Source organism: Ruegeria sp. D7 (assembly GCF_056534355.1).
In genome coordinates, this window is sequence record NZ_JBQFPG010000003.1 from 109,502 (window position 1) to 165,822 (window position 56,321).

A 56,321-nucleotide genomic window follows, 5' to 3' on the forward strand; every position below is an offset into this window, starting at 1 on the left:
GCTCAAGGCCGCACACGACCTTCCCCCGTCCGATCCGTCGCGCGAGGCTGCGCAGATCGCACGGTTAGAAGACCTGGCGAAAGAGGCCGATCTGGACCCCGATTTCGCCAAGGCTTTTCTGAATTTTATCATTCAGGAAGTCATCCGACACCACAAGAAACACCAGAACTAAGCCGGTCTAGCACCGGATACGCCATTCAAAGGAGATACCACCATGGCAATGAAAATTCGTCTCGCCCGCGGCGGCTCGAAAAAGCGTCCCTTCTATCGCATTGTTGCGGCTGATAGCCGTATGCCGCGCGATGGTCGTTTCATCGAAAAACTGGGCACCTACAACCCGCTGCTGCCGAAAGACAGCGAAGAGCGCGTGAAAATGAACATGGAGCGCATCCAGTACTGGCTGGATCAGGGCGCACAGCCCACCGACCGGATCGCACGCATGCTGGAAGCTGCCGGCGCCCGTGACAAGGCCGAGCGCAACAACCCCAACAAGGGCACTCCGGGCAAGAAAGCTCAGGAACGCGCGGAAGAGAAAGCTGCCAAGGCTGCTGAAGCTGCCGAAGCGGCTGCTGCACCGGCTGAAGAAGCTGCTGCAGAAGAATAAGCAGTCGGGCGCGTGCAGGATCAGGCCTTTTCCGACGATTTTCGCACGCAGTTCGATCTGTTGATGCGGCTCCGGCGTGATGTGCGCCGGTTTCGCACCGATGCAATTGACGAGGCAGTGCTTACGCGCTGCCTCGACGCGTTTCGACTGGCCCCTTCTGTTGGGCTCAGCGAACCCTGGCGCGTGATCCGCATCGAAAGTCAGGCCGCGCGCGACGCGGCGCTGAAGAATTTCCAAGCGGCCAACGAGCGGGCGCTGAGCGGGTATTCCGGCGAAAAGGCGCAGCTGTACAGCCAGCTGAAACTGTCCGGGATGAAAGAAGCTCCGGTGCAGCTGGCCGTGTTCTGCGACGATGCCACCGACAAGGGTCAAGGTCTGGGCGCAGGTACTATGCCCGAGATGCGGCGCTATTCTGTGGTCTCTGCCATCACCCTGTTCTGGCTTGCCTTACGGGCAGAAGGGCTGGGGCTGGGTTGGGTCTCGATCCTCGACCCGGACCAGATGGTGCGCGATCTGGATGTCCCCGAGGACTGGCGGTTGATCGGATATTTCTGCTTGGGCTGGCCCGAGGCCCAATCCGATACGCCGGAACTGGAGCAGGTCGGCTGGGAATGCAGAGACACCTCTCTGCCCATCGAGGTGCGCTAGACATGTTCGGATTGTTACGTCTTCCCATCCTGCTGGCGATCGCATTTATTGTGGGCGTATTCTTCGAACGCTCGAACCAGCGCGAGGCGTGCGAGGTGATCGGACAATGGCGGGACGGGCTATGTGTGACGGATGGTCGAAATGAGTGATCTGATCTACGTAGGCAGCATCGCGGGCTCGTATGGGGTGCGCGGCGAGGTGCGGCTGAAAAGTTTCTGTGCCGTCCCCGAGGATATCGAAGGCTATTCGCCGCTGACAGACGAAGAAGGTAAAGAGCGCTATCCCGTAGTCCTGACCCGCGCGATCAAGAACGGCTTTGCCGCTCGGCTGGGTGGCATTGAGACGAAGGAAGCGGCGGATGCGCTGAATGGCCTGCGCCTTTATGCGCGGCGCGATCAATTGCCGTCGCTGCCGGATGATGAGTTTTACCACACCGACCTTATCGGGCTTGAGGTTTATGACACCGGCGGCACGCTGCTGGGCCGAGTGAAATCGGTGCAAAATCACGGTGCGGCGGATCTGTTGGAACTGCATGGGCCGGGCTTAAAGGCCACCGTGCTGCTGCCGTTTACACTCGAATCCGTTCCGACCGTTGATCTGGACAAGGGCCGCATCATCGCTGATCCGCCTGAGGGCCTGCTGTAATGCGCCGCGTGTTGCTGCATCTGGGTCTGCACAAGACCGGGACGACGGCGGCACAGTCCTTTCTGTTCGAAAACCGGTCACTGATCTGGCCGCACCATGCGTTGGTCCTGCCCTATCGGACCCGGAAAACCGGCTTGTCCGAGGCCGCCACGCGCTATTCCGTCTACGGCACACCCGGCGCGATGAGCGATTTCAAGGATCAGATGCGGCACTTTCTGAATTCGCTGGAATTCGGCCAGAAACGTGGGCTGGTTCTGAGCGAAGAGAATTTCTCGGGCCTGCGCCCCAGCCGCAATGTCGCGGTAGGATATGAGGCCGCGCCCGAGCTCGCCTCGTGCCTTGTCGGCCTGATCCGCGACCGATTTGCCGGGGAAGAGGTGCATATAACGATCTACTACTCGCTGCGCCAACGGGGAAGCTGGCTGCGCAGCCTGTGGGCGCATGATCTGCAACGATCGCGCCTGATTCAGGATTTTGAGGCCTTTCGCGCCCGGCTTGAACCGGTGCCGTCGCCTCAGATTGCTGCTGCGGCTGTGCGCGACCGTTTGCCCTCGGTCTCGGTCCGCACCGAATGGCTGGAAGACCTGCAGGGCCAGCGACATGGGCTTGGAAGCACTTTTGCTGAATTCCTTGACCTGCCTGCGGACAAAGCCGCCGAATTGGTAGGCCCGACCCGATCAAACCCACGCCTGCCCGAGGATGTCTTGCAGCAGATGCTGGAAATGAACCGATCCGATCTGGACGATGCTGCGCTGATCGATCAAAAGACGGCTTTGGTTCAAAGCACCCAGAACGATCTGATCGGCTCGAGATGACAGATAAACCCGGAAAGTCCCATGGCCGCAAAGCCATCCGTCCAACGTTGAAGCCGCGCGAGTTGATGACGCCGACGCCCGATCTGCACGGGGTGTGGAAGGCCAAGATTATCACGTTGTTCCCATCTGCCTTCCCGGGTGTTCTGGGCGAAAGCCTGACCGGCAAGGCCCTGCAAGAAGGGCTATGGCAGTTGGAAACTGTGGATTTGCGCCAATTCGGGATCGGCAAGCACCGCAATGTGGATGACACCCCTGCGGGCGGCGGTGCGGGCATGGTGCTGCGTGCCGATGTGCTGGGTGAGGCCATTGAGCATACGATGGCGGGCATCCGGGGCAACTGGCCGTTGATCTACCTCAGCCCGCGTGGGCGTCGGATGGATCAGAAAATGATGCAAAACCTGGCTCGCTGCGATGGCATGACACTGCTATGTGGTCGTTTCGAAGGCGTCGATGAGCGGGTGCTGGAACATTACGGCGTGCAAGAGATCAGCTTGGGTGATTTTGTCATGACCGGGGGTGAAATCGCCGCACAGGCCCTGATCGACGCCACCGTGCGGCTGATCCCGGGCGTTCTGGGCAACCAGGCCTCAGCCGAGGAGGAGAGCTTTTCCTCTGGCTTATTGGAGCATCCGCAATACACCCGCCCCGCCGACTGGAAAGGCCGCCCGATCCCCGAGATCCTGATGTCAGGCCACCATGGACGCATTGCGGATTGGCGTCATGAAATGTCGGAACAGATCACCCGCGAACGGCGGCCCGATCTGTGGGACGCCTATCGAAAATCAGAAGATAAGGGCTAAGACTAACGGGTTGCCTTCCACAACGCCCAGGTTTCCGGCGTGCCGTTGAAGGTGTTGATGTCCACCTTACCCTGAACCCCCGGCACCAGCCCGGTGCCGGTGTATTGCCAGAACCGCCAGACCGAGCCTGGATAAACGTTGCGCGGGTGGCCCGCGACCGAGCGCAGCCAGAACTCGGTTTTGGGAAGTCGTCCGATATCGGTGTCGCCGTAGAAATCTACCGTCGTGTAGACAATCGGGCGTCGGCCATAGTGGCGCTCGAGAATATCAAGGAACCGCTGCGCCTCGGCCCGAACGGTTCGGCCATCAGGGCGCAGGGTGCAGGTTTTGGAATGGGGCGTCCATTCCATATCCAGCACATGCGGCAGGTCGGCCCCTTTGGGCACGTTCTGGATGAACCAACGCGCCTGTTCTTGGGCCGGTCGGCAGAAATAGTAATAGTGATAGGCCCCCCACGGCACTCCGGCAGCTTGTGCGCCGCGTCGGTGCTCGTCGAACATCGGGTCGGTAAAATCTCCGCCCTCGGTGGCTTTGATGAAGGCAAAGCTGACACCGTTCTTCTGCGCGGTGCGCCAATCAATCGGCCCCTGCCAACGCGAGACATCCAGCCCGTGCACGGGGTACTGGCCGGGGTGGCGACCTTCCCAAGGGTGCGGGTCAGCGTCACCAAAGGCGGGGTAGATGATCGAAGGCGGGGTCGTGTCCGCGAAGGCCTGCGGCTCAACCGCCTGAGGTTGCGGGCCGCGGCGACCACATGAGACAAGTGCAAGCGCCATAACGGCCAGCAGAAGTGCTTTGCGCATCTTATGATCCTGTATCAAATATCTGCTCTTATAATTAACCCCAGAATGCCTGATCTGGTGAACAAGGCAACGGTGGATTTGACGGGTGGCAAAAACTCACCTGTTTCACCAAGAATAAGGCTTGATCCTCGCCCACAAAGCCCGTAAAGCAGCCCAATCCGGTGTGGCGTTACGCGACTCCGGTGTTTTGGTTTGCATCCTGACGTGACGCCCGGCTTTCTTCGGCCACGGCGCGACAGGGCGGACCGGACCAAAAGGAACATTCGATCTGACCTCTGGCGGGCTGTACGCAGGACCCGGTGAAGACCAAGAGCTCTCAGGCCGTGCCCAAACTTCGTGGACCAACCGCGAGCATATAGGAGTAACTGCGATGGACCTAATCGCACAGCTTGAGGCGGAACAGATTGCCGCCCTGGGGAAAGACATCCCCGATTTCAAAGCCGGTGACACCATCCGTGTCGGCTTTAAAGTGACCGAAGGGTCGCGTACCCGTGTGCAGAACTATGAAGGCGTCTGCATCGCGCGCAAAGGTGGCAGCGGCATCGCCGGTTCGTTCACCGTTCGCAAGATTTCGTTTGGCGAAGGCGTGGAGCGTGTGTTCCCGCTGCATTCGACCAATATCGACAGCATCACCGTTGTCCGCCGTGGCCGCGTTCGTCGCGCCAAACTTTACTACCTGCGCTCGCGCCGTGGTAAATCCGCGCGTATCGCAGAAGTCACCAACTACAAGCCCAAGGCTGGCGCCGAGGCGTAAGGAGCGGAAAGATGAAAAAAGACATCCATCCCGATTATCACGTCATCAACGTCAAAATGACCGATGGCTCTGTGGTTCAGATGAAATCCACCTGGGGCAGCGAAGGCGACCAGTTGGCTCTGGAAATCGACCCTTCCGTGCACCCCGCATGGACCGGTGGTTCGTCGCGCCTGATGGACGCAGGCGGCCGCGTGTCGAAGTTCAAGAAGAAATACGAAGGTCTGGGCTTCTAATCCCGACCTGGTTGAAATGCGAAAGGCCGTCCATTTGGGCGGCCTTTTTTGTTTTGGAATTGCGCCACTGCACTTTGCGGCTGTTTCAGAAATCAAACCCGGTCTGGACCGGGGGCGTGTAAGGCTCAATCATATCTTCGCCCTCAGCTCCGCGTTTGATGGGTTTGACGGTGTGATATTCAAACCGGCCTTCGTACTGCGTGCCCAAAGACTGCTTCGCCTCTTGCGCGGTTGTGACGCCCGATAGCCAGCTTTCGATCTCATCCGGGGTCAAGATCACCGGCATTCGGCTGTGAATATGCGCGATCTGTGGGCTGGGTGGCCGGGTCAGGATCGTACAGCTGTGGCTGCCATCATCCGTTCGGTAAAACCCCGCAAAGAACATCACCGGGGCATTGCGCTGAACCGTAATGTAGACCGGGCAATTATGGCCCTGATCCTTGGGCCATTCGTAATAGCCCAGCGCCGGAATAAGACAGCGCCCCTTGTTCCAGTACTCCTGCCAGAAGCTGACATTTTCGATCTTCGAGTTGATCATCGGCTTCTTGCTGCGCGGGTCCTTGATCTGCCAGCGCGCCGTCGCCAGCTCGGCCCGGTCTCCGTCCCAACGGACCATGCCAACCCGATTGGTCGGAGACACATTGTACCCGCCCGAAGGCAGCTGTTCGGGCAGATCAGGCGAGACCTTGCCGTAGAGAAAATACTCGGTAATCGCCAGCATTTCCCGCTGCGTCAGGTGACCGGCTGCAAATTTTCCACACATGGCGAAAACCTAGGCCGATTGGGTGCCGGTCACAAGTGGCCCCACCGACGATCAGTCCCTTGTCAGATCAACCGCGCTGTGTGGTGGAGGCACGGGGCCTCGCAGCATTACGGCAGCCAGGATCATCCCCAAAAGCGCAGCGATAGCGGCGACAAGCATGGCACTGTTAAATGCATCATCCTGCAGATCTCGCAAGGCGCGCGCCAACGCTTCGCCCGTGGTCGGATCAAGCGCCGCTATAAGCTGCTGCACCTGACTTGCAGTGCCATGTGTCAACGCATGGGCCAGATCAGCCCGTTGCTCGGACCCGGTGGGCAAGGCGTTGATCACTTCGGTCAGGCCGCGCCGGGTGGTGATCGCTTCAGCCAACCCGCCGACAACCGCACCAAGCGTGGCCCCAAAATAAAGGAACGCATTCACTACGCCCGAGCCCTGCCCCATATGTTCTTCCGGCAACAAGCGCAGCCCGAGACGCGGCAATAACGAAAAACCGATGCCAAGCCCGATCCCGATAATCACCAGCTTCCACCAAATCGCACCCATGCCGGTTGTGTTCGTCGTTGTCGTCAACAGCATGAACCCACAGGTCATGAACCCCATGCCCAGGATCACCGGCCATCGAAAACTGTAAGGTGCAAGAAAACGCGGAGCCACCACGGACACGACGAACATACTGAGGCTCAACGGCAGGATCGCCACCCCCGCCCCAACAGCAGACAGGCCAAACGCATCTGGCGATTGCACGAAGACGTTGAAATAGACGAAAAAGCTGAACAGCGCGAAGCCGGTAATGAACATCCCTGCCGCCGCCATGAAATAACGGGGGTGGCGGAAGTAGCGCAGCTCGATCAGAGGGTCCGCGCTGCGGCGCGAGGTGATGATCAGTGCAATCACCGCTACAGCCGACACGGCAAGCGGGATCAGGGTCGATCTTGTGGCCCATCCGTGGCTTTCCCCGTTGCTGAGCGCGAAGGATAGCGGGCCAAGCAGCAGGACCAATGCGACTGCACCCGCAAGATCGAACTTTGCGCCTGCAAGACGGGTGTCGGGGACGTAATGCTCTTTGCTGACCCGCAACCCGACCGCAAAGGCCACGATCAGCAGCGCCAGATCGGTGGCAAACACGCCCCGCCAGCTGAGGTAATGCGCAAACGCGCCGCCAACGATCGGACCAACACCAATTGCCAGCCCGACGATCGCGCCCCAGGCACCGGTGACGCTGGCCCGTTGTTCCTCGGGCGTGGCGGCAGTCAGCAGCGAAAGCGAGGTGCCAAACAGCGCTGCCGCCCCGGCACCTTGGGCCCCGCGGCCTGCCAGCAACATGGCTGCATCCTGTGAAAACAACACAAGTGCCGAGCCAAGACCGAACACGATCATTCCGGCAAAGAAGACGCCCATCTTGCCGGTGATATCGCCAAGTCGGCTGACGATGGTAACGAGGGTCGCGCTAACCACCGTATAGATCGCCATCACCCATTGCAGGCTGGAAGGCGACAGATCGAACTCGGCCTTCAGATTTGGCAGGATCGTCGCAACGGCGGTTGTGTTGAAGCCAACAACCATCATGCACAGCGCGGTCATCACCAGAACCAGACGTGCCCCTCCCGCGCCGGATATGTCGTCAGTGACGTCTTTTGGCATCTGCCTGTCCCCCGTTCAGGAATAGCGCGCTGGCCCTTCGGGCACCGTGTTGTGCCTATTATTAAACGGTTTTTTGCTGATAGATACTGTTTTTAGCGCGCTGCGCGCGCAGCGCCTATTAGATCCAGTAGGACAGCGCCAATGGCAGCACCAGGATCGTGGACAGAGTCGAAACCAGAATGAACCCGGCCACATCGGGTCCGTATTCCGGCACATGCTGATCGATGAACAAATAGGTCGCGACAGAGGAGGGCATCAAACAGCACAGGATCACCGCGCCCCGCTCAGCCCCGGTGAAGCCGAAGCTCCAGACCAACGCGCTGGCAATCACCGCAGCCATCAGCAGGTGCAGCGCTGTCAGCAAAACGGCTCGGCCAAGGCTTTTGATCCGCAGGGTCGCCAGCGTGTGGCCCAGCGTCAGCAACATCAGCGGGATTGAAAGACCGCCCAGAATATCAAAGGATTTGGCCACCGGTTGCGGCAGGCTGGTGCCCGTCGCCATCAACACCAGCGACAGTGCGACCGCGTAAATAATCGGCGAAGTCGCCAGTTTCTTGGGTGAGAACTCTCCGGCCGGAATCCACATGCCGATCGTGAAGATACTGATCAGCACAACCACCACAAATGCCATCGTATAGGCCATTCCCGCATCGCCCAGCGCCAAAAGGGTAATGGGCAGGCCGATATTGCCGACATTGCCATGCATCAGCGGCGTCAGAAATGCCCGCACCGGCAGCCGCATCAGTTTGAGCGCGACAAGCCCCAACAGCCCAAAACCTGCAATCGCCAAAGCGGCGGCCATCATGACATCAAGAAAGGTGCCGACCGCAATCTGGGTGGTTGAAAGGTGCGAGATAATCAGCGTCGGATACCCGACCCGCGAGACGATCCCGCCAATAACCTTGTTGTCATAGGGGGCCTTGATCAAAGCCAGAGCGTAACCGATTCCAGCGCAAATCAGGACAGGCAGAACCACGTTCAAAACGTTCAGAAACAGATGATCCAATGGCTGCCCTCGATCACAAATCCATAGGATGGACAGTGAAACAGGGGTGTGTGTTTGGCAAGGATTTACCCTAACCCCCAAGTACCAAGCACTTTTCCAATTTGAGGCTTGATAATACCGCTCAAGACGGCCCGAGGTTCTTCCCTTCCCGGCCTACACAACATATAGTGGCTGCCAACAACGTGTAGGCAAACACGGCGGGACTTGGGAATACAGGCATGGCACATATCATTGTGGTCGGGAACGAAAAGGGCGGCGCAGGCAAATCAACCGTGTCGATGCATGTGGCCACTGCATTGGCACGGCTGGGGCACAAGGTCAGCACACTCGATCTTGACCTGCGGCAGCGCAGTCTGGGTCGTTATTTCGAGAACCGCTTGAACTTCCTGAACGGCTCGGACCTGTCTCTGCCCAGCCCACGCCACCACGACCTGCCCGAGATTGACGCCAGCGCTCTGCAACCCGGTGAAAACATCTATGACCACCGCCTTTCAGCCGCCGTGGCCGAACTGGAAAGCGATAGCGATTTCATCCTGATCGACTGCCCCGGTTCGCACACTCGACTCAGCCAGGTTGCACATTCGCTGGCCGATACGCTGATTACACCGCTGAACGACAGTTTCATCGATTTTGACCTGCTGGCGCGGATCGATTCCAAAGGTGAGAGAATCCTTGGCCCCTCAGTCTATTCCGAGATGGTCTGGAATGCCCGCCAACTGCGCGCCCAAGCTGGGCTGAAACCGATCGACTGGGTCGTCGTCCGCAACCGGGTCGGCACCCAGCGCATGGTCAACAAGGAAAAGATGCAACGCGCGATCGAGATGCTGTCACAGCGCATCGGCTTCCGCGTCGCCTCGGGCTTTTCCGAGCGAGTGATTTTCCGCGAGTTGTTCCCGCGCGGACTGACTTTGCTGGACCTCAAGGATATCGGGGTCAAGCAGCTCAATATCTCCAACATCGCCGCACGCCAGGAACTGCGCGACATGATGAAGGAACTGAGCTTGCCGGGTGTTGAGATCGATTTCTGAGCGACCACAGCTCGAATTACCCAACATATCCGCCCAAGACCCCGGAAAATTTAAAAGTTTCCGGATCGATTTCATTCTATGAAATCGTGCGCAGCAGCAGTCGCACGCGTTGGCACAGGTGTCAGTGATCGGTTAGCCCGCCGTTCTGTAAATTGTAAACAGCTCTTTCGGCTCTGCCACGCCCCGCAACATATAGCGACCGACCGAGATCAGATCCTGATCGCAGGGATGGGCCGCGCGGGCTACATCGTCGGAAATCAGGATGCGCTGCCCCAGCGACCGATGCATCCCCGCAATTCTGGACGTCTGGTTGACCGCCGGACCAATTACCGTGAAATCCAGCCGACTTTCGGAGCCGATGTTTCCATAGAGGATCTCACCAGAGTGCAATGCCAGCGTATAGTTCGAAACCGGTTGCCCCCGTGAACTCCGCTGAGTGTTCAATTCGGCCATGCGCTCTTGCAGCATGGTCGCCGCAGCCAGCGCGGCGCGGGCATCGGCATCGATCTCGCCGACATCAAACATCGCCATGACACCGTCGCCCATGAACTTCAGGATGTTGCCTTCGCATTGATGAACAACATCGACCACCACACCCAGGTAGTCATTCAGCATATCTATGACTTCGATCCCTGGCATCTCTTCCGACAGGCTGGTGAACCCTTCCAGATCGAAGTTCCAGATCACCGCATCAATCTGCTGCAGTGACCCGCGACGGATTTCACCGGACAAGACCCGACGACCGGCATCGCGCCCCAGATAAACCCGCATCAAATCTTTCGACACCCGCGCGTTCGAGGCTGACTTCAGAGCCAGCCCCAGATGCGGTAGCGCCGTATTGATCACATCCAGATCATCGTCGCAGAATCCTTCCGGCGCATTGCTGGACCAGGACATCAAGACGCCGTCGATTGCCTCTTTCGCATCATAGGGATTGCGTTGAGCCGGCACATCAAAGCTGATGCCAGTCGCGTAATAGTCCGTGGCTCCGTTTTCCCGCAACTCGTTTAGCAGAGGAAAGCGGCTGGGTTCGTTCTGGTCGACCAGCCGTTCACGGATAGCATCGATATCTTCGTGCAATACGGCATATAGCGGACTTTGTGTCCAAACTTCACTGGGCTCTTCGGAATACTCGAAGGTTTCCAGATTACTTCCTTTGCTGCGGTACCAGCTATAGCCCGTTCCGCCATAGACGGGATGCAAGGCCGGTTGCGCCGCATGAAAGCGCATCAAGGGAACACCAAGATCAACCAAACGGGTGCAATACCCGTCCAAAAGTTCTTGTTTGTCGGCCCCTTCCAGGCCTCGGGTCACCAACCAATCTATCAGATCATGGGATTTTGCCGTTGGGGAATCCGGCGCTGTCATGTGTCGTTCCTGTGTCCGTTATGACGTTGATCTGGGGGCAGCTGTACCGGATTACCAGTACCCTAATCCATTCCGGCCAGACGTCGCAGCATCATGCGCAGCAAAGCGGCCTCACCCGTGGTGAAACGCGATGCCAGTTTCTGATCATAATCCTGCGCGATACCGCTTAACTCGCGATAAACCTTCTGGCCAGCCGAGGTCAGCGATAGCCGCTCAACCCGCCGGTCATTTTCATCCCGCAACCTTTGCAAATATCGGCGCTGTTGCAATCGGCTGACCGCACGGCTGACCTTGGTTTTGTGGATTTTGGCACGCTCAACAATGTCGCGTGCGGTCATCTCACCATGATTGCCCAGATGAAACAGCACCCGCCATTCGGTGCGCAGCATTCCGTAGCGATCCTTGTAAACGCGCTGAAACTCAAGCGAACTTTCCTCGGCCGCCTGATTCAACAGGAACGGAAGGAAATTTCGCAAATCAAACTCATCTTTTTGGTCATTTTTAGGCTGAGTCATCCTTGTTAGTTACAAAATCAACTATTATTCGACAAGTGACAAGTTGAAGGATCACCGGAGACGAGATGAGTTTTGATATCTGGATCACCCATGTGGCGACGGTGTTGCTGCTGATGAGCACACCGGGGCCAAGCCAGTTGCTGATGCTGTCGAACTCGGCAACCAATGGGCTGCGGCGAGGTTTTTTTACCGCTGCGGGTGATTTGACGGCCAATTTCTTTCAAATGTTGGCCGCCGGTCTGGGTCTGGCTGCCCTGATCGCCACGTCCGGGACGGCCTTTACCGTGATCAAGTGGTTGGGCGTGGCCTATTTGGTCTATCTCGGCGTCAAGCAAATCGTGAAGGCACGTGTTGCCGAAACCAACGATGCGCCACGTGCCAGCCGCAAGGCGCTCTGGATGCAGGGCTTCATCACCTCTGCCGCGAATCCCAAGGCGGTGGTGTTCTTCGCCGCTTTGTTTCCGCTGTTCATCGATGGCGCGCTGCCTTTCTGGCCGCAATTCGCCATCCTCTCGGCCACATATCTGATCATAGACGGGTTGTTTCTGATGGCCTATGGCTCCACTGCCAGTTGGCTAGCCCGGCGACTGCAGGGGCCGGCAAGGCTTTGGCTCGACCGGATCGGTGGCAGCTTCATGATATTGGCGGCAGTCCTGCTGGGCTTCAAATCCCTGCGCGCCGCCTCGTAACCGAAAGACATAAGGACGCAATATGCCTTTGAAGAAATCCTGGGTCGCATCGGCCAATTCCGCCGACCACCCCTTCCCGCTGAACAACCTGCCTTATGGCGTGTTCTCGACCGAAACCACCGAGCCCCGCTGCGGCGTTGCCATCGGCGACATGATCTTCGACGTGACTGCTGCCGAAGCTGATGGATTAATCGCGCTGTCGGATGAGCCGCTGTTCGATCTGCCCTTCTGGAATCCGCTGATGGAAGAAGGCCCTGCCGTATGGGCTGCATTGCGCGACCGCCTATCTAAGCTATTGGCTGAAGATTCGGACGAACAGCACAAGATCGAAGGTCTGCTGATCCCGCAGGACGAGGCCGAGATGCACATGCCCTTTGCCGTCAGCGAGTACACCGATTTCTACGCGGGCCGCCACCATGCCCAGAACGTGGGCACCATGTTCCGCGGCCCGGAAAACGCGTTGCCGCCGAACTGGCTGCACATCCCCATCGGCTATAACGGCCGCGCGTCGTCTGTTGTCGTTTCAGGCACGGATATCCGTCGCCCCTGGGGTCAATTGAAATCGCCCGATCAGGAGCTGCCTGCTTTCCTGCCCAGCCGCCGCTTTGACATCGAGCTTGAGATGGGCGCTATCGTCGGCACACCCTCGGATGGGCCGATCACGGTGCAGGAAGCCGATGACAACATCTTTGGCTATGTCCTGCTAAACGACTGGTCCGCGCGTGATATTCAGGCCTGGGAATACCAGCCGCTGGGGCCATTTCAGGCCAAGGCGACCGCGACCTCGATCAGCCCCTGGATCGTGACCAAAGCGGCGCTGGAACCGTTCCGCTGCGATACGCCCGACCGTGAGTTCGCCCTGCTGGACCACCTGAAGGATTGCGGCCCGATGCTCTATGACATCGATCTATCCGTAACGATGGCGCCCGAGAATAAAGACGCCACGACCATCGCACGAACCAATTATCGCGAGATGTATTACTCGGCGGCGCAGCAGTTGGCGCATCACTCGACGTCTGGGTGTCCGATGAACACGGGCGACCTGTTGGGGTCCGGCACCATTTCGGGGCCGAACAAGCCAGAGCGCGGATCACTTCTGGAACTCAGCTGGGGCGGGAAAGAGCCACTGACGCTGGACACAGGCGAGACCCGCACCTTCATCGAGAACGGCGACACGCTGACCCTGACCGGCGCAGCCAAGGGCGACGGCTATACCATCGGGTTCGGCGATTGCACCGGCACTGTGCTGCCCGCACTCGAAAATCCATTCGCCAGAGATTGATGCAGGTCCAGTCCGCATATTCAGAGCGCGCTCTGCCAGTCCTTAACGGCCTCGATGGGATAAAGCAGCATCAGCACGTTCAGCGTCAGACCATCGCGGATCAGCGTGGTGGTCAGGATCTCGAATCCCAGCGCAATGGTGACCGTCATCCAGATCGGCAGGCGACGCGCCAACCAGAACCCCAGCATCATCGCGCCAATATCGGCGATCGAGTTGACGACACTGTCGCCGTAGTAATCCAGCGAGATCGTAACCGCGCGGTAATGTTCGATCACGGCATTGGTGTTCTCGGAAATCTCCCACGCGACTTCTATCAAGGTGGCGATGAACAACCGCCAGCCAACCGCAAGGCGGCGCGCCACCAGCCACAGAAGACCGTAAAACAGAAAGCCATGAATGATGTGGCTGGGCGTGTACCAATCGGTCAGATGCTGCGAGCTTTCGGAACTGAAGGTTTCACCATGCCACAGCTTGACATAACCGCATTTGCAAATCGGTTCGCGGCCCATCCACAGCAGGATGATGGCGCAGGCAATGACAACACAAGCGGTTGCCCAATAAGGCAAAAATCGACGTTCAAACATATGGCGACAACATCATCAAAGCCAGTCGCTGTCCAGAAGGGAAATCACTGATATGGCCAAGGCATTTGCGTCCCAGGGGGACATGTCGGAAAAGAAAATCAGCTTCACTGAGGTGGGCGAAGGGCTCTATGCCTTCACCGCCGAAGGCGACCCGAACTCGGGCGTGATCATCGGCGATGACAGCGTGATGATTGTCGAGGCGCAGGCGACCCCGCGTCTGGCCAACAAGGTGATCGAATGCGTGCGGTCGGTGACTGACAAGCCGATCACCCATGTGGCGCTGACCCATTACCACGCAGTACGCGTGCTAGGTGCCAGCGCCTTTGGTGCGCAACAGATCCTGATGTCGGATATGGCGCGCGCCATGGTGGTTGAACGTGGTCAGGAAGACTGGGACAGCGAATTCCAACGCTTCCCGCGTCTCTTTGAAGGACACGAAAGCATCCCCGGCCTCACATGGCCCACCACCACCTTCAGCGACACAATGACGGTTTATCTGGGCAACCGCCGGATCGACCTGATGCATCTGGGCCGTGCGCATACCGCTGGCGATATCGTCATCCACGTGCCCGATCAGAATGTCATGTTCACCGGTGACATCGTCGAATACCACTCGGCCTGCTATTGCGGCGACGGGCATTTCAGCGACTGGGGCGATACGCTGGATGAGATCAAGTGGTTCGACGTAGACGCTATCGCGCCGGGGCGCGGCGACGCTCTGGTCGGTAAGGACATGGTCAACGCGGCCATCGAAAACACCCGCGATTTCGTGGAAAGCACCTACCGCCCGGCAGCAAAGGTCGCGGCGCGTGGCGGTTCGCTGAAAGAAGCCTGGGACGCCGTGCGCGCAGAATGCGACCCAAAATTCGCCGACTATGCGATCTACGAACACTGCCTGCCCTTCAATGTTGCCCGCGCCTATGACGAGGCCCGCGGCATCGACACGCCCCGTATCTGGACCGCCCAGCGCGATCTGGAGATGTGGGAGGCCCTGCAGGGCTAAGAATTCCGGGCCGGATTTGATCCAGATCGTGGCGGCCCGGATTTGACGGTGAAACTCTAACGCAAGACCTCCGGCGCAACTGTGCCGGGGAACAGATGAGGTGCGCCCGATGCGCCAGAAATGGGAGAGAGAGAGTGAACAAGATCTTTGAAGTTCCACTTTATGCCTACGAGGCCAGCCCGGATCAATCCGCGCCAGCGCCCGTGCGCCACAAGGTCATCGTTGTTGGGGCCGGTCCGGTGGGTCTGGCCGCCGCCATCGATCTGGCCCAGCAAGGGGTCGAGGTGCTGGTGCTGGACGACAACGACAAGGTCAGCTTCGGCAGCCGCGCCATCTGTTTTGCCAAACGCCCGCTGGAAATCCTCGACCGTCTGGGTTGCGGGCAGCCGATGGTGGACAAGGGCGTTCTTTGGAACAAGGGCAAAGTGTTCTTCGACGAACGTCAGGTTTACGAGTTCGACCTGCAGCCCGACAGCGGCGATCAGCGCCCGGCCTTCATCAACCTGCAGCAATACTATTTCGAGCAGTTTCTGGTCGACCGCGTCCGCGAATTGCAAGCGCAGGGTGCACCGATCGAAATCCGCGGCCGCAACAAGGTCGAAGCCGTTGGAACCCACCCCGATCACGTCAAGCTTGAGGTCGAAACGCCTGAGGGTTCATACACCATCGAGGCGGATTGGGTCATCGCCTGCGACGGCGCGGGCTCACCCATGCGCGCCATGATGGGTAAGGATTTTGTGGGCCGCGTGTTCGAAGACAACTTCCTGATCGCTGATGTGATCATGGAGGCCGATTTCCCTTCGGAACGCTGGTTCTGGTTCGATCCGCCGTTCAACAAAGGCCAATCTGCGTTGCTGCATAAACAACCCGATGGCGTTTGGCGCATCGATCTGCAACTGGGATGGGATATCGACAAGGAACGCGAAAAGCGCCCGGAAAACGTGATCCCGCGCCTCAAGGCCATGCTGGGCGAGGAGGTAAATTTCGAGCTGGAATGGGTCAGCATCTACACCTTCCAGTGCCGCCGGATGGAGCAATTCCGCCATGGCCGCGTGATCTTTGCCGGTGACAGTGCCCATCAGGTCAGCCCGTTTGGCGCACGGGGCGCAAACTCGGGCGTGCAGGATACCGACAACCTGTGCTGGAAACTGAAACTGGTGATCGATGGCAGCGCACCTGAATCTTTGCTGGACAGCTACGATCAGGAACGCATTCACGGCGCGGACGAGAATATCCTGAACTCGACTCGCTCGACCGATTTCATCACCCCGAAATCGCAGATGTCACGCATCCTGCGCGATGCGGTGCTGGACTTGAGCGAGCACTATGACTTCGCCCGCCCGATGGTGAATTCTGGCCGCCTGAGCGTACCTTGCGTCTATGACGGCTCGTCGCTGAATTCGGCGGATGCGTTGAACGGGCCGACGCAGACGCGTCCCGGAGCGTCCTGTCCCGATGCGCCTTTGGGTGATGGCTTTCTACTGCCTAAACTGGCTGGACAGTTCACGCTGCTGACCATCGACGCCGATGCACCAGATGAGATCGAGGTCGATGGCATCATCGTCAAACGCCTGGCACTCTCGGTCAAAGACGACCCGACCCTGACGCTGAAGCGCCGCTATCTGGGCGATGCCAGCGGAGCGGTCTATCTGATCCGTCCCGATCAGCACGTGGCCGCCCGCCGCGACACCTACGAAGAAAATGCATTCCGGCACGCGGTGCGCCGCGCCACAGGCAAGGAGTAAGCGACATGGCTGATCTGATCCTCTCATCCAATCTGACCCAGGCAGACGATTTCTATGCCGATCTGGTGGCCGCCCATGAAGGGCTTGAGAAAGCCGAAAGCGATGCGTTCAACGCGCGCCTTGTGCTGGTTCTGGCAAACCACATCGGCGACAACGCGGTGCTGAAGCAGGCGTTGGACGCCGCAGCCCTGAAACAGGAGTAAGCCCATGAAAATCGAACAGATTCACCACGTCGCCTATCGCTGCAAGGACGCGAAAGAGACCGTTGAATGGTATGGCAAGATGCTGAACATGGATTTCATTCTGGCGATTGCCGAAGACCATGTGCCCTCCACCCATGAACCTGATCCCTACATGCACCTGTTTCTGGATGCCGGAAATGGCAATGTGCTGGCGTTTTTTGAGCTGCCTACCAAGCCGGAAATGGGGCGCGATCCCAACACGCCGATTTGGGTGCAGCACATCGCATTCAAGGTGAAGGACCGTGATGAGCTGATCGCATTCAAGGACCATCTCGAAGCCAACGGCGTCGAGGTTCTGGGTGTCACGGATCATTCGATCTTTCATTCGATCTATTTCTTCGATCCGAACGGTCACCGGGTGGAACTGGCTTGCCCCGACCCCGAGGAAGAGGCCATGCTGGCCCGGCTGGATTCGGTCAAATGGGATATGCTCGAAGAATGGTCGCGCACCAAACGAGCCCCTCAGCATGCCGACTGGCTGCATGCCAAGGAACTAAGCAAAGGCTAACCATCGTATGTCCGAAGTGGTTCTGTTTGATTACTGGCGTTCGTCCGCCAGTTACCGGGTGCGGATTGCACTGAATCTGGCTGGGATCACCTACCGCCCGGTCGTCGTGGATCTGGTGAACGGGGCGCATCGCGCCCCGGATCATTTGGACCGCAACCCGCAAGGTCTGGTCCCGGTGCTGGATATCGATGGGGTTCGGTTGACCCAATCGCTGGCGATCATCGATTATCTGGATGAGACCCGCGAACTGGGTCTGCTGCCAACCGATCCGGCCAAGCGAGCCGCGGCGCGGGCATTGGCGCACAGTATCGCGGTGGATATCCATCCGGTCTGCAATCTGTCGGTTGCCAAACATGCCACCGCGCTCACCCAAGGTGCAGGCGACATGCCCGGCGACTGGATGCGTCACTTCATCCGGCCGGGTCTGCTCGCGTTTGAATCGCTGCTGGGCGGCTTTGATCAATCCCCGTTCTGCACCGGTGAAACGCCGGGTCTGGCCGATATCTGCCTGATACCACAGCTTTATAATGCGCGCCGGTGGGAAGTTGATCTATCCGATATGCCACGCCTGACAGCAGTCGAGGCCGTCTGCGCCGAGCATTCGGCCTTTGCCGCAGCCCATCCTGACCTGCACGCTCCGCTCTGAACCGGCGCACAGAGTCTGTGTGGCGGTGCGGGTGCACAAATCCTCGCGCCGTCCTTAGGTTTCTATGCAACGACAGATGGAGAACCCCATGCCCAAGATCACCGGCTACCACGCCCATGTCTATTTCGACGCCGACACTCAGGACACGGCACGGCAGGTCTGTGAAGAGGCCGCGCGTCTGTTTCCCGCTGTCCAGATGGGCCACATGCATGCGCGCAATGTTGGCCCGCATCCGCGATGGAGTTGCCAGCTGGGCTTTCCAGCCGAAGCCTTTGATCAGGTCTTTCCCTGGCTGATCCTGAACCGGCAAGGGCTGACCATCTTTACGCATCCAGAAACCGGCGATCACTTGGCTGATCACCGGGATCGCGCTATCTGGATGGGCGAGATGCTGCCACTTGATCTGTCGATCTTCGATTAAGCCAATTCACGCGCCCGGTCGCGCAGGATGAACTTCTGAATCTTCCCCGTCGACGTCTTGGGCAACGCCCCAAACACAACCGTCTTGGGTGCTTTGAAATGGGCCATATGATCCCGGCAGAAAGCGATGATCTCCGCCTCATTCGCCTCTGCCTGCGGTTTCAATTCAACAAATGCACACGGCGTTTCACCCCATTTCTCATCCGGGCGGGCCACCACCGCTGCCTCCATAACAGCCGGGTGTTTATAAAGCGTATCCTCAACCTCGACCGATGAAATATTCTCGCCGCCCGAGATGATGATGTCCTTGGACCGATCCTTCAGCGCGATGTAGCCATCCGGGTGCATCACGCCCAGATCGCCCGAGGCAAACCACCCGCCTTTGAAGGCTTTGTCGGTCGCCTCGGCGTTCTTGAGATAGCCCTTCATGACAATGTTGCCCTGCATGAATATCTCACCCATGGTTTCGCCATCCGAGGGCACAGGCTCCATGGTTTCCGGGTCTGCGACCATCAAGCCAGACAATGCCACGTATTTCACACCCTGACGCACCTTGAGCGCGGCGCGGTCCTCTGCACCCTTGTCGTTCCATTCGTCCTTCCAGGCGCAGACGACGGATGGACCATAAGTCTCGGTCAACCCATAGACATGGGTAACCTCGACACCCATCCCTTCCATCGCTTCGATCACCTTGGCCGGCGGTGGAGCGCCAGCGGTCATCGCCTTAATCTGCTGCGTGAAATCCTTGAGGTGATCCGGTGCATTGGCCAGCATGTTCAGCACGATCGGCGCGCCGCAGAAATGAGTTACGCCCTCTTCTCGGAAGGCGCGATAGATCGGTTCGTCCCGTACGGCGCGCAGGCAGACGGAGGTGCCCGCATTGGCCGCCATCGTCCACGGGAAACACCAGCCGTTGCAGTGGAACATCGGCAAGGTCCACAGATAGACCGAATGCTGCGGCATCCCCCATGTCAGAATGTTCGACGTCGCGTTCAGCGCCGCGCCGCGGTGGTGATAGACTACACCCTTGGGGTTGCCGGTGGTGCCCGAGGTATAGTTCAGCGTGATCGCATCCCATTCGTCTTCGGGCAAAGACCAGTCGAACTCCGGATCACCCTCGGCCAACAGACCCTCATAGGTCAGATCTCCCAATCGCTCGCCACCGTCAATACTGGCGTCTTCGATGTCGATCACCAGAATGTTGTGATCCACCTGTCCTAACGCCTGTTTCACGACGCCTGAAAACTCGGGATCGACCAGCAGAACCTTGGCTTCGGCATGGTTCAGAATGAAGGCGATGATCGGCGCATCCAACCGCGTGTTGATCGCGTTCAGCACCGCCCCTGCCATGGGCACGCCAAAATGCGCCTCATACAGCTCGGGGATATTGGCCGCGATGATCGAGACTGTATCGCCCACGCCTACGCCATGCGTAGTCAGCGCGCTGGCCAGACGTCGGCTCCGCGCATAGGTTTCTGCCCAGCTATACCGGCGCTCGCCATACACAACGGATGGGTAATCCGGATACACTGCCGCCGTCCGCTCAAGATAGCTCAGCGGAGACAACGGCGTGAAATTCGCCGGGGTTTTATCCAGATGTTGCTGGTAGATAGGTGTGGCTGTCATCCGGCGATCCTCCCAAACTCGTCAGATTGTCGTATTGAGCACAAAGTTTACGTCATAACAAACCCGTATTAATACGCGTTTGAGCTACACTGGAGATATCCTATGGGCTAATCTGGCCCTACTTCACGCGCACCATTCGCGTTGATCTGCAGTATCACGTCACTTTGCGCCCGCCGGGACCTACTGATTCCCCGCGCGCCCCACTTTTGAAAGGACATGTCATGGACGGCACGTTCAACGAAAACGATCTTTCCCGCGTCGTCGAAGCCGACCGCGCCCACCTCTGGCATCACCTGATCCAGCACAAGCCGTTTGAGACCAACGATCCCCGTATCATTGTCGAAGGCAAAGGCATGCGCGTGTGGGACCAAAAGGGCAAAGAGCACTTGGATGCCGTATCAGGCGGTGTCTGGACCGTGAACGTGGGCTATGGCCGCGAATCTATCTGTAAGGCGGTTTATGACCAGCTGATGAAGCTGTGCTACTTCGCCAACACCGCAGGCTCGATCCCCGGTTCGAATTTCGCGGAAATGCTGATCGAAAAGATGCCGGGCATGAGCCGCGTGTACTACACCAACTCAGGTTCTGAGGCGAACGAGAAGGCATTCAAGATGATCCGCCAGATCGCGCACAAGAAATATGGCGGCAAGAAAACCAAGATCCTGTATCGCGACCGCGACTATCACGGCTCCACCCTGGCGACCATGTCGGCAGGTGGTCAGGACGAGCGCACCGCGCAGTACGGTCCCTTTGCACCCGATTTCGTGCGCGTGCCTCACTGCATGGAGTACCGCAAGCACGAGCTGGACGGCGCACCTGAAGAGAACTTTGGCGAATGGGCTGCAGATCAGATCGAAGAGGTCATCCTGCGCGAAGGCCCCGACACCGTTGGCGCCCTGTGCCTTGAGCCCGTGACCGCAGGCGGTGGCGTCATCGAAGCGCCTGAAGGCTATTGGCCCCGCGTGCAGGAGATCTGCAAGAAATACGACATCCTGCTGCACATTGACGAGGTTGTCTGCGGCGTAGGTCGGACCGGCACGTGGTTCGGCTATCAGCAGTACGGCATCAAGCCGGACTTCGTGACCATGGCCAAGGGCGTTGCCTCGGGTTATGCCGCGATCGCCTGCATGGTCACCACCGAGGAAGTCTTTGACATGTTCAAAGACGACGCGGCAGACCCGATGAACTATTTCCGTGATATCTCGACCTTTGGCGGCTGCACTGCCGGTCCGGCGGCAGCGGTTGAAAACATGCGCATCATTCAGGATGAAAACCTGCTGCAGAACTGCGTCGACATGGGTGATCGCATGATGGGCAACCTGCAGGCGCTGATGGAAAAGCACAAAGTCATCGGCGACGTGCGCGGCAAGGGTCTGTTCCTTGGCGCCGAGCTAGTAACCGATCGGACCACCAAGGATCCGATGGACGAAAAGCGCGTTCAGGCCGTTGTCGCAGATTGTATGGCGCAGGGCGTCATCATCGGTGCCACCAACCGCTCGATCCCCAGCCGCAACAACACGCTGTGCTTCTCACCGGCGCTGATCGCGACAGCGGACGACATCGATCAGATCACCGACGCCGTAGACGGCGCGCTGGGGCGTGTGTTCGGCTGATCTAGGCAACGAACTACCATTGAACCACATGAAACCCGCCAAATTTCGGCGGGTTTCTTTTCATGAGGACATCAGCCAAGCGTATGAGCTGATGCCAAAGATACTCAATTTTCATTCAAATGGCGGGAAAGAGTCCAAATTGGCCCTGAGCGCCGACGTTTTCTGCTGATGAAACGTCCCAAAATATCCATCTCAAAACTTACCTGCGTCCTATGTTTCAGGAGTTTGGGAGGGAAATCTAATGGCGACGCACGGGTATTGTCTGTGTAAAAGAACGAGCTGGGCCTACCAGGGCAGTCAAACATGGGCATGCTATTGCCACTGCGATGATTGCCGTCGGAATTGTGCCGCGCCGGTGGTTGCCTGGTTAGGCGTGCCGATAGAGAACTTTGAGTGGACCGGCGATAAACCCGGCACTTATGAAAGTTCCAAAGGCGTTTTCAGGCACTTTTGCGGGACGTGCGGATCACCTATTGGATTTGAAGCCGATCATTATCCGGGTGGTATGCACCTTTACGCAGCGTCGCTCGAAAACCCGGAAGATTTCAAACCGACTTTTCACGTCAACAAGCAAAGCAAATTGCCTTGGCTGCAAATGACTGATGATCTCGACGCGTTTGAAGGCACATTGCTACACACCCCTAACGACCCAGACGGATATCGTTAGATGAGGAAGCCACCTGGTTTTCAAGTGGCTGCTTTGCGCTGCCCTGCAGTCATTGATCATGTGTCAATGTAAACATACCCGCCACCGAACACACGCGCACGGATGACAGCGGCACGTCGGACGCTCGGCTTCACCGTACCAGCTACCGGCCGGGGCGCGGAGAGCTCAGATTACTCACCAAAATTCGGATAGATAAACCCGTTCACCGGGTACGAACTGCCGTAACTGCCCGGCCGGCTTTCAACCCGGACAAGCGTCCAATCATTGTTTTTGGACACGTCCCTCACGCCCATCTGCAACGACACCTTATTCCGGAGCCAGTTTGCGTGGTTCACAATGACTTCCCGCTCGGTGACAATATCGGACACGACAGCCACATGTCCCAGGGGCATCCCTCTGGTGGCCCGAAACGACATCACCGCACCGACCTCCGGTTCATTACCCCGGTCAAACCCATTGCGGGCCTTGCCCCACCAATCCTTGGCGTTGCCACGAATTTCGATGCCGCTGAGATTTCGTGCGTAGGGCACGCACCACACTCTTTGTCCCAGCGCATGTTTTCTTGAGACCTCTTGCAACGCCATGGCCTGACGTTCGGGATCCAAGTCCACCTCATTCGGATTTTTGGCACAGGCCGAGATCAGACTGAAAAGTCCCAAAACAACGGCAATTCGCGCGACGCCGGGCAGGCGCGACCAGATCGTATCAGTATTGCGTGCGTTGTACTGCAAGAAGGTTCTTTGCCGGTTTGAGTGGTGAAGCAGTTTTAATAATATCTTTAGGAAAAAGAAAAGAGCCCAGCTGCTCCCCGGCAGAATATTGCCAGTTCCTGCGCCGCATTCCGGCCGTTGGCCGAGCGTGCGGTCACTTATGCAACAGGTTTCCTCCCTGTGCCGTCCCTGGGATTCCTGGCAGGCCAAGAGGCCGGCACAAGGATCGGACACATGAACGCCAACCCGTCCCGCAGGTCGACGATCAAGCATCCGCTGGACAGTCGGGTTAGGCAGAATTACTTTGACCGCAACCCAATCCAACAGGAGGTTTGTATCGGATGTCCAAGACACTCTCGATCGCGGCAACTTCAATTCTGTTTTTGTCAACAGCGGCCTATGCGCAAGAACAATGCGCTGCTGGCAAAACGCTGACAGACGGCAAATTCACCATCGCAACGGGCAACCCGGCCTACTATCCGTGGGTGATCGACGACGCGCCAGAAAGCGGCGAAGGGTTCGAGGCAGCCGTTGCTTATGCCGTGGCTGAAGAAATGGGGTTCGCAGCTGATGATGTCGTTTGGGTCCGCTCGTCCTTCGACGAGGCGATCCAGCCCGGCGCCAAGGAATTTGACGTCAACATGCAGCAATATTCGATCACGCCTGAACGGGATCAGGTGGTCGATTTCTCTACCCCTTACTACACCGCCCCGATGGCAGTTCTGGTCAGCCCCAATTCGACCGACACTGCCCCGACGCTTGAAGCGCTGAAAGGCCTGCAATGGGGGGCCGTTGGCTCGACCACGGCGGTGCCGAAACTGGCAAGCATCATCCAGCCCGACAGCGACCCGTTGCTGTATGGCGACAATGCTGACGTTAACGCTGCCATGTCGGCCAACCAGATTGATGCGGCCCTGTTCGATCTGCCCACCGCCCTGTTCCTCAGCGCGGTGATGATCGAAGGCTCAAAGGTCATCGGTCAGTTCCCGGCGGATGAAAATGACAATCCGGATCATTTCGGCATGCTGATGGAAGAAGGCAACCCTCTGAAAGCCTGCGTGGACGAGGCGCTGGCGGCACTGGCAGCTAACGGCAAACTGGCCGAAATCGAAGCCGTATGGCTGCAGGACACCACTGGTGTCCCTCTGATCAAGTAACATGGCAGATCATAAGGCGGCGGGGATGACCCGCCGCGAACGGTATGAGGCGCACCAACGTCGACGCTCGTTGGTGATCGCCACGATTAGCACGGTCACTGTTGTGGCCGCGATCTACTTTCTGGTGCCGCTCGCGCCGGGCTGGTCGAAGGTTCAGCAAAGCTTTTTTAACGGCGAGACGCTTGTCAAAACCTTCCCGAAACTGCTTGAGGCGTTTCGGATCAACGTGATGATCTTTTTGTGGTCCGCACCGGCGATCGCCGTGCTTGGCCTGTTGATTGCCTTGGCGCGGGATGCCAAATCCCCCGCCCTGTTTCCGCTGCGCATCTTTGGCGCGGCGTTCACCGACATTTTCCGCGGCGTGCCAGTGATCCTGACGGTCTATCTGATCGGCTTCGGCATTCCGGGGCTCGGCCTGCCGCGCCCGTGGAATTCGCCTTACATATGGGGCTCGCTGGCGCTGATCCTGACTTACTCGGCCTATGTGGCTGAAATCTTCCGCTCAGGCATCGACAGCGTCCACCACAGCCAGCGCGCCGCCGCATTGTCGCTGGGTCTGTCGGAACGGCAAGTGATGCGCGACGTGGTGTTGCCGCAGGCGATCCGCAACGTGGTGCCCTCACAGATGAACATGCTGATTGCGCTGCAAAAGGATGTCTCTCTGCTCAGCTTTATCGGCCCGGTCGAGATCTTCCGTCAGGCGGGGGTATTCAAATCGCTACTGGCGAATTTCACCCCCTATGTGGGGGCCGCGATCATCTTCCTGATCGTCACCATCCCCGCCACACGCTACGCCGATCACCTGATGGCCCGCCAAATGCGAGAGAGGCGCTGATGCCCAAACTGGAACTTCAGGGCGTGGTGAAACGCTTTGGCGACCGCACGGTCTGTGAAGGGATTAATCTCACCGTTGATGAGGGCCAAATGGTTTGCTTAATCGGCGCATCCGGGTCGGGCAAGTCGACTCTGCTGCGTTGTATCAACCTGCTGGAACCCATCGAAGACGGCGCGATCTTTCTGGATGGCGAGGATATCTCGATCCCTGGTCTGAACCCGCAATCGGTGCGTGCCCGGATCGGGATCGTGTTCCAGAGCTTCAACCTGTTTCCGCATATGACCGCGCTTGAGAATGTCATGCTCGCGCCCCGCCGGGTGCGTGGGCTGACGCGCGCTGAATTGCAGCCCGAGGTCGAAGCGCTGTTTGCCCGGTTCGGACTGGCCGACCGGATGCACAACTATCCCGACCAATTGTCGGGCGGGCAGCAGCAGCGCGTCGCCATCGTACGCGCCTTGGCCATGCAGCCTGAGGTCATGCTGTTTGATGAAATCACCTCGGCCCTCGATCCCCAACTTGTGGGCGAGGTGCTGGATGTTCTGCTGATGCTTAAGAAACAGGGCATGACGATGATGATGGCCACGCATGAAATGGGCTTTGCCCGCGAGGCCGCCGACAAGATCTGTTTCCTCGACAGCGGTCGGATCATCGAAGAAGGCCCGCCCGAAGCGGTGTTTGACCACCCTTCGCACCAGACCACACAAGCCTTTTTGGCGCGGGCGTTGAAGTAAGCGCCTGGGTTCTGAATCCCTGACAATCTGACCCTCAAGGACTCGACTCTTTGAGGGTAAAGAACATATAAGAACAAATGTAGAACATTTGGGGGTTTTATATGTTCGGCGGGATGCAGCGCCGCATCGTTTCACTCTGGTTTCCCCGGCTGGCAAGTGACCGGGCTTTGCGTGTGCGCCCGGTCGATGGGCCGTTTGTTCTGACGCTGAAACAGAACAATGCAAACCGGGTGTATTGCCTGAATGTACAGGCCCAGCGGCAGGGCCTGCACAGCGGCATGCCCTATTCCGATGCCCGCGCCTTTTGCCCCGATCTGCAAAGCCATCCCGCCGACCCGCAAGGAGATCAACGGTTTCTGCACGCCCTGCGCCGCTGGGCCACGCGCTATTGCCCCTGGGTCGGGCTGGAAGGTGAGGATGGGCTGGTTCTGGACATCACAGGATCGGCGCATCTTGCGGGCGGGGAAGAGATGATGCTGACCGACATGCGCAGGCGTCTGGCCCGGGCCGGGCTGACGGTGCAGATCGGTCTGGCCCCGACACGCGGCGCGGCCTGGGCCTTGGCACATTATGGCGAGGGGGTCGCAACCCAAGATACGCTGAAGGCCATCCGCGCCCTGCCAGTGGCCGCGCTGCGGCTGGATGAGGATACCTCGGTCGCGCTGCAACGGCTGGGACTGCGCCGGATTGGCGAACTGGCGCAAACCCCGCGCGCGCCGCTGACACGCCGCTTTGGCCCCGAGGTACTGATGCGGCTGGATCAGGCCTTGGGGGATCAGCCCGAACAGATTACCCCGCTGGCCGATCCGCCCCATTACGGCGTGCGCATGACCCTGCCCGAGCCCATTGGGCTGTTGTCCGACATGATGGCCGGGGCGGAACGGCTGCTGGAACGGCTCTGCGACAAGCTGAAAGCGCAGGAGATGGGCGCGCGCAAGCTGTGCATGACCTTGCGCCGGGTGGATCAGGATCATCAGCAGGTCGAACTGCGGCTGGCCCGGCCTCTGCGTGATCCATATCGCATCCTGCCCCTGTTCGAGCGTGGACTGGCCGAGGTGGATGCAGGCTTTGGCGTCGATCAACTGCGGCTCGAGGCCACGCTGGTGGAACCCCTGCCGGTGCGCCAGATCAGCCGCGCCGCAAGCCGGGGCAAAGATCAACTGGATGACCTGATCACCCGCATCGGCACCCGCATCGGGTTGGAACAGGTCCACCGCCTGCTGCCCGCGCAAAGCCATATCCCCGAACGCAGCTTCATCATCTCGCCCGCCGCCTATTCCGACCCTGCAGGCGGTTGGGTCGCCCTGCGCCCTCGCCCCCTGCAGCTGTTTCCGCCGGAACCCATCGCCGGATCAGGCCCACACCCGCCGCGCCGCTTTCGCTGGCGGCGCATGTCGCTGACCACAGGCCGCTCAACCGGCCCCGAACGCATCTGCCCCGAATGGTGGCTGGAGGATGAGAACTGGCGCACGGGCCTGCGCGATTACTGGCAGATTGAAACCCGGCAGGGGCGGCGATTGTGGCTGTATTACACCCCGCAAAATCCGGGATGGTTCGTGCATGGGGAATTCGCATGACCAAACCGAACCCGCCCAGCTCACACGCGCAGGACCCTGGCTATGCCGAGCTGGGCGTGACCACCAATTTCACCTTCCTGACCGGGGCCTCGCACCCAGAAGAGCTGGTGACCCGCGCGGCAGAGCTGGGCCTGAAGGCCATCGCGATCACCGACCGGAACTCTCTGGCCGGGGTGGTCCGGGGCTGGAGCGCGTTGAAAGAACTGCGGCGCGAGGCGGAAGGCGCAGTTCAAATCCGCTCGCAACACCGGCTCGATTCCTCATCCCGGCAAGAGGTCGGGCATGTGCAGCCGATCGACAAACCAGATGTGCCCGCTCTGCCCAAGCTGATCGTCGGCTGCCGTCTGGTTCTGCGCGACAGCGCGGTGCACTGGCTGGCCCTGCCCCGCGACCGCGCCGCCTATCAGCGGCTGACTCGGCTGCTGACGCTGGGCAAGCGACGGGCCGAGAAAGGCGACTGTCATCTGGACCTGCAGGACATGCTGGCGGCCTGTCAGGGGATGATCCTAATCGCGCTGCCTCAGGCAGGGTTGAAACAGGCCATCCCCGACATTCAGACCGTCCGGCGGCAGTTCCCCAATGCGGTGTTTCTGGGGGCCGTGCCGCGTTATGACGGCAGTGACCGGGCCTATCTGGCGGCCTGTGCGCAGGCGGCGCTGCGGGCCTCGGCCCCCATGGTGGCGGTAGGCGATGTGCTGATGCACCGTGGCAACCGCCGCCAACTGGCCGATGTGCTGACCTGCATGCGCGAACACATCACGATTGACCAGATCGGCACCCGCGCCCTGCCCAATGCGGAACGGCGGCTAAAAAGCTATGCGGATATGGCCCGGCTGTTTCAGGACCACCCCGGCGCGCTGCGCCGCACACTGGAAATCGCCGACCGCTGCAGCTTTGACCTGAGCGAGCTGTCTTATGAATACCCCGACGAGATCGCCAGTACCGAGACCCCGCTGGCGCGACTGGAACGTCTGGCGCGCGAGGGGTTGAAACGGCGCTATCCGGGTGGCCCACCCGAGCGTGCGCTGCAATTGATGCAGAAAGAGCTGGCGCTGGTCGCGGATCTGGATTTCCCGACCTATTTCCTGACCGTGCATGACATTGTGCAATTCGCCCGCTCGCAAGGCATTCTGTGTCAGGGGCGCGGCTCGGCCGCCAATTCGATCCTGTGTTATCTGCTGGGCATCACCGATGTCAGCCCCGACATGATCGCCATGGTGTTCGAGCGTTTTGTCTCGAAATACCGGGGTGAGCCGCCGGATATCGATGTGGATTTCGAACACGAGCGGCGCGAAGAGGTGATCCAATGGATTTACGAGCAATATGGCCGCCACCGCGCGGGCCTCTGTGCCACGGTCATCCATTTCCGATCTCGCGCGGCAATCCGCGAGGTGGGCAAGGTGATGGGCCTGTCTCAGGACGTGACCGCGGGCCTGTCCGGCCAGATCTGGGGGATGAGCAATGGCGGCGTTGATGCCGAGCGGCTGCAGGAACTGGGCCTCGACCTCAAAGACCGGCGCCTGATGCAGACGGTTCGCCTGATTGGCGAGATCATCGGCTTCCCCCGCCACCTGTCGCAGCATGTGGGCGGGTTCGTCATCACCAAAGGGCGGCTGGATGAGCTATGCCCGATCGAAAACGCCGCGATGGAAGACCGCACCGTGATCGAATGGGACAAGGATGACATCGACGCGCTTGGCATTCTGAAGGTGGATGTATTGGGGCTGGGGATGCTCAGCTGTATCCGCAAGGCGTTTGACCTGATGCAACAGCACAACAGCGAAACCCTCAGCATCGCCACCGTCCCGCAAGAGGACACGGCGACCTACGACATGCTCTGCGCCGCTGATGCGGTGGGCGTGTTTCAGGTCGAAAGCCGGGCGCAGATGAATTTCCTGCCCCGGATGAGGCCGCGCGAATTCTACGATCTGGTGATCGAGGTTGCCATCGTCCGCCCCGGCCCCATTCAGGGCGATATGGTGCAGCCCTATATCCGGCGGCGCAACGGGCTGGAAAAGTCCGAACCCTTCGGCCCCGCTTTGGAAGAGGTGACACGGCGCACGCTGGGCGTGCCGCTGTTTCAGGAACAGGCCCTGCAAATCGCCGTGGTTGGTGCAGGGTTTTCGGCGGAAGAGGCCGACCACCTGCGCCGCTCGCTGGCCTCGTTCCGGCGCATGGGGACCATTGGCACATATCGTGACAAGTTCATCGCGGGGATGCTGAACAACGGCTATACGCCCGAGGTCGCCGACCGCTGCTTTGGCCAGATCGAAGGCTTTGCCGATTACGGCTTTCCCGAAAGCCATGCGGCGGCTTTTGCGATGCTGGCCTATGTCTCGGCCTGGATGAAATGCCACCACCCGGCGATCTTTGCCTGCGCGCTGCTGAATTCACAGCCCATGGGGTTTTATGCCCCCGCCCAGATCGTGCGCGACGCGCGCGAGCATGGGGTCGAGATCCGCCCAGTCTGCGTAAACGCCTCGACCTGGGACAATCTGCTGGAACGCCGCGCCGATGGGGCGCTGGCCCTGCGGCTGGGCTTTCGCCAGATCAAAGGGTTCAAGCAGGAGGACGCAGATTGGATCGTGGCTGCGCGGGGCAATGGCTATCCGGACCCCGAAACGCTGTGGCTGCGCGCAGGGCTGCGCCCGGATGTTCTGACCCGTCTGGCCGAGGCAGATGCGTTCTCCGGCATGGACCTGACCCGGCGCGACGCCCTGTGGCATGTCAAAGCCATCCGCAGCCGAACCGCCCTGCCGCTGTTCAATGACCCTATCGATGGCGAAAGCATCAATGAGCCGCAGGTCAACCTGCCGGTGATGCATCTGGGCGAGGAGGTTGTCGAAGACTACGTCTCGACCCGTCTGACCCTACGCTCGCACCCGATGGAGCTGTTGCGCCCATCCATCCCCGGCCTTGTGCCGCATGCCACGCTGCAGGACATCCCGCTGGGCCGCTACAGCGTCTGCGGGCTGGTGATCACACGCCAACGGCCGGGAACCGCCTCGGGCGTGATCTTTCTGACGCTTGAAGATGAAACCGGGGTCAGCAATGTGGTTGTCTGGCCCAAGGTCTATGAACGCTTTCGCCGCATCGTGATGGGCGGGCGGTTGCTGCAGGTCCGCGGGTATCTGCAGCGCGAGGGGATCGTCGTGCATCTGATCGCGCAGGAAATCACCGATATGTCGCATAAACTGTCCGAGCTTGGGCATCCGCTGGATGAGGCCATCGGCATCACCCAACCGCAAGCGGATGACACCCCGCGCGCCCGGCAGAACGGCCCAAGCGCCCGCCATCCGCGCGAACAGGCCAAGCGTCTGTTCCCAAGCCGGGATTTTCACTAGAACCCGCGCCAGCATAAGGCCAGTTTCAAAGAAACATCTGGCTAACGTGATCCGGTCACCTCTTTCCCTTGCCCTTGCCCGCAATATGTTGCACCACACACGGGTTCAAACCCGGTGAACGGGCCAAAGGATAAGGACAAGGCGCATGGCTGACGGATCGATCGACATCAACGCAAAACCCACCGAGGACATTTCGGTTCGCGAGGTGTTTGGCATTGACAGCGATATGGCAGTCAAAGGCTTTGCCGAACGCAGCGACCGCGTGCCGGTGATCGATCCGACCTACAAGTTCGATCCCGAAACCACGCTGGCGATTCTTGCGGGCTTTACCCATAACCGCCGGGTGATGATTCAGGGCTATCACGGCACCGGGAAATCGACCCATATCGAACAGGTTGCCGCCCGTCTGAACTGGCCTGCCGTGCGCGTGAACCTCGACAGCCATATCAGCCGGATCGACCTGATTGGTAAGGACGCGATCAAACTGCGCGACGGCAAGCAGGTCACTGAATTCCACGAAGGCATCCTGCCCTGGGCGCTGCGCAACCCCGTTGCCATCGTCTTCGACGAATACGACGCGGGCCGTGCGGATGTGATGTTCGTGATCCAGCGCGTGCTGGAGCATGACGGCAAACTGACCTTGCTGGACCAGAACGAGATCATCACACCGAACCCGAACTTCCGCCTGTTTGCGACCGCCAACACTGTGGGTCTGGGCGACACCACCGGCCTCTATCACGGTACACAGCAGATCAACCAGGCGCAGATGGACCGCTGGTCGCTGGTTTCGACACTGAACTATCTCAGCCACGATGCCGAGACGATGATCGTTCTGTCGAAAGCGCCGCATTACAACACCGCCGAGGGCCGCAAGACCGTCAGCCAGATGGTCACCGTCGCCGACCTAACCCGGACCGCCTTCATGAACGGCGATCTGTCGACCGTCATGAGCCCCCGGACCGTGATCAACTGGGCCCAAAACGCAGAAATCTTCCGCAACATCGGCTATGCCTTCCGCCTGTCGTTCCTGAACAAATGTGACGAGCTAGAGCGCCAGACGGTTGCTGAGTTCTATCAGCGCTGCTTTGATGAGGAACTGCCGGAAAGCGCGGCGAGCGCGAGCTTGGGCTAAGCAATATGAATTGCGCCCTCCGGGGCGCAATGCCTCCGGCGGAGGTATTTTTGGCCAGATGAAGGGGGATCCGGTTTCGCATTGATGCGGCGGGTCACTGCAACACAAAGGGCGATTGAACATGGTGCAGAAGAACGACAATCCTGCTGATCCGTTCAAGAAGGCTCTGGCCGAGGCTACTAAAGTTATGGCCGACGACCCCGAATTGTCGGTGAGCTACACTGTTGATCCATCGGGCCTGTCGGGCGAGTCGATGCGTTTGCCGCAGGTCTCACGCCGGATGACGCGCGAAGAGGTTCTTTTGGCGCGCGGGACGGCAGACGCGTTAGCTTTACAACGCAAATATCATGATGACGCGACCCATGCGCGATATGCCCCTCCGGGTGATATGGCGCGGGATCTCTATGAGGCGATGGAGACCGCACGGTGCGAGGCGATGGGTGCGCGGGACATGCCCGGCACCGCGTCGAATATCGACGTCAAGATCGGGCATGAGGCGATCCGGCGCGGCTATGATCAGTGCAAACAGCCTGCGGATGCGCCATTGGCTGTGGCGGCGGGCTATCTGATCCGGCATCTGGCCACGGGCCGCGACATGCCGCCTGCCGCCGAGAATGTCATGAACCTGTGGCGCGGATTTATCGAGGAACAGGCCGGCGGGACGCTGGAAAATCTTGACGAAATCCTCTCGGACCAGGCCGAATTTGCCAAATTCGCCAGACAGATGATCAAAGATCTGGGTTACGGCGATCAGCTGGGTGATGACCCGGATGAACTGGACGACGAACAGGAAGATCAGGCCGAAGAAGACGCCGAAGAGCAGCCCGATCCCGACAGCACCGGGCAGGATGATCAGGACGAACAGGACGCCGACGCGACGCCTGAGCAAACTCAGGAAGAACAGCAGGACCAGTCTCAGGCTCAGGTCTCGATGGACGAGATGGCCGAGGATGAGATGGGCGATGAGGCTGAAATGCCCGAGGGCGAGGCTCCGCTAGAACCGCCTGCCCCGCCACCTGCGTCCGAGGCGGACCCGGATTACAAGGTCTATCTGAACACCCACGACGAAGAGATCGCAGCTGAAGATCTGGCCGAACCGGCCGAGCTGGAACGCCTGCGGGCGTACCTTGACCAGCAGCTTGAACCGCTGAAAGGCGCAGTGAGCCGTCTGGCCAACAAGCTGCAGCGTCGCTTGCAGGCACAGCAGAACCGGTCTTGGGAGTTCGACCGCGAGGAAGGCATTCTGGATGCCGGACGTCTGGCGCGCGTCGTGGCCAACCCGACCACGCCGCTAAGCTTCAAGGTCGAAAAAGATACCGAATTCCGCGATACAGTGGTGACGCTGCTTCTGGACAATTCCGGCTCGATGCGCGGGCGTCCGATCTCGATTGCCGCGATCTGTGCAGATGTCCTGGCGCGGACGCTGGAACGTTGCAACGTCAAGGTCGAGATTCTGGGCTTTACCACCCGGGCCTGGAAAGGCGGTCAGGCGCGCGAGGCGTGGCTGAACGATGGCCGCCCGCAACAACCGGGGCGACTGAACGATCTGCGCCACATCATCTACAAAGGCGCCGATGCCCCATGGCGTCGCGCGCGACCCAATCTGGGTCTGATGATGAAAGAGGGCCTGCTGAAGGAAAACATCGACGGTGAAGCGTTGGAATGGGCGCATCGCCGGATGCTCGCGCGGCGTGAGGCCCGCAAGATCCTGATGGTGATCTCGGACGGCGCGCCGGTGGATGATTCCACGCTTAGCGTGAACCCGGCAAACTATCTGGAAAAGCACCTGCGCGACGTGATCGCCATGGTCGAAAAACGCAAGATGGTAGAACTACTGGCCATCGGCATCGGCCACGACGTGACGCGCTATTATGACCGCGCCGTCACGATCACCGATGTCGAGCAGCTTGCAGGTGCTATGACCGAGCAGTTGGCCGCACTGTTCGACAGCGACCCGCGCGCCCGCGCGCGCGTGATGGGGATGAAGCGGGCCAGTTGACGGCCCTGCTTCGACAGTGCAGACTTAGTGCCATCCAAGCCAGTTTTTGCACCGCTGAAGGCGACTTTGCTTATGGTGGCGCAACGGATAGCGCATAAGCGCTATATCGAAGGGCAGGAACATCATTCGTTCTCCTGTTTATCTGCTTGGATAGTGTCCCAACCCTGCCCGGCCTGCTTGTAGCTGGTCCTGAGATACGCCCTAGAAACCCTTGAGATTGTTGTTGAACCTTGTCGTTCCGCGAGAAACGGAGTGTATTTGCCGCATGCGCTATGAGTTTGCAGACTGTATTCTGGATGTGGATCGACACGTCCTGACCCGCCGGGGTGAGCCCGTCGCAATCGAACCTCAGGTATTCGATCTGTTGGTCCTCTTGGCCCAGCACCCAGGTAAGCTGGTGCCCCGGGACGAGATCATCGCGCGGGTATGGAGTGGCCGCTTTGTCTCGGATTCTACGATCAGCGCACGTATCGCAGCGGCGCGTAAGGCAGTCGGCGATGATGGCAAAGCGCAACGGATCATTCGGACAGTCGTACGGCGCGGGTTGCAAATGGCGGCGGATGTGACCTGTGACGCCGACACCGATTCAGGCGTAGAAAACCATACGCAACGGCTGCGTTACGCGCGCGATGCGAAGGGCCGCGCTGTTCCATACACGCTTTCCGGTGATGGGTTGCCGGTGCTGCGCATCGGTTCGGTCGTGCACGATCTGGAGGCGGAATGGCGCATCCCGTCCGAGCGTACCCGGTTGCAGGACATGGCAAACCGTTTCCGCCTGTTACGCTACAACAAGGACAATGACGTCAGCTCAAACATCGATCATCAGGCGGTGTATGACCGCAGAATAGAAGAAATCCTGACCGTCGTGAATGCAGCGGGGTTTGACCGCTTTTCCATTCTCGGTGAAATGGGCGGCACCTTCCCTGCCCTACACTTCGCCGCAAGGCACCCCGAGCGGATTGACAAGCTGATTATCTCCGGCGGATGGGCAGAAGGGCGAGATTACCGGGAAGATACCAAACAACCCGACTCGATCCGGTCACTGATCGCGGAAGGCTGGAACACGCCGGGCAGCGGCTATGCTATGGGCGCTGAATTCAGCTATTTTCCAGAAGGTCCGCTGGATAGCGTTCGGCACATGGTCAATGAATTGCAGACACTTTATTCAAGCGAGGAAAGACTTCACTACCGTGACATCGCCAATAGCACCTCGGTGCTGCAACTTCTTCCGATGGTGCAATGCCCCACTCTGGTTCTGCACGGGCGGCACACAGCCGTTCACCCCCTGTCCGAGGCGCGCAAACTGGCGGCTGGAATCCCCAATGCCTCGCTTGTGATCCTTGAGACCGGCAACCAGATACCATTGCCTGGAAATGAGGCCTACAACCCGTATATCCAGGCCATTCAACGCTTTCTTGAGACAGAAGAATAGTGTGCGCCGAGGCGCTGGACATTTCCTACCGCAGGCCGCAGGTTTGCGCGCAGCAAGACCGACGAATGAGGCCGCCCATGTTCCAGAGTTTCGAAGTGACCGCACGCCCCGAGCAAGGCCCACCACGACTGGCCGCTTTGCGGGACGAGCTGGCGCGCGAAGGCCTGCAGGGCTTCCTGATCCCGCGTGCGGATGCGCATCAGGGTGAATATGTGGCCCCTCGGGATGAAAGGCTGGCCTGGCTTACCGGGTTCACCGGTTCTGCGGGGTTTTGCGCGGCGCTCACGGACATTGCCGGGGTTTTCATCGACGGGCGCTATCGCACACAGGTAAAGGCCCAGGTCGCACAGGATTACACGCCGGTCCCATGGCCAGATGTCAGCCTGAGCGCGTGGTTGAAAGAGCAATTGCCAAATGGCGGCAAAGTCGGGTTTGATCCGTGGCTCCACGCTGCAGGACAGATTTCGTCTGCACAGAAAGAGCTTGAAGGCAGCGGCGTCGAACTGGTGCGCTGTGATAACCTTGTAGACCGAATTTGGGCGGATCAACCCGACCCTCCGATGAATCCTGTCAGGGCACATCCGATTGAATTTGCAGGTGAAAGCGCCGAGCGCAAAATCAAGCGCCTCGCGAGTGACCTGCAGAGCGCAGATCGCGCGGCAGCGGTGATCACCTTGCCGGATTCGATCATGTGGCTGTTGAATATCCGCGGCGCGGACATCGCATACAACCCTGTGGCCCATGGCTTTGCCATCCTGCACGGTGATGGGCGGGTGGATCTGTTCATGGCCGCTGCCAAACTGACCGGGATCGGGGATCATCTGGGCCCGCAGGTCACCCAACACCAACCCGACGCGTTCCTGACAGCGGTTGAGGCACTTGAAGGCAAGGTACAGGTCGATCCGGGAACGGTTCCGCAGATCATAGCAGATGCGTTGGGGGACCGTATGGTCGATGGCGGCGATCCCTGCGCCCTGCCCAAAGCCCGCAAGAACCCGGCCGAAATCGCAGGCACGGCCGAGGCACATCTGCGAGATGCCGCAGCGGTGATCGAACTGCTGTGTTGGCTAGACGCGCAGAAGCCCGGCACCCTGACCGAGACACAGGTAGTAACGCGGCTGGAAGAAAGCCGCCGCCGGGACAACGCGCTGCAGGATATCTCATTCGACACCATCGCGGGCACCGGGCCGAACGGGGCCATCATGCATTATCGCGTGACCGAGGAAACCGACAGCAGGCTGGAAAACGGTCACCTGCTGGTGCTGGACAGCGGTGGGCAATATCTGGACGGCACCACCGATATCACCCGCACAATTGCAATCGGCGATGTTGGGGATGAGGAGAAGGCCTGCTTTACACGCGTCCTCAAAGGCATGATCGCCATGTCGATGCTACGCTGGCCTGTTGGCTTGGCAGGACGCGATATCGAATGCGTAGCGCGGCTGCCGCTGTGGCTGGCCGGGCAGGATTTCAACCATGGGGTTGGTCATGGGGTCGGTACCTATCTCAGCGTGCATGAGGGCCCTCAGCGCCTGTCTCGGGTCAGCCATGTCCCGCTTGAGCCGGGTATGATCCTGTCGAACGAGCCGGGATATTACCGCGAGGGTGCTTTTGGCATCCGGCTTGAGAACCTTGTCGTAGTGGAAGAGGCCCCAAACCTGCCCAGCGGTGACGATGAACGCGCCATGCTGAACTGGCGTACGCTGACTTATGTCCCAATCGACAGGCGTTTGATTGTAGTCGATATGCTGACACGAGAGGAACGTGCTTGGCTGAACGCCTATCACCGCGACGTCGCGGAAAAAGTCCGGCCAAGGCTGGGCGACGCCGCTCAACTGTGGTTGGATGCCGCAACCGCACCGGTCTGACACCGGATTGTTACATAGTTTGGGCAGAGGAGAAGCCCTGACACGACGAGGGAAGGAACAGGAATGACAGACACCATCACGATCCGCAAAGCACCGGGCAAATGGAGCGTCCGTTCAGGCGGCGCGATTTTGGGTGAAACCAACAACGCGCTGGAACTTCTGGAAGGCGACAAAGACCCGGTTATCTACTTCCCGCGTGCGGACATTGCGATGGCCTTTCTGGATCGGACCAACAAAGTCACCCAATGCGCAGGCAAGGGAGACGCCACGCATTTCTCGATCGTAAACAAATCCTCAGTCACCGAAAACGCCGCTTGGAGTTATGAAAACCCGATCGACGCGGTGGCCGAAATCAAGGATCACTTGGCCTTTTATCCCGCAGACTCGATCAAGGTGGAACAACTCTGATCCCAGTATCCGTGCAGGACCGGATCGATCTGCAAAACGGCGAAGATCCTCAGAACCTGCCCTGTCCACAATGTTGCGAGGTGACCATGACAAAGCGTCTATTGAATTCCGCAGGCCCGATTGCGGCCCTGACGATGGCCTTTTCAATGGCCCTGCCCGCCGCAAGCTCTGCCAACACCGGTCTGGCCAATCCCGCGGCAACATATTGCATCGCGCAAGGCGGGCTCTACGGTATACATGACGGTCCGGACGGTCAGAGCGGTATCTGCCAATTGCCCGACGGCACCCGGATCGATGCCTGGACCTATTTTCGCGAACACCATGCGGGCGCGGATGGCAGCAAGCCGGTCGGCCTTGCAAATCCCGCCGCCGTGTACTGTGGCTCAATTGGAGGCGAATATGACCTGACCACGTCTCGCTGCGCACTGAGCGACGGTACGTCCGCCGATGCATGGGAGCTGTACCGCAAGGCACATGGAAAAACGCATCAGGTGGTGAACCCAGCAGCAGCCTACTGCCTTGAGATCGGCGGCAGCTACAAGATCAAAGACACTGGTTCGGGTCAGGTGGGTATATGCACCAAGCCGGACGGCACCTCGCAGGACGCATGGGCCCTATTCCGTGCGGAAAATCCCGAGTGATCCGTTCCGATAATCAAGCCCGACATCCACACCCAAAATGAACCTGAAGCCCCGATTGAGCCGCAGTTTATCGACGATCAGAGCGCGTGTTAGTGACCGTTTTGCGACAGCCTGATCGCGTCCATTAAGTCGCCTTGGCTAATTTTCAGGTTTTCCTGCGACGGAAGCACATCATCTGGCTGTAGATTTCACTAGGATTTGCCTTCCTCGCTTTCGATGAAGGGTTCGAGATTCACGAAAGTCTGGACAGGGCATTTCACCGCTTTTTCGGGATTGCACAAACCAGCCTGACCGACCGGATCGACGACATACCTGATCTCCGGATTTGCCCTTCAGACCGCATCCTTGGTGCTCGATGCCGTTACAAATGACAGCGCCTTGTTTCCGTGAGCCGATATCCCCGGAGCCAATGTTCTTGATGTAAAACTGCCCCTTCGCACGCTTGAAGAACTTGAAAAACTGATGCCCGAGGTGGAGTTCCTTGCCTATTTCGTTCAGGTTCTTCGATAGGTCAAATCGACCTCTGATCAGCCATTCGATGCAATCTTTGCACCGGCGGCCGAGAAAACCTGCCAATAAACACACACCCGCCTCGAAACAGTAAGTCGCAACATAGGTTTCAGAATCACCCGTGCCGCGATTGCAGTAGCCCTGGACGATCTGCTGTTCTAGTGTCGCGCAGCGACCAGACATAGGACTTGGGAATGAAAATCGCCACCGCCGCCTACGACCTCGATTGGCTCGATAGTTGGGCTCAATATGAAGACAAGCTTGAGGCATGGGTTTCCGAGGCCGCAGGACAAGGTGCCGACCTTCTGGTCTTTCCCGAATACGGCGCAATGGAGTTGTCGACGCTCGACGGCCCTAAGGTGGCCGGTGATCTCGAACGCTCAATCCGGGCGGTTTCCGACCGGATGGAAGATGTACAAGTTGTGCATTCGCGCCTTGCAAAGATGTACAACACATACATTCTGGGGGCTTCCGCCCCGGTCATCGACGGACCAGGGCGCCCGGTGAACCGCGCAGTGTTCTACGCTCCTGACGGTCGTCTCGATCATCAGGACAAGCAGATCATGACACGGTTTGAACGCGAGGCCTGGGACATCGCCCCGGGCGGTTCGTTGAAACTGTTTGATACCGCATTGGGTAAAATCGGCGTTCTGATCTGCTATGACAGTGAGTTCCCTCTCTTGGGTCGGGCCCTGAGCGAGGCCGATTTGATCCTCGTTCCATCCTGCACCGAAGCCCTGTCCGGGTATTGGCGTGTGCGGATCGGCGCCATGTCTCGTGCCCTTGAAAATCAATGTGTTACGGTAATGTCATCGTTAGTTGGCGGCAATGAATGGTCCGAAGCAGTCGACATGAATACCGGCATGGGTGGCGTGTTTGGCCCGCCCGATATCGGGTTCCCACCGACGGGAGTGCTTGCCGAGGGCACGCTGAATACCGCCGGCTGGACCTATGCCGAGGCCGACCTGTCCACAATTGCAAACGTCCGCGCAGACGGGTGGGTGTTGAACCGCACACATTGGACCGAGCAAGACGCTCGGGTCGATTCAGTCACAATATCACCCCTTTAGGTGACTTCGCCCTTGAAATAAGGCCGAAATAGGCTCATTTAAGCGCACGATCTGCAGATTCTGCAGGTGCAACCTAATGATGGAGACAACATGGCCAAGGAAGATACGCTCGAATTTCCCGGTGTCGTGAAGGAACTCCTGCCTAATGCGACGTTTCGGGTCGAGCTGGAAAACGGCCATGAGATCATCGCACATACGGCAGGCAAGATGCGCAAGAACCGCATCCGTGTTCTGGCCGGCGACAAAGTTCAGGTCGAAATGACCCCATATGATCTGACCAAGGGTCGGATCAACTATCGCTTCAAGTAACGCTTCGTACATGGCGTTTATCCTCGGATCGGGCAGCCCGCGGCGGCTGGACCTGCTGGCGCAGCTTGGCGTTCAGCCCGATGCGATCCGTCCGCCGGATATCGATGAAACCCCGCTGAATGGCGAACTGCCGACCCCCTATTGTAGCCGCATCACCCGGCAAAAAGTTCAGGCTGTTCAAGCTGATAGCGATGATATCACCTTATGTGCTGACACTACGGTCGCACTGGGTCGCCGCATTCTTGGCAAACCCGAAGACGCGGGACAAGCTGCTGAGTTTCTGCACGCCCTGTCCGGCCGACGCCATCGGGTGATCACTTCGGTCGCTGTGCGGCGCGGGGCTAAAATCCTCCAGCGTGATGTGGTTTCTCAGGTAAAAGTGAAACGTCTGTCCGACAGCGAAATCAATGCCTATCTTGCGACGGATGACTGGCAGGGCAAGGCCGGAGCCTATGCAATACAAGGTCCTGCCGGTGCGTTCATCCCGTGGATTTCAGGCTCGTTCACCGGTATCGTCGGCCTACCCCTGTCCGAAACTGCTGCACTGCTGCAAGGCATCGGCTATCCCTTATATCGCGAGGTATCATGAAGGGTCGTACCATCATTCTGGATCATATTCAGGGACGCGAAGCTGCAGCTCTGATGGTGGATGGTATTCTCGACGATTTCCTGATCGCCACAGATGCCCCTGCGCCAGGTACGATCTACCGCGCCCGCGCCGATCGCCCGGTCAAAGGTCAGGGCGGCATGTTTCTCACCACACCCGACGGCCCGGCTTTTCTGAGGCAAGTCAAAGGGTTGGCGCCCGGTGCTTTGCTACTGGTGCAGGTGACTGGATATGCCGAGCCCGGCAAAGCCATACCCGTCACGAACCGTATTTTGTTCAAAAGCCGCTTTGCGATCGTGACACCTGACGCGCCCGGCCTGAACATCTCGCGCCGTATCCGTGATGAAGATACGCGCGACCAACTTCTCGAAATCGCGCATGAGCAAATGGGAAACAGCACGCACGGCCTGATCCTGCGCTCGTGCTGTCAGACGGCGGATGCAGATGAAATCGCTGAAGATATCTCAGCCATGTTGGCACTTGCCGAGCAAGTATTGGCTGATACGGGCAGTGAACCAGAATTGCTGAGCGAGGGCGATGGTCCGCATATCCTGGCCTGGCGTGATTGGACGGACCCGGCAGAGGCCGTGACCGCATCCGGTGGATTTGAGGACCACGGTGTCGTTGATGCGCTCGATACAGCAAAGGGGATTTCCGAAACGCTTCCCGGTGGAGGACACCTCTATATCCAACCGACCCGCGCGCTGGTTGCGGTGGATGTGAACACCGGCGCCGACACATCTCTCGCGGCGGGAACCAAAGCTAACTTCGCCTGCGCCAAAGCCCTGCCGCGCGCTCTGCGCGTGCGCGGGTTGGGGGGGCAGATCACTCTGGACCTTGCACCGATGCCCAAGAAAGACCGGAGGGGTTTCGAATCGGCCTTGCGGTCGGCATTCAAGTCCGATCCTGACGAGACGATCCTGGCCGGTTGGACCCCGCTTGGCCATTTCGAACTACAGCGCAAACGTGGTCGTATCCCATTGACGGAGATCCTGAAATGAGCTGCCCGATCTGCGGAGAAGATACCCAGCAGGCCTTTCGACCATTCTGCTCCAAACGCTGCGCGGATATCGATCTGGCAAAATGGCTAAACGGTTCTTATGCGGTGCCATCGCAACGTGAAGAAGACGCCGAGACGACCTCGGAACCAACCGAAAGCCCCACGTCCCTCCCGCATTGAAAAAATGTCAAAAAGCCTCTGGACACTGCCTGTGGCAAGTCATAGAAGGCCTCCACCCAATGGCAAACGCCATTCCCGTGCCCGGGTAGCTCAGGGGTAGAGCAGTGGATTGAAAATCCTCGTGTCGGTGGTTCGATTCCGCCCCCGGGCACCATTAAAAACTCTCAAATATCTGATAATAGATATATTATTGAAAATAATGCTATCTATATCCCCCTATTTATACACCCATTGTTCGTGGAAGTTGCGGCGCTCTATGGCCTTTAGGAAAGCAAACTTCCGTAAAGGCTACTCCAGCTAGGTGGATAGTTTAGTTTCATCGGCCATCCATCTGGAGCAGCCTCAAGAGCATCATCGCTTGATTGCGCTGAGTTTTTCATATGCCTTCAACAGGCTTGCCGCGAAATCTTGAGTATCTGAAGTGAAGCCGTCGTTCTTTTGGTTTTCGAAGTCAAATTCAGTGGCAGTCGAAAGCGAACTGTAGTCGATAGTCATAAAGCCGCGTCATCATTTTTCCGTCATTTTGTAATTCCCTAACGTGCGACCAAGTGAACGGTTTCTGAACCACACTTGTTCGTTCAATTGGTGTCTACTAGTTTCAACCCAAATCCCGCACAGAGGACATTTTCGAAATGCCCAATCAAGACATTTGAACCGTGAAAAACTTAGCTGAGTATCTCAAAATCGCCGAGAAAACGGCTTATCGGTTCGCATCTGAGGGCAAGGTTCCCGGGTTCAAGGTGGGAAAGGCATGGCGATTTCGCAAAAGCGAGATCGACCGCTGGATTGCCGAGCAGGAACAAAAACAAGAAAGGGAACAAATATGACTGGGCAACAGCAGGCAGAGGCATTGCGCCGAGAAATCTGGAGCATCGCAAACCGTGTACGTGGTGCGGTTGACGGCTGGGACTTCAAGCAGTTTGTTTTGGGCGCTTTGTTCTATCGCTTCATCAGCGAGAACTTCACCAACTACATCGAAGGTGGCGACGACAGCATCAACTATGCCGGTATGTCCGACGCTGAGATCCCCGATGAAGTTAAAGACGACGCGATCAAGACCAAGGGCTACTTCATTTATCCCAGCCAACTGTTTCAAATTGTGGTGAAGACCGCGAGCAAGAACGATAGCCTGAACACCGACCTGGCGGAGATCTTTTCAGCGATCGAGGCTTCGGCGAGTGGCTACCCATCCGAGCAGGATATCAATGGCCTCTTTGCTGATTTCGACACCACCAGCAACCGCCTGGGCAGCACGGTCAAACAGAAGAACGAAAGGCTGGCTGAGGTCCTCAAAGGCGTGGCAGGCTTGCAGCTGAAATTTGAAGACAACAAGAACGACCTATTTGGCGACGCATATGAGTTCTTGATCTCGAACTACGCCGCCAACGCGGGCAAATCCGGCGGTGAGTTCTTTACGCCGACCCATGTGTCTAAACTCATCGCCAAACTGGCCATGCATAAGCAGACCAGCGTCAACAAGATCTACGATCCAGCGGCGGGGTCTGGGTCGCTGCTTTTGCAGGCCAAGGAAGAGTTTGAGAACCATATCATCGAGGACGGCTTCTTCGGGCAGGAAATCAATTACACTACGTACAACCTCGCTCGCATGAACATGTTCTTGCACAACATCAACTACGATAAGTTCAATATACAATACGGCAACACGTTGACGGAGCCGCATTTTGGAGATGATAGGCCCTTTGATGCCATCGTTTCGAATCCGCCTTACTCTGTGAATTGGAAGGGTTCAGATGATCCAACGTTGATCAACGATGACCGTTTTGCCCCAGCAGGTGTGCTGGCCCCGAAGTCCAAAGCCGATTTTGCCTTTGTCCTTCACGCATTGCATTACCTGTCTGCCAAGGGTCGCGCCGCGATCGTTTGCTTCCCTGGAATCTTCTACCGAGGCGGAGTAGAGCAGAAGATCCGCAAGTATTTGGTAGACAACAACTTCGTCGAAACGGTGATCGCGTTGGCACCGAACCTATTCTTTGGAACTACTATCGCGGTCAACATACTAGTACTGGCCAAGAATAAAACAGACACCGCCGTTCAGTTCATTGATGCCACGAGCGAGGAGTTCTTTCGAAAAGGGTCGAACAACAATTTCATGGAAGATCGGCATATTGCCGAAATAATTAGGGTATTCGACACTAGGGAATCCGTGACACACGTCGCCGAAACCGTTCCCTACGAAACGGTTGTTGAGAAAGAATACAACTTGTCCGTTAGCTCCTATGTGGAGCCCAAGAACACTCGCGAGGTGGTCGACATCACCAAACTGAATGCTGAGCTGGCAACTACCGTCGCCAAAATCGAACAGTTGCGAGCGGACATTGACGCCATCGTTGCGGAGATTGAGGCATGAGCGATCGGAGCTTTCTCGAAAAGCTGTTGGGTGGAGCCTCGGTGGAGTGGGTGCCGTTGGGGGAAATTGTTGATACCCTGACTGCCCCTGCCAAAGTAAAAAAGAGGGACTATCTGCAAAAGGGCGCGACCCCGATTGTAGATCAAGGAGCAGTTTTTATTGCAGGCTATGTTGACGATGGTTATGAGCCGATCGCAAATGGCGAATATGTAATTTTCGGTGATCACTCTGAGCACATCAAATATGTGGACTTTGCATTTGTCCAAGGAGCTGATGGTCTCAAGATCCTGAAGACAAAATCTGACCTTACCAAGTACGTTTATCATGCCTTCCTAAGTCGATACCATAAAGAGCTAAATTATAAGCGCCATTGGTCTATGGCCAAAGAAACGCTTATCCCCATTCCTTGCCCCGAGGACCCAGAAAAGTCGCTCGCAATCCAAACGGAGATCGTCCGGATCTTGGAGACTTTTGCCGGACCAAATGCTGTACTAACAGCTGCGCTGACAGACGAGCTTGAAGCGCGGAAAAAACAATACAGCTACTATCGCGACCAGCTACTGAGTTTTGATGGTTGCGATGTCAAGTGGAAGACACTTGATGAAATTGGTGAGTTCATTCGAGGCAAGCGTTTTACGAAGTCCGACTACGTAGAAGCTGGAATTCCCGTGATCCACTATGGCGAAATTTACACTCACTACGGTGTCTTTGCGGAGACGGCGCTTTCCATGGTCAGAAGCGACATGGCAAATGCGCTTCGGTACGCCGAACACAACGACGTTGTTATCGCAGGTGTCAGCGAAACCGTTGAAGACGTTGGAAAAGCAGTTGCGTGGCTTGGAAGAGAGCAGGTTGCCATTCATGATGATAGCTATGCCTTTCGCCATGAGATGAACCCCAAGTTCATCGCATACGCGATGCAGACGAACGCCTTCCACGACCAGAAGGCGAAGCACGTTTCAAGCGGCAAGATCAAAAGGCTACTGATTGACGGAATCAAGAAGGTAAAACTACCTGTCCCGTACCCAAACCACCCTGAAAAGTCCCTTGCCGAACAGGCTCGCATCGTTGCCATCCTCGACAAGTTCAACGCCCTGACTACTTCCCTCAGCGAGGGCCTGCCGCGTGAGATCAAGTTGCGCCAGCAGCAGTATGAGTACTACCGCGATATGCTCTTGAGCTTTCCCAAACCCGGGGGGGACTCGTAAATGAGCCAGACCCTCGAAGAGATAGCCCGACAGCTAAGTACGCCCCGGGTCATTCGAACCACTGTGACTAAGGAAACAAAGCAGATTCCGCCCAGGGAAGTTGAGCAAACAAAACCTGTCCCGAAAGTACAGCTGATCTATGCCTTTAATGGCACCGGCAAGACGCGGCTGTCTCGTGCGCTCAAAAACCTAATCGCTCCAAAGCCAAAGGATGGGGAAGAAGGTGAACTCTCGCGCGATAAAGTCCTATATTATAACGCCTTCACGGAAGACCTGTTCTACTGGGACAATGACCTTCTTGGAGACAGTGACCCCAAGTTTATGATCCAGCCAAATAGCTTCACAGACTGGATTTTGGTTGATCAGGGTCAAGAGATTAACATCACCAAGAACTTTCAGCGATATGCAAATGAAAAGTTAACTCCAACGTTCAACGAGGAATACACGCGCCAAGACGCAAATGAGAATGAAACGACGGTCAAGGCTTTTTCCGAAGTGACGTTTTCAATAGATACGGGCGACGACGAGGAAATCGGCAACTTCAAAATCTCGAAGGGAGAGGAAAGCCTTTTTGTTTGGAGCATTTTCTACACGTTGCTCGAAGAAGTGGTCTCTGTCCTAAATGTCCCAGAACCTGAGGAGCGCAGTACCAGCCAATTCGATCAGCTGGAATATGTCTTCATTGATGACCCGGTGAGCTCGCTGGATGAAAACCATCTGATAGATTTGGCCGTGAACCTAGCTTCTTTGGTCAAGTCTGCGCCAGAGCAACTGAAATTCATTATCACCACTCATAGCCCTTTGTTCTATAACGTCTTGCACAACGAACTCGGTATGAAAAAGAAAGGCAAAAAAGACGGGTGCTATTTGTTGGAGCGGTTGGAAGATGGGACATACAACCTGAACGTCAAGCCCGGTGATGCAAACAAAAGCTTTTCCTATCACTTGCATTTAAGGAGAGTGTTGGAAGAGGCGACCCCTGACAATGGTGATAGCAAAGTCGAGCGGTATCACTTCGTACTTCTCCGAAACCTTTACGAAAAGACTGCGGGATTCTTGGGGTATCGAGAATGGGCTGATCTTCTGGACACCGCGCCTGGCGACAAGAATGCGTATGTACGTGCAATAAACACTTTCAGCCATTCTGCTCTTTCGCATGAGCAAATGCGCGAACCCACGCCGCCCGAGAAGAATACAGTGAAGATCCTGTTGAAAAATTTGGTAGACAACTACGGCTATTGGAAGCAGGACGACCAAAATGGTTGAGCAAACAAAAACCATCGCGGAAACGAAAAATTTCATCGTTCTCGATAAGTACTACAAAGAATGGGACGCCGCTGATCGCTACCAGAGCGAAGACGATCTGGAACGTGAGCTTGTGCAGGATTTGGTCAACCAGGGTTATGAGTTCCTGCCCACCCTGACGAACCCAGACGCGATGCTTGCCAACGTCCGGGAACAGCTGGAACAGCTGAACAACATCAAGTTTTTGGGAGATGAATGGAAGCGCTTTGTTGAGACCTACCTCGACAAGCCCAGCGACAGCATCGTCGACAAAACCCGCAAGATACATGACGATTACATCCATGACTTCGTCTTTGACGACGGGCGTATCCAGAACATCTACCTGGTCGACAAGAAGAATATGACCCGCAACAAACTGCAGGTGATAAAGCAGTTTGAACAGGTCGGCACACACGCTAATCGCTATGACGTGACGATCTTGGTAAATGGTTTGCCGTTGGTTCAAATTGAACTGAAGAAACGCGGCGTAGCGATCCGGGAAGCTTTCAATCAGATTCACCGTTACAGCAAGGAAAGCTTCAACAGCGAGCATTCCCTGTTCAAGTTCTTGCAGCTTTTCGTGATTTCGAACGGAACCGATACCCGGTATTTCGCAAACACGACTAAGCGAAACAAAAACAGCTTTGACTTCACCATGAACTGGGCGAAGGCGGACAACGAGCTAATCAAAGACCTCAAGGACTTTACCGCAACCTTCCTTCAGAAAAGTACGCTGCTGAACGTTCTGTTGCAGTATTCGGTTTTTGACGTCACCGAAACGTTGCTGATCATGCGCCCCTATCAGATTGCAGCGACTGAACGCATCCTATGGAAGATCAAGAGTTCATATGAGGCCAAAAACTGGAGGAAGCCGGAGAGCGGTGGTTTCATCTGGCACACCACTGGCTCAGGCAAAACTCTGACGAGTTTCAAGGCGGCACGGTTGGCAACAGAGCTGGATTTCGTCGACAAAGTCTTCTTCGTCGTGGACCGGAAGGACCTAGACTACCAGACCATGAAAGAGTACCAGAGATTTTCTCCTGACAGCGTCAATGGCTCTGACAGCACAGCCGGGTTGAAGCGAAATTTGGCTAAGGACGATAACAAAATCATCGTTACGACGATCCAAAAACTGAACAACTTAATGAAATCAGAGACTAACCTGCCTGTTTATGAACAGCAGGCGGTCTTCATTTTCGATGAATGCCATCGCAGCCAGTTTGGTGAGGCACAGAAGAATCTGAAGAAGAAGTTCCAACGATTTTACCAGTTCGGTTTCACAGGAACACCAATTTTCGCAGATGACATCGTTGATGGCAAACTGATCCGGAAGGGGAATGCTCTAGGGGCGGAGACGACTGCCAGTGTCTTTGGCCGTAAACTGCATTCCTATGTGATCACTGATGCAATTCGCGATGAAAAGGTTTTGAAGTTCAAGGTCGACTACAACGATGTGCGCCCCCGGTTCAAAGCCTTAGAAACCGAGCAAGACGAAAAAAAGCTCAGCGCGGCTGAAAACAAGCAAGCTCTTCTTCATCCAGAACGTCTTCGGGAAGTATCGCAGTATATTCTGAACAACTTCCGGCAAAAAACTCACCGGATGCAAGCAGGCAGCAGTGGGTTTAATGCCATGTTTGCTGTCAGCAGTGTAGATGCCGCAAAGCTATACTATGAAACCTTAAACGCTCTGCAAGCTGACAGTGCAAAGCCGCTGAAGATTGCGACGATCTTCTCTTTTGCAGCCAACGAACAGCAAGACGCGATCGGAGATATCCAAGACGAGAGCTTCAACGTTTCGGCGATGAATAGCAGCTCCAAGGAGTTTCTGAGCGCCGCAGTCGATGACTACAATGCCTTGTTCAAAACTAGTTTTAGTGTCGATAGCAGTGGTTTCCAAAATTACTATCGCGACCTTGCCAGCCGCGTTCGCTCCAAGGAAATAGACTTACTTATTGTCGTCGGTATGTTCCTTACAGGCTTTGACGCGCCAACGCTCAATACCTTGTTTGTCGACAAAAATCTTCGCTTTCACGGATTGATGCAAGCGTTCTCCCGAACCAATAGAATCTACGACGCGACCAAAACATTTGGCAATATCGTAGCGTTCAGGGACCTTGAGCAAGCGACGGTTGATGCCATCACCTTGTTTGGTGACAAGAACACAAAGAACGTCGTGTTGGAGAAGAGCTACGACGAGTATATGAAAGGTTTCGTTGATCAGGAAACCGGAGCGGCGCGACGCGGATTCATTGATGTTTTGAAAGAGCTATCTGGACGGTTTCCGAAGCCAGACGAGATCGTCAAAGAAACAGACAAGAAAGAATTCGCGAAGCTCTTTGGCGAGTATCTGAGGGTTGAGAACGTACTCCGAAACTACGACGAGTTTGCTGCATTGAAGGCTTACCAAGACATAGATTTTGCAGATCCCTCTGCAGTTGAGGAGTTTAAGCAAAAGCATTACTTGAGTGACGAGGACCTTCGAGATCTGGACTCTATAGACCTGCCTTCAGATCGAGCAATTCAAGACTATCGATCTACATACAATGACATTCGCGATTGGCTGCGCAAAGAAAAGTCTTCGGCTGAACAGGAACAGAGCAAAATCGAGTGGGATGATGTTGTTTTTGAAGTGGATCTTCTAAAATCGCAAGAGATCAACCTCGACTACATCCTCGAGTTAATTTTTGAGAAAACCAAGAAAGCGGAGAGTAAGAGGGATCTGATAGAGGAAGCTCGCCGCGTCATTCGTGGCAGCCTTGGAAATCGAGCCAAAGAGAGCCTGATTGTGGACTTCATCAACCGGACCGATCTTGATCAGATTGATGACAAGGTCGGTGTGATCGATGCATTTTTCTCCTTTGCTCAGGCAGAACAAAGCAAAGAGGTTGAAGAGCTTATCAAGTCGGAAGGTCTAAATTCTGATGCAGCAAGGCGCTATATTTCTGTTTCAATAAAACGCGAGTATGCAAGTGAAAACGGCGCTGACTTAAATGCCGTACTGCCGAAGATGAGCCCTCTTAACCCACAGTTTCGCACCAAGAAGACTACTGTTTATGAAAAGATCTCATCGTTCGTCGAAAAATTCAAAGGCGTGGGGGGACAGGTTTAGAGAAACATTGCGCGATCTAGAACAATATCTTGGCGGTCGCGGCAACGCACGGCCTTTGTGTTCAGTAAAAGCTTTCAATCTTCAATGGACCAATTGCTTGATCGGGAGCAGGTCACTCTTCGCCCGTCCTTTTTGCTGATGTGCCATTGGCAAACCATTTTGTCCGATCTCCTGTGGAGGATTCAGTGATTGGTCACGCAACCGCGCTATAGGGCTTTGTAGAATGTTTGACCAAGTAACTTTTTTGGCAGCCTAACCCGCAGTACGGAAGCTGACACCGCATAGAAATGAACTCGCGTTATGAGCGTGAGTTGCCCGGCACGATAACTTTCAACTCTCTGCTCAAATTTACGCGAGATTCAAAGTGCGCCTCTATTTCCGCACCACTTCGATACAATGTTTTTCCACCGACAAATGACGTGAAAACTTGCTCGCGGCATTCTTGGGCGGATGCGACAAATCAAAATTTGGCTTTGGGCTTGATGTTGTGAATTTCCCAGTTCCAGAAGTTCAGGGCGTTTTTTTTGGGTCACATGCGCCGCCTTCTAGCGCCAAAATCCGAGCTTCCAGTTCGCTGGTTTCCAGCGTGCGCCGGTAGGTTTCAATCAAGGCCATATAGTGTGATCCCTCAGTCGGTGTTAATTCACCCAGCGAAACTTTTTCCAACACCGCACCAGCGGCCTTTGCGGCATCCGAGGCGCATTGCATCGAAGGTAGGTCCACCACTACCGGCGTGTCTTTTCGTGGCGGTGCTATCCTTTCAAGGCATAGGCGAAGAGCCGTTGTGTCGCCCTCTAAGGCTTGGTCCACAGCTTTGCGTGTTAGTGCGGCGGCTTCACCATCAAGTAGGGTCATGGCAGCTTGTGTCGCCTTGTGGCGTGCGCCCTTGGGTCTGCCTGGGTTTCCGTGGGCAAACCGACCAGCATCGTCGCGACCCGTTTCTAGTCCGTTTTTACGGCTGGTTGTAGGCATCGATCAATTCCTCCAGCGCGGCATTGGAAAGGCGCGTTACGTCCAAGCTCTCAAGCCCTTCATCTTCCTGGGACTTGATTTCACTAAGTGTCGATTTCGAAAGCTTGGAGATATCCAGTGTGGTTTGGGCCGGTTGCAGAACTGTTTTTTTGCGCTCCAGCGCCTCAATACGTCTACGCTGCTTCATTTGTTCGTCCGCTTTAGCCTAACCAAAAAACTTTGGCCTATGGCAATATCTATATATGCCACAATCATTGTGACACGACTTGGCGATTTTGCGCGCTTTGCGTCACAAAATTCAGGATAGTTCCAGCCTCATGGTGCGTAGCCTCGGCGTTTGCGTCCTGTTTTTTGTGACGACGTGTCCTAATCCTTGTGCGGGGGTTTTGCTTTTCCCTCCATTGAACAAAGCTCTTTGTTGCTGGTTTGCGATCTGGGGTCGGCAATTCTTCCAATCGCCATTTTGACGCCTTGCCAATACCAGTCGGACCAAGGTGCGGTGAAGTACTTAAAAAGATAAATCCTCGTTCCTGCAAAGCATTAAACCACGCGCCGACGGTGTTGCGGTGGACGTTAAGGGCTTTTGCAGCATCACGGTGACTCAAGTAGATTTCTCCATTGTTCGATCCGTTGAATCGACGCTTTAGTTCGATGTAGAGCGCCCGTGGTCCGGGTTGCATGGTGTCCCACGCTTGTGTCGCTTGAAGCCATTCTGGAAGTTGGACATGCCGTCCGGCTCTCTTTTTGCTATATTTGTAGGGTCGCCTCGGCATCAGTTGTGATCCCCTTTTTGCAGAGAGGGCCAATTGAAATTAGCACAGCTCAAAGAACGCGGATGGCTCGATGGAAAGACCGGAGCGAACAAGTATGCTGTCAGCATCTCTCGCCCCCCCAAGATTTGTCTGACGCTGGCGTGCAGGATGTATCGGCCATGCGTGACTGAGAATTCTCCGCCGTGCGGTTCGTGTAGAGTTTCAATCGGCACACCTCGCTTTCGCAGTTCGTGAATGTAGGCGCTCCACCGTGGCGCGGGGTCGGTGATCGGCTTGCAGCCGGTCGCGCCCGCTTCGATCAGTTGGTTCATAGCCCATGCTATGCAACCTTTGACGCAAATTAGGAAAGGTTCGCCGTTTCCTTCGAGGTGGACTTGATAAGGCCCCGCACGCTTTGAGAAACCCCTGACACGTGATACACTTTGAATGCCCGCCGCAATGCCATTGCGGCTACCAAGCCCCGGGTGCGCCTGCTCGCGCTCCGGGGTTCTGCTTTGCCCGCCGCTCATATTATGCTGCCTCTTCTCGCAGGTTTTGAAGATGGGCTTCTAGTTCACCTTCTGGCCAGTATAGCCGCCCGCCCAACTTGGTTGGTTTTGGCAATCGGCCTGTGGCTAGATCTAGGTAAATGGCACTTCGGCTACGGTTACCTAGCCGTTCGCGCAATTCATTCAATGTAAGATACTTTTGCATTTGGCACTGTCCTTTCTAATAAGGTGCAGTGCGAAAATGCCCAAATGTGCTTTTCTTTGGGATTGTGAAAGAAAGTCAAAAATTAAATCGCAGGTCGTCAGCTGCTTTCCATACATCTCGGGCGGTTTGTTCGGTCTGTGCTGTATTGCTATGTAAGATGGAAATTTCAGACCAAGATGCGTTGGAGGCACGAGCATCGAGCGTTCGAAGATACACCAGCCACTTTTTTGAATGCCGACGCGATTGCAGTGTTTTGCCATGTAGGTTGATCTGAGCACTCTTGAGAAGCTGCTTGGCAGACTTGAGTTGTGGTTCAAGCGGTTTGTTTACATCAAAGTCGATACGCAAAGAATTTTCGGGCGGCTTTTTTGTGGAAAACAGAGTTAAGACTTCGGACCAATCATCAAATGAAATTACATAGAATGGTTGGTCGCCTATCTTTGGGTTGGGTAAACCAGCAAGCCCCAAGGTCTTAGCGAGTGGATGATCCGCAGTGAAGCCTGGTTCATTTGTCTTCAGTGGTACTCTTCCCCTGAGCACTTCAGGTCCATTGCGGAGAAGATTTAGGCTGGCAATGTAAGTTGGGTCAGCGGCTTCCTCAAACGCTTCACGTACATCACATCGACGTCTAACAAACTCCCAGCGCCAACGGTTTCTAGTCCAATTCTTGGTGTTTCCGTAGTTTGCGGCTTTTTTCCAATTGGGAATACCCCATTCATTTGGCATCTCTTCTGCCGGTGCGCCTACATCCCCTTTGCGTTCTGTCATCGAGTCGTCTCCGCCAGCTTAACCACCTGCCCAGCGCCGCCTGTAACGTAATCCGCCCAACGGTCAGCTAGCTTGGCCCGTTGCTCTAGAAAATCCGTGCGGCGGTAAGCGCGCACGACGCCACTATCCACTGTGTGCCCCAGTATCGTTTCAGCTACTTCATGAGGAGCGTCTGTGGCTTCGGCCAGCCATGTACGCAGAGATGTTCTGAAGCCGTGTGGACGCGCTTCCAGACCCCTCCTCTCCATGTGGCGTGAAAGCGTCATGTCACTGATTACTCCTTTTCGGCTGTTGGGAAAAAGGAAGCCATTGCGTGCGTGCGGTTTTGCCAACTCGATAATGCGCTGAGCTTCTGTGGATAGCGGCACGCGAAAATCAGACGTTTGACCTTTGCGGCCCTTCATGTTGTCACCGGGGATGGTCCACACATTGATGTCTATCTGTTCAAGTCGTATCTGGCGCAATGGCTTTGAACGCACCCCTGTCAGTATCAAAAGGCGCAAGGCAAGATGGGTCAGCTTTGGTTCTTCTAGACTTCCATAAAACTCAGGCACATCCGTCCAAGCCATCGCAGGAATGTTTTTAGGCACATGGCGCGTTTTCCCTAATAGAGCTTTTGCTTTTTCAGTTGCTTGTAGGTCCACATCCAAGCCCAGAGCCGCTGCGTGTTTAAACACGATTGAAAGCCGGTTCATGGCTTTACGTGCGGTGTCTGCCTTCGTGTGCCAGATAGGGGCCAGCGTATCGCGAATGTCGCGTTGATCTAAATCCGTTACCGGCACGCGGCCAAGCTTGGGCAATACGTGATTGCTTAGTGGCGACAACCAACGCCCCGCTGTTCCTTCGCCTTTCAGCTCGGCCTTGCGGGCCTCAAAAGCATCCGCCGTGAGAACGGATAAAGAGATATCCTCGCGTCGTGCCGCCCGCCGTTCGGCTTCTCGCTCCTTGATGGGGTCACGGTCACTTGCCGCTACCTCTCGCCAGCGCTGAGCTACCTTGCGGGCTTCGGCCAAGCCCAGGTTGGGATAGCCACCTAAGCCCATTTCCCGCCGCCTGCCGTGTACCGTCACGCGCAACACCCATTGCGCCCCGCCATCGTCTCGCTTCACTAACCAAAGCCCAGCGCCATCGCAGTGCTTTCCCGCCGGTGCGGATTTTAAGAATGATGAAGAAAGTCGGTTTCTTGCTCGCATTATGTCCACCTAAATATCCACCCTAACGTAGTGGGCACACCAGGGCAGAACAAGACAGCGCTGGACAGTTTTACCTTTGTTTTTAGCGACATATGGCGCAGCGCTGCACGCCTATGGACATTACAAAACAGATGGTGTGTGCCGCCCCCGGGCACCATTCCCAACAGGTAAGCTACTGTTTCCCTTCAGCTTTAAGTGGAGCTGACCAAGGGCGTAGTACATGCTGGAGAACAAAACCGTTCCCTTCTCATTTGTAAAAGCAGGGGTCTTCAACTTCACACGACGGGTCCCGAAGGACCTCGATCACCACTATACCACCGGAAAAATATCGTTGTCGCTGCGGACAAGATCAGCGGCGGTCGCAAAGTCCCGAGCGCAAAGAGCTGCTCAGCAACTGGATGAACACTGGTATCACCTACGCATCCAAGATGTAGACCTACCGGGTAAGCATCTTCTGAGGATGGGAGGTGCCGCCGAGCTTGGGACTTCGATGTCATGCACCGATCAAACAAGCGTTGACACTGTAAAGCTCTTAGAAGCCGTGTCAGTCTATCTGCAGCTGAAGGGGCAAAGACGTCCAATCACCTTTCACAGAGCTGCTGAGCGGTCGTGTGGCTATGTCTTGTACGTCTGCGGGGACAAAGACATCAGAAGCTATACCAAGACGGATGCCAATGCGTTTCGCGACGAGCTGGTGAAGCGAGAATTGGCGGGTAGCAGTATCACCCGCATCTTTGGGACGTCAGATCAGTCATCAATTTCGCTGCTTCTGAAGCCGGTATCACACTGACCAACCCATTCGCTGGTGTGTACTACGACAGAAGTGCCGGTGTCGAAGATCGTGAACCTATGCCAATCGAAGCGATCCGCTCTCTGCAATCCAAATGCCGGTCCCTTGATGACGACTTGCGATGGCTGGTTGCTCTGGTCTCGGACACAGGGATGCGGCTTTCAGAAGCTGCGGGTTTGCTCAAAGAGGATTTCGAGCTGAATGACCCAGTGCCTCACGTAGTTGTCCAAGAGCATCCTTGGCGTCGGCTGAAGACATCAGGTAGCAACCGAAAGGTACCTCTGGTCGGGGCGTCACTATGGGCCGCCAAGCGCTTGCTCTCTGAGAACACTGACAGCCAGTTCGCTTTTCCCCGGTACAACAAATCGAAAACCACGAACGCTAATTCTGCTAGTGCCGCGCTGAACAAATGGATGAAGCCCTATGTACCAAGCCGTTGCACCATGCACAGCTTTCGTCATTCGATGCGTGACAGGCTGCGCGCTGTCGAGTGTCCGTCCGACATCGTCGACCAGATAGGTGGCTGGCAAACCGAAGGCGTAGGGCATGGATATGGTAAGGATAATCCGCTTGAAGTGCTGAGCAAATGGCTGGAAGCAACGGCATAGCTCCAGCATGTACTACGCCCTTGGTCAGCTCCAGTTAAAGCTGAAGGGAAACAGTAGCTTACCTGTTGGGAATGGTGCCCGGGGGCTGTGTTCTATTCCCGTTACAGGCACCCTTGTCAGGTCTCCCGTCAGCAAAACAAGGGCTATCCCGGCAGCTTAGCTGAGGTCAACAGGCACCAGCGGGTCTACGGTATGGTCTACGGTGATGGCTTAGGGGTAGGAAAAGTTCTGCAGTACCCCGAAATCCCCCGCAGGACCTACGGGGGTAAATCACTGCAGTGGTATAGATAGTTAGCCCTTGAGGTATTTGACCCCAAAACATCACCCAAGTGTCATGGCGCGAGTGCAGTTTCGGTCACTACTTCGCCTGTCGAGGGCTCAGGTTCTTCTAGGAGAT

The 56,321-nt window shown here is 56.9% G+C and carries 58 protein-coding genes and 1 tRNA gene (1 of these 59 cut by a window edge); 44 read left to right on the forward strand and 15 right to left on the reverse strand.

All coding sequences use genetic code 11. From position 1 onward, the window contains the following. The 7 genes in view from ACRZ9U_RS05545 to trmD are tightly spaced (at most 42 nt apart) and all read left to right on the forward strand, a layout consistent with a single transcriptional unit that may run on beyond the window. Positions 1-172: the 3' portion of a chorismate mutase gene (locus ACRZ9U_RS05545; RefSeq protein WP_170392662.1), read on the forward strand. The gene continues 125 nt to the left of window position 1, outside the view; only the last 172 of its 297 coding nucleotides appear in the window; its start codon lies off the left edge, out of view; it ends in the stop codon at positions 170-172. A gap of 42 nt (positions 173-214) precedes the next feature. Then, on the forward strand, positions 215-604 hold the full coding sequence (rpsP, locus tag ACRZ9U_RS05550) for a 30S ribosomal protein S16 (protein ID WP_010437590.1): 390 nt from the start codon (positions 215-217) through the stop codon (positions 602-604). A gap of 12 nt (positions 605-616) precedes the next feature. Continuing rightward, positions 617-1,252 carry a 5,6-dimethylbenzimidazole synthase gene (bluB, locus tag ACRZ9U_RS05555; RefSeq protein WP_170402403.1) on the forward strand — a complete coding sequence of 212 codons (636 nt, stop codon included), beginning with the start codon at positions 617-619 and terminating at the stop codon, positions 1,250-1,252. A gap of 2 nt (positions 1,253-1,254) precedes the next feature. Then, a complete protein-coding gene (locus ACRZ9U_RS05560; RefSeq protein WP_170392664.1) occupies positions 1,255-1,401 on the forward strand; it encodes a hypothetical protein in 147 nt (48 codons plus the stop codon). After that, complete coding sequence (gene rimM / locus ACRZ9U_RS05565) at positions 1,394-1,897, forward strand: ribosome maturation factor RimM (RefSeq protein ID WP_170402406.1); 504 nt, start codon at positions 1,394-1,396, stop codon at positions 1,895-1,897. Before ACRZ9U_RS05560 ends, rimM begins: the two co-directional genes overlap by 8 nt. Then, the gene (locus ACRZ9U_RS05570; RefSeq protein WP_170402408.1) at positions 1,897-2,712 is read left to right on the forward strand and encodes a hypothetical protein; all 816 of its coding nucleotides are present in this window, start codon (positions 1,897-1,899) and stop codon (positions 2,710-2,712) included. The genes rimM and ACRZ9U_RS05570 overlap by 1 nt, the downstream gene beginning before the upstream one ends. Beyond that, positions 2,709-3,512 carry a tRNA (guanosine(37)-N1)-methyltransferase TrmD gene (gene trmD, locus ACRZ9U_RS05575; protein WP_170392667.1) on the forward strand — a complete coding sequence of 268 codons (804 nt, stop codon included), beginning with the start codon at positions 2,709-2,711 and terminating at the stop codon, positions 3,510-3,512. The genes ACRZ9U_RS05570 and trmD overlap by 4 nt, the downstream gene beginning before the upstream one ends. A gap of 2 nt (positions 3,513-3,514) precedes the next feature. Here the strand turns inward: trmD and ACRZ9U_RS05580 are convergent, their stop codons facing one another. Continuing rightward, positions 3,515-4,315: a glycoside hydrolase family 25 protein gene (locus tag ACRZ9U_RS05580; protein WP_170402409.1), complete on the reverse strand. Its 801-nt coding sequence runs from the start codon at positions 4,313-4,315 to the stop codon at positions 3,515-3,517. Between the two features lie 370 nt (positions 4,316-4,685). Between ACRZ9U_RS05580 and rplS the strand changes: the two genes are divergently transcribed. Continuing rightward, positions 4,686-5,069, forward strand: coding sequence for a 50S ribosomal protein L19 (rplS, locus tag ACRZ9U_RS05585; RefSeq protein WP_170328369.1), 384 nt, complete (start codon positions 4,686-4,688; stop codon positions 5,067-5,069). Positions 5,070-5,080: 11 nt separating this feature from the next. Further along, a complete protein-coding gene (rpmE, locus tag ACRZ9U_RS05590; RefSeq protein ID WP_170392669.1) occupies positions 5,081-5,302 on the forward strand; it encodes a 50S ribosomal protein L31 in 222 nt (73 codons plus the stop codon). An 85-nt stretch (positions 5,303-5,387) separates the two neighbouring features. Here rpmE and ACRZ9U_RS05595 read toward each other — a convergent pair whose 3' ends face one another. From ACRZ9U_RS05595 to ACRZ9U_RS05605, 3 genes are all read right to left on the reverse strand, one after another. Then, a complete protein-coding gene (locus ACRZ9U_RS05595; RefSeq protein WP_170402410.1) occupies positions 5,388-6,065 on the reverse strand; it encodes an SOS response-associated peptidase in 678 nt (225 codons plus the stop codon). A 51-nt stretch (positions 6,066-6,116) separates the two neighbouring features. Continuing rightward, entirely contained in the window at positions 6,117-7,706 is a 1,590-nt protein-coding gene (locus ACRZ9U_RS05600) for an MFS transporter (protein WP_170402412.1), read from the reverse strand. A 118-nt stretch (positions 7,707-7,824) separates the two neighbouring features. Next, a complete protein-coding gene (locus ACRZ9U_RS05605) occupies positions 7,825-8,712 on the reverse strand; it encodes an AEC family transporter (protein ID WP_170402414.1) in 888 nt (295 codons plus the stop codon). 218 nt (positions 8,713-8,930) lie between these two features. Between ACRZ9U_RS05605 and ACRZ9U_RS05610 the strand changes: the two genes are divergently transcribed. Continuing rightward, a complete protein-coding gene (locus ACRZ9U_RS05610) occupies positions 8,931-9,740 on the forward strand; it encodes a division plane positioning ATPase MipZ (RefSeq protein WP_170402416.1) in 810 nt (269 codons plus the stop codon). 132 nt (positions 9,741-9,872) lie between these two features. Here the strand turns inward: ACRZ9U_RS05610 and ACRZ9U_RS05615 are convergent, their stop codons facing one another. Then, positions 9,873-11,108, reverse strand: a complete 1,236-nt coding sequence (locus tag ACRZ9U_RS05615) for an adenylate/guanylate cyclase domain-containing protein (RefSeq protein WP_170392675.1) — start codon at positions 11,106-11,108, stop codon at positions 9,873-9,875. A 62-nt stretch (positions 11,109-11,170) separates the two neighbouring features. Beyond that, positions 11,171-11,623: a MarR family winged helix-turn-helix transcriptional regulator gene (locus tag ACRZ9U_RS05620; protein ID WP_170392676.1), complete on the reverse strand. Its 453-nt coding sequence runs from the start codon at positions 11,621-11,623 to the stop codon at positions 11,171-11,173. Positions 11,624-11,688: 65 nt separating this feature from the next. On the opposite strand from ACRZ9U_RS05620, the gene ACRZ9U_RS05625 reads away from it, so the two are divergent. Both ACRZ9U_RS05625 and fahA read left to right on the forward strand, forming a co-directional pair. After that, a complete protein-coding gene (locus ACRZ9U_RS05625) occupies positions 11,689-12,312 on the forward strand; it encodes a LysE family translocator (protein ID WP_170402418.1) in 624 nt (207 codons plus the stop codon). A 22-nt stretch (positions 12,313-12,334) separates the two neighbouring features. Further along, positions 12,335-13,594: a fumarylacetoacetase gene (gene fahA / locus ACRZ9U_RS05630; protein WP_170402420.1), complete on the forward strand. Its 1,260-nt coding sequence runs from the start codon at positions 12,335-12,337 to the stop codon at positions 13,592-13,594. 20 nt (positions 13,595-13,614) lie between these two features. Here the strand turns inward: fahA and ACRZ9U_RS05635 are convergent, their stop codons facing one another. After that, on the reverse strand, positions 13,615-14,178 hold the full coding sequence (locus ACRZ9U_RS05635) for a DUF2585 domain-containing protein (protein WP_170402422.1): 564 nt from the start codon (positions 14,176-14,178) through the stop codon (positions 13,615-13,617). 52 nt (positions 14,179-14,230) lie between these two features. Between ACRZ9U_RS05635 and ACRZ9U_RS05640 the strand changes: the two genes are divergently transcribed. The 6 genes from ACRZ9U_RS05640 (at position 14,231) to ACRZ9U_RS05665 (ending at position 18,743) form a co-directional block, all read left to right on the forward strand. Continuing rightward, positions 14,231-15,181 (forward strand): MBL fold metallo-hydrolase, encoded by a 951-nt coding sequence (locus ACRZ9U_RS05640; RefSeq protein WP_039541551.1) that lies wholly within the window; start codon positions 14,231-14,233, stop codon positions 15,179-15,181. 134 nt (positions 15,182-15,315) lie between these two features. After that, on the forward strand, positions 15,316-16,926 hold the full coding sequence (locus tag ACRZ9U_RS05645) for an FAD-dependent oxidoreductase (RefSeq protein ID WP_170402424.1): 1,611 nt from the start codon (positions 15,316-15,318) through the stop codon (positions 16,924-16,926). A gap of 5 nt (positions 16,927-16,931) precedes the next feature. Beyond that, positions 16,932-17,129: a DUF2783 domain-containing protein gene (locus tag ACRZ9U_RS05650; RefSeq protein WP_170392682.1), complete on the forward strand. Its 198-nt coding sequence runs from the start codon at positions 16,932-16,934 to the stop codon at positions 17,127-17,129. A 4-nt stretch (positions 17,130-17,133) separates the two neighbouring features. Further along, positions 17,134-17,676, forward strand: a complete 543-nt coding sequence (locus ACRZ9U_RS05655) for a VOC family protein (protein ID WP_170392683.1) — start codon at positions 17,134-17,136, stop codon at positions 17,674-17,676. 7 nt (positions 17,677-17,683) lie between these two features. Further along, positions 17,684-18,322, forward strand: coding sequence for a maleylacetoacetate isomerase (gene maiA, locus ACRZ9U_RS05660; RefSeq protein ID WP_170402426.1), 639 nt, complete (start codon positions 17,684-17,686; stop codon positions 18,320-18,322). 88 nt (positions 18,323-18,410) lie between these two features. Beyond that, positions 18,411-18,743 carry a DOPA 4,5-dioxygenase family protein gene (locus tag ACRZ9U_RS05665; protein ID WP_170402428.1) on the forward strand — a complete coding sequence of 111 codons (333 nt, stop codon included), beginning with the start codon at positions 18,411-18,413 and terminating at the stop codon, positions 18,741-18,743. Here the strand turns inward: ACRZ9U_RS05665 and ACRZ9U_RS05670 are convergent. Beyond that, positions 18,740-20,368, reverse strand: coding sequence for an acyl-CoA synthetase (locus ACRZ9U_RS05670; protein WP_170402431.1), 1,629 nt, complete (start codon positions 20,366-20,368; stop codon positions 18,740-18,742). The two genes, ACRZ9U_RS05665 and ACRZ9U_RS05670, sit on opposite strands and share 4 nt — an antisense overlap. A gap of 221 nt (positions 20,369-20,589) precedes the next feature. On the opposite strand from ACRZ9U_RS05670, the gene ACRZ9U_RS05675 reads away from it, so the two are divergent. Both ACRZ9U_RS05675 and ACRZ9U_RS05680 read left to right on the forward strand, forming a co-directional pair. Next, complete coding sequence (locus ACRZ9U_RS05675; protein WP_170402433.1) at positions 20,590-21,981, forward strand: aminotransferase class III-fold pyridoxal phosphate-dependent enzyme; 1,392 nt, start codon at positions 20,590-20,592, stop codon at positions 21,979-21,981. Positions 21,982-22,222: 241 nt separating this feature from the next. Beyond that, positions 22,223-22,648 carry a GFA family protein gene (locus ACRZ9U_RS05680; RefSeq protein WP_223116959.1) on the forward strand — a complete coding sequence of 142 codons (426 nt, stop codon included), beginning with the start codon at positions 22,223-22,225 and terminating at the stop codon, positions 22,646-22,648. Positions 22,649-22,818: 170 nt separating this feature from the next. On the opposite strand, the gene ACRZ9U_RS05685 is transcribed toward ACRZ9U_RS05680, so the two are convergent. Further along, positions 22,819-23,592: a CHAP domain-containing protein gene (locus ACRZ9U_RS05685; RefSeq protein WP_480901375.1), complete on the reverse strand. Its 774-nt coding sequence runs from the start codon at positions 23,590-23,592 to the stop codon at positions 22,819-22,821. Between the two features lie 107 nt (positions 23,593-23,699). Between ACRZ9U_RS05685 and ACRZ9U_RS05690 the strand changes: the two genes are divergently transcribed. From ACRZ9U_RS05690 to ACRZ9U_RS05795, 22 genes are all read left to right on the forward strand, one after another. Then, positions 23,700-24,515 carry an ABC transporter substrate-binding protein gene (locus ACRZ9U_RS05690; RefSeq protein WP_170402438.1) on the forward strand — a complete coding sequence of 272 codons (816 nt, stop codon included), beginning with the start codon at positions 23,700-23,702 and terminating at the stop codon, positions 24,513-24,515. 1 nt (position 24,516) lies between these two features. Next, positions 24,517-25,350, forward strand: coding sequence for an amino acid ABC transporter permease (locus tag ACRZ9U_RS05695; protein ID WP_010437538.1), 834 nt, complete (start codon positions 24,517-24,519; stop codon positions 25,348-25,350). Further along, a complete protein-coding gene (locus tag ACRZ9U_RS05700; protein WP_170402441.1) occupies positions 25,350-26,081 on the forward strand; it encodes an amino acid ABC transporter ATP-binding protein in 732 nt (243 codons plus the stop codon). The genes ACRZ9U_RS05695 and ACRZ9U_RS05700 overlap by 1 nt, the downstream gene beginning before the upstream one ends. A 101-nt stretch (positions 26,082-26,182) precedes the next feature. After that, positions 26,183-27,658 (forward strand): Y-family DNA polymerase, encoded by a 1,476-nt coding sequence (locus ACRZ9U_RS05705; RefSeq protein WP_170402444.1) that lies wholly within the window; start codon positions 26,183-26,185, stop codon positions 27,656-27,658. Further along, entirely contained in the window at positions 27,655-31,002 is a 3,348-nt protein-coding gene (locus ACRZ9U_RS05710; RefSeq protein ID WP_170402447.1) for an error-prone DNA polymerase, read from the forward strand. The genes ACRZ9U_RS05705 and ACRZ9U_RS05710 overlap by 4 nt, the downstream gene beginning before the upstream one ends. A 145-nt stretch (positions 31,003-31,147) precedes the next feature. After that, positions 31,148-32,134, forward strand: coding sequence for a cobaltochelatase subunit CobS (gene cobS, locus ACRZ9U_RS05715; RefSeq protein ID WP_010437533.1), 987 nt, complete (start codon positions 31,148-31,150; stop codon positions 32,132-32,134). A gap of 121 nt (positions 32,135-32,255) precedes the next feature. Beyond that, positions 32,256-34,133, forward strand: a complete 1,878-nt coding sequence (gene cobT / locus ACRZ9U_RS05720; RefSeq protein ID WP_170392695.1) for a cobaltochelatase subunit CobT — start codon at positions 32,256-32,258, stop codon at positions 34,131-34,133. Positions 34,134-34,398: 265 nt separating this feature from the next. Next, entirely contained in the window at positions 34,399-35,565 is a 1,167-nt protein-coding gene (locus ACRZ9U_RS05725) for an alpha/beta hydrolase (protein ID WP_170402450.1), read from the forward strand. A 77-nt stretch (positions 35,566-35,642) separates the two neighbouring features. Next, entirely contained in the window at positions 35,643-37,433 is a 1,791-nt protein-coding gene (locus ACRZ9U_RS05730) for an aminopeptidase P family protein (RefSeq protein WP_170402453.1), read from the forward strand. Positions 37,434-37,496: 63 nt separating this feature from the next. Further along, positions 37,497-37,841, forward strand: coding sequence for a DUF427 domain-containing protein (locus tag ACRZ9U_RS05735; RefSeq protein WP_170392698.1), 345 nt, complete (start codon positions 37,497-37,499; stop codon positions 37,839-37,841). 86 nt (positions 37,842-37,927) lie between these two features. Then, positions 37,928-38,482: a DUF333 domain-containing protein gene (locus tag ACRZ9U_RS05740; protein WP_170402456.1), complete on the forward strand. Its 555-nt coding sequence runs from the start codon at positions 37,928-37,930 to the stop codon at positions 38,480-38,482. 704 nt (positions 38,483-39,186) lie between these two features. Continuing rightward, the gene (locus ACRZ9U_RS05745) at positions 39,187-40,062 is read left to right on the forward strand and encodes a carbon-nitrogen hydrolase family protein (protein ID WP_170402459.1); all 876 of its coding nucleotides are present in this window, start codon (positions 39,187-39,189) and stop codon (positions 40,060-40,062) included. Between the two features lie 90 nt (positions 40,063-40,152). After that, a complete protein-coding gene (gene infA, locus ACRZ9U_RS05750; RefSeq protein WP_005978431.1) occupies positions 40,153-40,371 on the forward strand; it encodes a translation initiation factor IF-1 in 219 nt (72 codons plus the stop codon). A 10-nt stretch (positions 40,372-40,381) separates the two neighbouring features. Further along, entirely contained in the window at positions 40,382-40,960 is a 579-nt protein-coding gene (locus ACRZ9U_RS05755; protein WP_170402462.1) for a Maf family protein, read from the forward strand. Then, positions 40,957-41,979, forward strand: a complete 1,023-nt coding sequence (locus ACRZ9U_RS05760) for a ribonuclease E/G (protein WP_170402466.1) — start codon at positions 40,957-40,959, stop codon at positions 41,977-41,979. Before ACRZ9U_RS05755 ends, ACRZ9U_RS05760 begins: the two co-directional genes overlap by 4 nt. Continuing rightward, on the forward strand, positions 41,976-42,158 hold the full coding sequence (locus tag ACRZ9U_RS05765) for a DNA gyrase inhibitor YacG (protein WP_170402469.1): 183 nt from the start codon (positions 41,976-41,978) through the stop codon (positions 42,156-42,158). Before ACRZ9U_RS05760 ends, ACRZ9U_RS05765 begins: the two co-directional genes overlap by 4 nt. A 79-nt stretch (positions 42,159-42,237) precedes the next feature. Then, positions 42,238-42,312, forward strand: a tRNA-Phe gene (locus ACRZ9U_RS05770). 502 nt (positions 42,313-42,814) lie between these two features. After that, entirely contained in the window at positions 42,815-42,985 is a 171-nt protein-coding gene (locus tag ACRZ9U_RS05775) for a helix-turn-helix domain-containing protein (protein WP_480901378.1), read from the forward strand. Further along, positions 42,910-44,526, forward strand: coding sequence for a type I restriction-modification system subunit M (locus ACRZ9U_RS05780; protein ID WP_480901380.1), 1,617 nt, complete (start codon positions 42,910-42,912; stop codon positions 44,524-44,526). The genes ACRZ9U_RS05775 and ACRZ9U_RS05780 overlap by 76 nt, the downstream gene beginning before the upstream one ends. Continuing rightward, on the forward strand, positions 44,523-45,734 hold the full coding sequence (locus tag ACRZ9U_RS05785; RefSeq protein ID WP_480901382.1) for a restriction endonuclease subunit S: 1,212 nt from the start codon (positions 44,523-44,525) through the stop codon (positions 45,732-45,734). Before ACRZ9U_RS05780 ends, ACRZ9U_RS05785 begins: the two co-directional genes overlap by 4 nt. Then, positions 45,735-47,000 carry an AAA family ATPase gene (locus ACRZ9U_RS05790; RefSeq protein WP_480901384.1) on the forward strand — a complete coding sequence of 422 codons (1,266 nt, stop codon included), beginning with the start codon at positions 45,735-45,737 and terminating at the stop codon, positions 46,998-47,000. After that, entirely contained in the window at positions 46,993-50,127 is a 3,135-nt protein-coding gene (locus ACRZ9U_RS05795) for a type I restriction endonuclease subunit R (protein ID WP_480901386.1), read from the forward strand. The genes ACRZ9U_RS05790 and ACRZ9U_RS05795 overlap by 8 nt, the downstream gene beginning before the upstream one ends. 510 nt (positions 50,128-50,637) lie before the next feature. On the opposite strand, the gene ACRZ9U_RS05800 is transcribed toward ACRZ9U_RS05795, so the two are convergent. From ACRZ9U_RS05800 to ACRZ9U_RS05825, 6 genes are all read right to left on the reverse strand, one after another. Beyond that, on the reverse strand, positions 50,638-51,099 hold the full coding sequence (locus ACRZ9U_RS05800) for a DUF5681 domain-containing protein (RefSeq protein WP_480901388.1): 462 nt from the start codon (positions 51,097-51,099) through the stop codon (positions 50,638-50,640). Continuing rightward, a complete protein-coding gene (locus tag ACRZ9U_RS05805; RefSeq protein WP_480901390.1) occupies positions 51,080-51,286 on the reverse strand; it encodes a hypothetical protein in 207 nt (68 codons plus the stop codon). The genes ACRZ9U_RS05800 and ACRZ9U_RS05805 overlap by 20 nt, the downstream gene beginning before the upstream one ends. A gap of 64 nt (positions 51,287-51,350) precedes the next feature. Further along, complete coding sequence (locus ACRZ9U_RS05810; protein WP_480901392.1) at positions 51,351-51,704, reverse strand: hypothetical protein; 354 nt, start codon at positions 51,702-51,704, stop codon at positions 51,351-51,353. 167 nt (positions 51,705-51,871) lie between these two features. Beyond that, positions 51,872-52,381, reverse strand: a complete 510-nt coding sequence (locus tag ACRZ9U_RS05815) for a winged helix domain-containing protein (RefSeq protein ID WP_480901394.1) — start codon at positions 52,379-52,381, stop codon at positions 51,872-51,874. Between the two features lie 259 nt (positions 52,382-52,640). Continuing rightward, positions 52,641-53,333: a hypothetical protein gene (locus ACRZ9U_RS05820; protein WP_480901396.1), complete on the reverse strand. Its 693-nt coding sequence runs from the start codon at positions 53,331-53,333 to the stop codon at positions 52,641-52,643. Further along, the gene (locus ACRZ9U_RS05825; RefSeq protein WP_480901398.1) at positions 53,330-54,526 is read right to left on the reverse strand and encodes a tyrosine-type recombinase/integrase; all 1,197 of its coding nucleotides are present in this window, start codon (positions 54,524-54,526) and stop codon (positions 53,330-53,332) included. Before ACRZ9U_RS05825 ends, ACRZ9U_RS05820 begins: the two co-directional genes overlap by 4 nt. Positions 54,527-54,746: 220 nt before the next feature. Here ACRZ9U_RS05825 and ACRZ9U_RS05830 point away from each other — a divergent pair, with 220 nt between their 5' ends. Together ACRZ9U_RS05830 and ACRZ9U_RS05835 are read left to right on the forward strand one after the other, a co-directional pair. Further along, entirely contained in the window at positions 54,747-55,316 is a 570-nt protein-coding gene (locus tag ACRZ9U_RS05830) for a DUF6538 domain-containing protein (protein WP_480761461.1), read from the forward strand. 17 nt (positions 55,317-55,333) lie between these two features. Next, positions 55,334-55,924, forward strand: a complete 591-nt coding sequence (locus ACRZ9U_RS05835) for a tyrosine-type recombinase/integrase (RefSeq protein ID WP_480901400.1) — start codon at positions 55,334-55,336, stop codon at positions 55,922-55,924. The last annotated feature ends 397 nt before the right edge of the window (positions 55,925-56,321 follow it).

Bases quoted from the DNA above. Each gene is read 5' to 3' on its own strand.
- ACRZ9U_RS05710 (WP_170402447.1), top strand. From the start codon at position 27,655: ATGACCAAACCGAACCCGCCCAGCTCACACGCGCAGGACCCTGGCTAT.
- ACRZ9U_RS05650 (WP_170392682.1), top strand. From the start codon at position 16,932: ATGGCTGATCTGATCCTCTCATCCAATCTGACCCAGGCAGACGATTTC.
- ACRZ9U_RS05755 (WP_170402462.1), top strand. From the start codon at position 40,382: ATGGCGTTTATCCTCGGATCGGGCAGCCCGCGGCGGCTGGACCTGCTG.
- ACRZ9U_RS05625 (WP_170402418.1), top strand. From the start codon at position 11,689: ATGAGTTTTGATATCTGGATCACCCATGTGGCGACGGTGTTGCTGCTG.
- ACRZ9U_RS05610 (WP_170402416.1), top strand. From the start codon at position 8,931: ATGGCACATATCATTGTGGTCGGGAACGAAAAGGGCGGCGCAGGCAAA.
- ACRZ9U_RS05795 (WP_480901386.1), top strand. From the start codon at position 46,993: ATGGTTGAGCAAACAAAAACCATCGCGGAAACGAAAAATTTCATCGTT.
- maiA (WP_170402426.1), top strand. From the start codon at position 17,684: ATGTCCGAAGTGGTTCTGTTTGATTACTGGCGTTCGTCCGCCAGTTAC.
- ACRZ9U_RS05830 (WP_480761461.1), top strand. From the start codon at position 54,747: ATGCTGGAGAACAAAACCGTTCCCTTCTCATTTGTAAAAGCAGGGGTC.
- ACRZ9U_RS05765 (WP_170402469.1), top strand. From the start codon at position 41,976: ATGAGCTGCCCGATCTGCGGAGAAGATACCCAGCAGGCCTTTCGACCA.
- ACRZ9U_RS05790 (WP_480901384.1), top strand. From the start codon at position 45,735: ATGAGCCAGACCCTCGAAGAGATAGCCCGACAGCTAAGTACGCCCCGG.
- ACRZ9U_RS05785 (WP_480901382.1), top strand. From the start codon at position 44,523: ATGAGCGATCGGAGCTTTCTCGAAAAGCTGTTGGGTGGAGCCTCGGTG.
- ACRZ9U_RS05745 (WP_170402459.1), top strand. From the start codon at position 39,187: ATGAAAATCGCCACCGCCGCCTACGACCTCGATTGGCTCGATAGTTGG.
- cobT (WP_170392695.1), top strand. From the start codon at position 32,256: ATGGTGCAGAAGAACGACAATCCTGCTGATCCGTTCAAGAAGGCTCTG.
- ACRZ9U_RS05680 (WP_223116959.1), top strand. From the start codon at position 22,223: ATGGCGACGCACGGGTATTGTCTGTGTAAAAGAACGAGCTGGGCCTAC.
- infA (WP_005978431.1), top strand. From the start codon at position 40,153: ATGGCCAAGGAAGATACGCTCGAATTTCCCGGTGTCGTGAAGGAACTC.
- ACRZ9U_RS05620 (WP_170392676.1), bottom strand. From the start codon at position 11,623: ATGACTCAGCCTAAAAATGACCAAAAAGATGAGTTTGATTTGCGAAAT.
- ACRZ9U_RS05690 (WP_170402438.1), top strand. From the start codon at position 23,700: ATGTCCAAGACACTCTCGATCGCGGCAACTTCAATTCTGTTTTTGTCA.
- ACRZ9U_RS05580 (WP_170402409.1), bottom strand. From the start codon at position 4,315: ATGCGCAAAGCACTTCTGCTGGCCGTTATGGCGCTTGCACTTGTCTCA.
- ACRZ9U_RS05600 (WP_170402412.1), bottom strand. From the start codon at position 7,706: ATGCCAAAAGACGTCACTGACGACATATCCGGCGCGGGAGGGGCACGT.
- rpmE (WP_170392669.1), top strand. From the start codon at position 5,081: ATGAAAAAAGACATCCATCCCGATTATCACGTCATCAACGTCAAAATG.
- ACRZ9U_RS05725 (WP_170402450.1), top strand. From the start codon at position 34,399: ATGCGCTATGAGTTTGCAGACTGTATTCTGGATGTGGATCGACACGTC.
- ACRZ9U_RS05695 (WP_010437538.1), top strand. From the start codon at position 24,517: ATGGCAGATCATAAGGCGGCGGGGATGACCCGCCGCGAACGGTATGAG.
- ACRZ9U_RS05735 (WP_170392698.1), top strand. From the start codon at position 37,497: ATGACAGACACCATCACGATCCGCAAAGCACCGGGCAAATGGAGCGTC.
- ACRZ9U_RS05570 (WP_170402408.1), top strand. From the start codon at position 1,897: ATGCGCCGCGTGTTGCTGCATCTGGGTCTGCACAAGACCGGGACGACG.
- ACRZ9U_RS05730 (WP_170402453.1), top strand. From the start codon at position 35,643: ATGTTCCAGAGTTTCGAAGTGACCGCACGCCCCGAGCAAGGCCCACCA.
- ACRZ9U_RS05635 (WP_170402422.1), bottom strand. From the start codon at position 14,178: ATGTTTGAACGTCGATTTTTGCCTTATTGGGCAACCGCTTGTGTTGTC.
- rimM (WP_170402406.1), top strand. From the start codon at position 1,394: ATGAGTGATCTGATCTACGTAGGCAGCATCGCGGGCTCGTATGGGGTG.
- ACRZ9U_RS05595 (WP_170402410.1), bottom strand. From the start codon at position 6,065: ATGTGTGGAAAATTTGCAGCCGGTCACCTGACGCAGCGGGAAATGCTG.
- ACRZ9U_RS05800 (WP_480901388.1), bottom strand. From the start codon at position 51,099: ATGCCTACAACCAGCCGTAAAAACGGACTAGAAACGGGTCGCGACGAT.
- ACRZ9U_RS05560 (WP_170392664.1), top strand. From the start codon at position 1,255: ATGTTCGGATTGTTACGTCTTCCCATCCTGCTGGCGATCGCATTTATT.
- ACRZ9U_RS05805 (WP_480901390.1), bottom strand. From the start codon at position 51,286: ATGAAGCAGCGTAGACGTATTGAGGCGCTGGAGCGCAAAAAAACAGTT.
- trmD (WP_170392667.1), top strand. From the start codon at position 2,709: ATGACAGATAAACCCGGAAAGTCCCATGGCCGCAAAGCCATCCGTCCA.
- ACRZ9U_RS05815 (WP_480901394.1), bottom strand. From the start codon at position 52,381: ATGAGCGGCGGGCAAAGCAGAACCCCGGAGCGCGAGCAGGCGCACCCG.
- rplS (WP_170328369.1), top strand. From the start codon at position 4,686: ATGGACCTAATCGCACAGCTTGAGGCGGAACAGATTGCCGCCCTGGGG.
- ACRZ9U_RS05615 (WP_170392675.1), bottom strand. From the start codon at position 11,108: ATGACAGCGCCGGATTCCCCAACGGCAAAATCCCATGATCTGATAGAT.
- ACRZ9U_RS05640 (WP_039541551.1), top strand. From the start codon at position 14,231: ATGGCCAAGGCATTTGCGTCCCAGGGGGACATGTCGGAAAAGAAAATC.
- rpsP (WP_010437590.1), top strand. From the start codon at position 215: ATGGCAATGAAAATTCGTCTCGCCCGCGGCGGCTCGAAAAAGCGTCCC.
- ACRZ9U_RS05655 (WP_170392683.1), top strand. From the start codon at position 17,134: ATGAAAATCGAACAGATTCACCACGTCGCCTATCGCTGCAAGGACGCG.
- fahA (WP_170402420.1), top strand. From the start codon at position 12,335: ATGCCTTTGAAGAAATCCTGGGTCGCATCGGCCAATTCCGCCGACCAC.
- ACRZ9U_RS05760 (WP_170402466.1), top strand. From the start codon at position 40,957: ATGAAGGGTCGTACCATCATTCTGGATCATATTCAGGGACGCGAAGCT.
- ACRZ9U_RS05675 (WP_170402433.1), top strand. From the start codon at position 20,590: ATGGACGGCACGTTCAACGAAAACGATCTTTCCCGCGTCGTCGAAGCC.
- ACRZ9U_RS05820 (WP_480901396.1), bottom strand. From the start codon at position 53,333: ATGACAGAACGCAAAGGGGATGTAGGCGCACCGGCAGAAGAGATGCCA.
- ACRZ9U_RS05665 (WP_170402428.1), top strand. From the start codon at position 18,411: ATGCCCAAGATCACCGGCTACCACGCCCATGTCTATTTCGACGCCGAC.
- cobS (WP_010437533.1), top strand. From the start codon at position 31,148: ATGGCTGACGGATCGATCGACATCAACGCAAAACCCACCGAGGACATT.
- ACRZ9U_RS05780 (WP_480901380.1), top strand. From the start codon at position 42,910: ATGGCGATTTCGCAAAAGCGAGATCGACCGCTGGATTGCCGAGCAGGA.
- ACRZ9U_RS05825 (WP_480901398.1), bottom strand. From the start codon at position 54,526: ATGCGAGCAAGAAACCGACTTTCTTCATCATTCTTAAAATCCGCACCG.
- ACRZ9U_RS05705 (WP_170402444.1), top strand. From the start codon at position 26,183: ATGTTCGGCGGGATGCAGCGCCGCATCGTTTCACTCTGGTTTCCCCGG.
- ACRZ9U_RS05740 (WP_170402456.1), top strand. From the start codon at position 37,928: ATGACAAAGCGTCTATTGAATTCCGCAGGCCCGATTGCGGCCCTGACG.
- ACRZ9U_RS05670 (WP_170402431.1), bottom strand. From the start codon at position 20,368: ATGACAGCCACACCTATCTACCAGCAACATCTGGATAAAACCCCGGCG.
- ACRZ9U_RS05700 (WP_170402441.1), top strand. From the start codon at position 25,350: ATGCCCAAACTGGAACTTCAGGGCGTGGTGAAACGCTTTGGCGACCGC.